This is a genomic window from Pseudomonas sp. PS01270, from assembly GCF_029959775.1.
Lineage (GTDB): Bacteria > Pseudomonadota > Gammaproteobacteria > Pseudomonadales > Pseudomonadaceae > Aquipseudomonas > Aquipseudomonas atacamensis.
Genome location: NZ_JASCPT010000026.1, coordinates 1 through 51,772, shown reverse-complemented (window position 1 = coordinate 51,772; position 51,772 = coordinate 1). Strand labels below are relative to the sequence as shown.

Sequence of the window (51,772 nt, the reverse complement as noted above, 5' to 3'; positions counted from 1 at the left end):
CCTGTGGGAGCGAGCCTGCTCGCAAAGCGGTTGTTCAGTCGATATCAATGCCGACCGTGGCGCCGTCTTCGCGAGCAGGCTCGCTCCCACATGGGTAGGTGTTGGTGTCAGAAACTCATATCCACTTTGGTCCAGAGCGTGCGCCCCGGTTCATTAATTGCCTGTGGGTCATTGGCCGGGTAACCGAACCCCGCGTTGCCAGCCAGGTTCAGGTGCTCGGCGTAGGCTTTGCCGAACAGGTTGTCGACGCCGCTGCTGACCTTCCAGTGCTGGTTGATGCGGTACGCGCCGTTGAGCGAGAACACGCCGAAGCCCGAGCTCTGGGCGTAATCCTTGCCGACCACGTTGCCCTTGTTCGCGTCGATGCGGTGCTGCGCGGCGACCACTCGCCAGAGTGCGCCGGCGCTCCACTTGGCCTCGCTGTAGGTCAGGCCGAAGCGCGCATCCAGCGGTGGCATCTGCGGCAGGGCCGAGCCGTCGCTGCTGTTCTTGCCCCAGGCATAGGCAAGGGTCGCATCGGCTTTCCAGTTGTCGGTGAGGTTGTAGGCAGCACCGAGTTCGCCGCCCATGATCCGCGCGTCGATGTTTTCGGCGCGCGAGGTGCTCATGCCCATCATTCCCGGCGTGTAGTCGAACAGGATGTAATCGCGTACCACACCGATGTAACCCGAGGCCCAGGCTTCGAGGTCGGCGCTCCTGTAGTTCACGCCAAAGTCGAACTGCGTGGTCTTTTCCGGTTTGATCGAGTCGAACGCATTGACCGATCCTGCCGGGCCGGACTTGGGCGAAAACAACTCCCAGTAATCCGGGAAGCGTTGCGCGTGACCGAGGCCTGCATAGAGCGTGGTCGGGCTGTCGGCGAGGTCATGCTCGTAACGGATGAAGCCGCTGGGCAGGGTGTCGGCGCGGGTGTCGTCGGCGGTCGGGTTGGGGCGGGACATCATCCCCGAGCCGGTGGTCTGCCGGTAATCCTTGGCCGAAGCACGGTCGACACGGGCGCCAGTGATCAGGCGATCACGCTCGGCGGCGTACCAGGTCATTTCGCTGAACACGCCGTAGTTATGGAAATCGGCGTCCTTGCTGTACGGCAGCTGCTTGTAGGTATCGACGCCCATTGCACTGCGCTGACGGTGCTCGTTGGTCTGTGCGTCGAGGCCGGTGATCAGCTGAACATCAGCCCAGCGCCAGGTCGCCTTGAGCCGCGCGCCGAGGGTGCGACGGTCGACGTTGGACGCCATGGGCCCTGCCATCATCCCGGTGCCGGACGGGGTGCGCAGGGTGTAGTTATCCATCACATGGTCGGCGTAGTTGTAGTAGACCTGTGCCTCAAGTTTTTCCAGCACCTCGCTGATGTTGGATTTCTCGAAACGCAGGCCGAGGCTTTCGCGCAGGAATTGCGAACCGTCCATGCCGCGCCCGGCATACCGCGCCTCGCCGTCGCCCTTGCCGGCGGTGAGTTCGATCAAGGTGTCGGCATCCGGCGTCCAGCCCAGTGCGACATCGCCGTTCCACTTGTCGTAACGCGAGGCGACGATGTCGTTGTTGCCATCGCGGTAATCGTCGGAATGCGCGGTGTTGCCGATGACGCGCACGTAGCCCAACGGACCGCCGGCAGCCGCGTCGATGACCTTGTCGAAACGGCCGTGGGAGCCAGCCAGGATGCTGGCGTTGACGCGAGTGCCGAGTTCGCCGAAGTTCTCCGGCTCACGGTCGAACAGCACCGTACCGGCCGATGCGCCCGGACCCCAGAGGACGGTTTGCGGGCCTTTGATCACCGTGAGTTTGTCGTAGGTTTCCGGTGAAATATACGAAGTCGGCGCGTCCATCCGGCCAGGGCAAGCGCCGAGCATCATGCTGCCGTTGGTGAGGATATTCAGCCGCGAACCAAACATGCCGCGCAGCACCGGATCGCCGTTGGTGCCGCCATTGCGCACCAGAGCGAAGCCGGGAATGGTCTTCAGATAATCGCCACCGTCACTGGCCGGCACCGGTTGGCGCGGATCCCTGGGGTTGGTGACGATCGTCAGTGGCGAGCTTGGGGCGATGGCAGTGATCACCGTCGGGCTCAGTTCATTTCCGTGGCCGGTGTGATCATCAGCCAGCGCCAGCGGAGTCAGCAGTACGCCGCAAAGGACGGCAATAGCGTGCCTGCAACGAATCCGCGATTCATTCAGGGCAAAGTGCGCGCGGGCAGATTCCGCGCAGGGGACAGCAGTAAACCTGGACATGACAATTTCCATCGAACAGTCGTAAACACCACGGCCGGCAGCCTGGAGCTGTCTTCTCAACCGTGTGCAATCAGAGGTGCGTGTTTACGTGGCGATGGGCGGGGCGCGGGTGCGGGCGCCGGGGAAGAAGGGTTGGCGGGCATGGCCCAGACGCGGGGAGGGTGGGGTGAAGGTGTTCGGTGGCGGGATGTTGAAAGCGACGAAATCGCCGCCGCCGGTCAGTGCCGGGCAGTTAAACAGCAGGCTGCAATAGCCGCATTTTTCCCACAGCACGTGGTGCGAAGATTGCGGCGGGCAATGCTCGGCCGCAGGCTGGGCTGCATGGCCGCTGTGATCCATGCCGGGCATGTCCATCGACATGTCCATGCTCATTGGCATCGACGTCGAGGCGTGCTGATCCATCGGCATCGACTGAGAAATCAGTGGACCGATGAAGATCATCAACATGGCGAACAGGGCGATCCAGCTGCCACGCGTCAGCGCTTGAGTCTGACGGTGATGCGGGACGGGCCTGGCGCGCAACGGACGCATGGGCGAAGTCAGCCGAAACGGTTACTGAGCGTGCACGTGGCCCTGGGCGGATTCCGGCGCTTTCTTCTGCACGGCAACTTCAACGCTGACGTCACCTGCCTTTTCGAAATGCAGGGTCATCGGGAAGCGCTTGCCGTCGCTGAGCAGACTGCGATCGCTCGGGTTGAGCAGCATCACGTGATAAGCCATCGGCGCGAAGGTCACGGTGCCGCCGGCGGGGATTTGCACGCTTGGCACTTGCTGCATCTTCATCAGATCGCCCTGCATCACGTGCTCGTGCAACTGCGCTTGTGCAGCGATGGGCGAGTCGACGCTGAGCAGGCGATCGGCGCTTTTGCCGGTGTTGTGGATGATGAAGTAGGCGGCGACGGTCGGCGCATTCGGCGGCAGTTCCTGCGACCACGGATGGGCGATTTCCAGCGCATCCGCCTTGTATTCATGGGCATGGGCGAAGCACGCCGGCAACAACAGCGCGGCGAGGACGAAGAGTTTCTTCAACATGGCAGTTCTCCAGAACGATTTGAAACGCGGATTTGTGGCGCGAACAAATCAGACCAGAGGGGAAGCACGGGGATTGAGACTCGGCCATTGCTGGCGCGGCGTCGGGGCTTGCAGGGAGACGGGCGCAACGCTGCGGTTGCTTTCAAATTGCGCGAAATACAGCTGCGGCGAATGCCCCGGCAGCGCCAGCAATGGCGCCCCACCTGAGCAACACCAGCAGTGCTGCATGTTCGAATGGCTGTCGTTTTGCGGGGCCTTCTCATCCGTGGCACCGATGTCGATCGCCACCATCTTCATGCCGCTGCCGGTGCAGAAACTGCTCCAGAGTATCTGCTCGGCCGGTGAACTGGCCGCCTGCGCCATCGCCCCGCTCAGCGGCATGGCGAGCATGTTGAACAGCACTGCAAGGCAGGCGATCCAGGCAAATGCTAACCGGCGTCGGTTCATGGGACAGGTCCGTTGGGTGGGCGATCAGGCGCGGCCCATTTAGCCTGATCAGGGCCGATAAGTAAAAAAGCGTCGTGCGGTTTGGTGTCGCATTGAGCTGTTAAAGGAGTGTAGCTACTTGAATTTGCAGTGCCAGACCTGACGCCTTCGCGGGCAAGCCCGCTCCCACAAATTTTGTGAGTGTGCACAGATATCAGCAACATCCACGGTTCCTGTGGGAGCGAGCCTGCTCGCGAAAGCGATTTGTCAGGCACTGATGGGCTGCCGGTGCGGACGTCTTCGCGAGCAGGCTCGCTCCCACATAGGGCGGTGCCGATTCAGTGGGAAAGGGCAGCGAGGACTTCAGCGAATGATCCAAACTCCCGATCAACCCCCGGCAACCCCGGCCGCTTCAACACCAGCACCGGCACGCCACGCTCACGCGCCACTTCGAGCTTCGGCTCAGTCGCGCTGCTGCCGCTGTTCTTGCTGATCAGCACATCGATCTGCCTGCGCTCGAACAGCGCGCGCTCGTCTTCCAGCAGAAACGGCCCACGGGCGCCGATCACTTCGCAGCGCGCGTTGCCGGGACAGACGTCGAGGGCGCGCAGGGTCCAGAACTGGTGTGCCGGGATTTCGTCGAGGTGTTGCAGCGGTTCGCGGCCGAGGGTGAACAGCGGGCGGTGGAACGGTTCCAGGGCGGCGATGAGTTCGGCCCAGTCACTGACCTCGCGCCAGTCATCGCCCGCTTGCGGTTGCCACGCCGGGCGACGCAAGGCCCAGCAGGGGATGCTGGCGAGCTGTGCTGCGCGGGCGGCGTTGGCGCTGATTTGTGCGGCGTACGGGTGTGTAGCGTCGAGCAGCAGATCGACGCCTTCATCGGCGATGAACTGCGCCAGTCCCTCCGCGCCGCCATAGCCGCCGACCCGAACCTGGCAGCGCAAATCGCTCGGCACCCGGCCAACGCCGGCGAGGCTGTAGATATGTTGCGGACCGAGCGTGCGAGCAATCGCCAGCGCTTCAGTGACACCGCCAAGCAATAGGATCCGTTTCATGCAAAACCTCCGGCATGCCCGACAATCCCGCCTTGACGATCAATGGCAAACACCTCGACCTGCACCTGTGCCGGCACCACGCTGCGGGCGAAATTCAACGCATGGCGGCAAACCTCATCCCCTAAAGCAATGCCCGCCGCGCTGGCCATGGCCAAGGCTTGTTGGCTGGTATTGGCTTCGCGAATGCCTTGTTGCAATGCCTCATCCGCGCCAATCGCCGCCGCCCACTCGGCCAGTTGCGGCAAGTCGATGCTCGAATGCCGTGAGTGCAGATCCATATGCCCGGCGGCGAGTTTGCTGATCTTGCCGAAGCCGCCGCACAGGCTGAGTTTATCCACAGGTACTTTGCGCAGATGCTTGAGCACCGCACCGACGAAATCACCCATCTCGATCAGGGCAATTTCCGGCAGATCGTAGACCCGGCGCATGGTGTCTTCGCTGGCGTTGCCGGTGCAGGCGGCGATGTGCAGATAGCCGTTGGTTTTCGCCACGTCGATGCCCTGATGGATCGAGGCGATGTAAGCGGCGCAGGAAAAGGGCCGGACGATGCCGCTGGTACCGAGGATCGACAGGCCGCCAAGAATGCCCAGCCGTGGATTCATGGTTTTCAGCGCCAGTTCTGCGCCGCCCTCGACATTGACCGTGACGTCGAAGCCGCCGCCGTAGCCGGTTTCGGCGGCGAGCAAGGCCAGGTGATCGCTGATCATCTTGCGCGGCACCGGATTGATCGCCGGTTCGCCGACGGCCAATACCAGACCGGGTCGGGTCACCGTGCCGACGCCGACACCGGCGTTGAAGCGAATTCCTGGTTCGGCGCACAGTCGCACCTGTGAATAGAGCAGGGCACCGTGGGTGACGTCAGGGTCATCGCCGGCATCCTTGATCGTCCCGGCCTCGGCGCCGCCCGCGCTCAGGCGACAGAACTCCAGGCGCATCTGCACCTGTTTGCCCTTGGGCAGCGTGATCTGCACCGCGTCGGCAGCGATGCCGGCGAGCAACAGGCGCGCGGCGGCGAGGCTGGTGGCGGTGGCGCAACTGCCGGTGGTGAGGCCGCTGCGCAGGGGCGCGGGTTGTTCGGCGGTTTCGTCACGCATCGAGGGCTTTGACCAGTTCCAGCAGGGTGATCGGCAATGCCTGACGCCAGGTATCGAACTCGCCGAGCGGTTGCGCCTGGGCGACATGGACGCGCGTCAGTTCGCCGCCGTATTGTTCGCGCCAGTGCATCAGGGTGACTTCGCTTTGCAGGGTCACGGCGTTGGCCACCAGACGGCCGCCGGGCTTGAGCTGGTCCCAGCAGGTTTGGAAAACACCCTCGCGGGTCACGCCGCCGCCGATAAAAACAGCGTCCGGCCGTTCGAGGTTATCCAGCGCTTGCGGCGCCTTGCCGCGAATCAATTGCAGGCCGGGTACGCCCAGCGCATCGCGGTTGTGTTCGATCAATTGCTGACGGCCCTCGTCGGCCTCGACCGCCATGGTGCGACAGCTCGGGTGCGCGCGCATCCACTCGATGCCGATCGAACCGCTGCCGGCGCCGACATCCCAGAGCAGTTCGCCGGGCTTCGGCGCCAGGCGGGCGAGGGTGATGGCGCGCACGTCGCGCTTGGTCAACTGGCCGTCGTGACGGAACGCCGAATCGGGTAAGCCGGCGAGGCGCGACAGGCCGGTAACACCGGGTTCGGCCAGGCACTCGACAGCGACGACGTTGAGGTCGGCGACCGCCGGGTCGTCCCATTCGCTGGCGCTGCGTTCGATACGTCGTTCGGCGGCACCGCCCAGGTGCTCTAGCACAGTCATGCGACTTGGGCCGAAACCACGTTCGCACAGCAATTGCGCAACGGCGGCAGGGCTGCTGCCGTCATTGCTCAGCAGCAACAGACGCACGCCGCTGAACAGATGCGCATTGAGCGCCGCCAGCGGACGCGCCACCAGCGACACAACCGTCACCTCTTGCAACGGCCAGCCCAGGCGCGCCGCCGCCAATGCGCAGGACGAAGGCGCGGGGATGATCGCCATCTCGGCGCTCGGCACCTGACGCGCCAGACTGGCACCGACGCCGTAAAACATCGGATCACCGCTGGCCAGCACGCAGACCGGCTCGCCACGCGACTCGAGCACCGGCGCGAGGGAAAACGGACTCGGCCACAATTGCCGCTCGCCGCCGATGCACGGCGGCAGCAGATCCAGCTGACGCTGGCCGCCGACGATCCGCGAAGCGCCCAGCAGAGCACGCCGGGCGTTCTTGCCCAGGCCCTTGAAGCCGTCTTCACCGATTCCCACGATCGTCAGCCAGGGTGACATCTATATTCCTCAAACGTGGCGTTCCGACGGGCAGACTTTTCATGCCGCCGGACAAAGCAGGCATAATACCGCGCCTTCGCCCGCGAAGCGCCTCTGCCACGCAACCGGTCAGCCCCTTGAACGAACGCCCGATGTCCACCGCTTTACGCCCCTCGGCCTGCCCGGGGTTGCTGCGTATCGTCCAGGCACTGGACGGCGGTATCTGTCGGATCAAGCTTGATGGCGGCTCGATCAGTGCCGATCAGGCCGATGCGGTGGCCGCTGCCGCCGAAGCGTTTGCGAGCGGTGCGATCGAAGCGACCAATCGCGGCAACCTGCAGATTCGTGGCATCGGTGCGCAATCGGCGGCGCTGATCGCGCGCTTGCTGGCCGCTGGCCTTGGGCCGAAGCACGCCGCCGGCGACGATGTGCGCAATCTGATGCTCAGCCCGACCGCCGGCATCGATCGGCAGATGCTGGTCGACACGCGCCCGCTCGCAGGGCAAATCCTCGACACCTTGCAAAGTCATCCGCGCTTCCATGAGTTGAGCGCCAAGTTCGCCGTGCAGCTCGATGGCGGCGAAGCGCTGGCGATGCTCGAGCATCCGCATGATCTGTGGTTGTCAGCATTCGAGCGTGACGGCGAAATCCTCTGGGCATTCGGTCTGGCCGGTTGCCCGACCGATCGCCCTCTCGGCGCTGTGACCCAGGACGACGCTCACGCGCTGGTGGTCGCCGTGCTGGAACTGTTCCTCGACCTGGCCCGGCCAGAGCAAACACGGATGCGCCATCTGCTCGACGAGTTGCCCAGGCTCGCTTTTCTTGAATCGTTGCGCGAGCGCGTATCGCTCAAGGCAATCAGCAATTGGCAGCGCCCGACGTCGGCAGACGCGCTGCACATCGGCGCTCATCAGCAAAACATCCAGGGTCTCTGCTACGTCGGCGCGGTGCCGCCACTGGGCCGACTTGATCCGGCGATGCTGCGTGGCGCGGCGCAACTGGCCCGACAGTCTGGCGATGGCAGTCTGCGCTTCACGCCGTGGCAGAGCCTGCTGTTGCCGAACGTGCAAGCGACGGATACCGACAACGTGCTTGAGCAGTTGCGGGCGTTTGGTCTGTTGACGAGCGAGGCCGAACCACTGGCTCGCCTGATCGCCTGCACCGGCGCCGACGGCTGCGGCAAAGGCTTGGCCGACACCAAGCAGGATGCCCGGCAACTGGCACCTTTGCTGCCCGCAGGCCTCAGCGTGCACCTGTCGGGCTGCTCGCGCTCCTGCGCCGCCGCCCATTGCGCGCCAGCCACGCTGCTGGCCGTCGCACCCGGTCATTACGACCTCTATTTTCGCGATGCAGCACAGCCCGGATTCGGCACGCTGCACGCCTGCAACCTTACTATTGAAGCGGCCGCGACCCTGCTCGACGCCCGCTCCCGGAGCCCCCTTGATGCTTGATTACATCCGCGACGGTCAGGAGATCTATCGCAACTCCTTCGCGATCATTCGCCGCGAGGCCAATCTGGCGCGCATTCCCGCCGATCTGGAAAAACTTGCGGTGCGGGTGATCCACGCCTGCGGCATGGTCGAGGCCGTCGACGGTCTGCAATTTTCCGAGGGTGCGGGCAAGGCCGGGCGCGATGCACTGGCGGCCGGTGCGCCGATTCTCTGCGACGCGCGGATGGTCTCCGAAGGCGTGACCCGCGCGCGCCTGCCGGCCAATAACCAAGTGATCTGCACTTTGCGCGACGAAAGCGTGCCGGAGCTTGCTCGTGAGCTGGGCAACACCCGCTCGGCTGCCGCGCTGGAGTTGTGGCGCCCGCACCTCGAAGGCAGTGTGGTGGTGATCGGCAACGCACCGACCGCGCTGTTCTACTTGCTGGAAATGCTCGATGCCGGCGCGCCAAAACCGGCACTGATCCTCGGCTTCCCGGTCGGCTTCGTCGGCGCCGCCGAATCGAAAGCCGCACTGGCCGCCGACAGTCGCGGCGTGCCGTTCGTGATCATGCAAGGCCGCTTGGGCGGCAGCGCCATGGCCGCCGCCGCCGTCAACGCCCTCGCCACGGAGATCGAATGATGCAGGCCAAAGGACGTCTGATCGGCCTCGGTGTCGGCCCCGGTGATCCGGAACTGATCACTGTCAAAGCCTTGCGCCTGCTGCGCGAATCGCCAGTGGTCGCGTATTTCGTGGCCAAGGGCAAGAAGGGCAATGCGTTTGGCATCATCGAGGCGCATCTGGTCGAGGCGCAGAATCTGCTGCCGCTGGTCTATCCGGTGACCACCGAAGCGTTGCCGGCGCCGCTGTCGTATGAACAGGTCATCAGCGATTTCTACGACGAAGCCGCTGTGGCGGTCGCCGAACATCTGGATGCCGGCCGCGACGTGGCGGTGATCTGCGAAGGCGACCCGTTCTTCTACGGCTCCTACATGTACCTGCATGACCGCCTCGCCAGCCGTTATGAGGCCGAAGTCGTGCCCGGCGTGTGCTCGATGCTCGGCGGCGCTTCGGTGCTCGGCGCGCCGCTGGTGTATCGCAATCAGAGCCTGTCGGTGCTTTCCGGCGTGCTGCCCCAGGAAGAATTGAAGCGGCGTCTGGCCGATGCCGATGCGGCGGTGATCATGAAACTGGGGCGCAACTTTCCCAAGGTGCGTCAGGTGCTGGAAGAACTCGGTCTCGCCGAGCGTGCGTTGTATGTCGAGCGCGCGACCATGGCCAATCAGAAGATCGTGCCGATGGATCAGGTCGAGCCGATGTCCTCGCCGTACTTCTCGCTGATCATCGTCCCGGGCGAACGGTGGCAAGGTTGATGAGCCAAGCGACTCCCGCCATCGTCATTCTCGGCCAGGGCAGCCTCGCGACGGCGCGGCGCATTCAGCAGGTCTATCCGGCGGCGCAGGTCCATGGCCTTGCCGGACGGGTTGAAGGCGCCGACAGCCGCTATGAGGAATTCGGCGCGACCCTGCGCGCGTTGTATCAACAGGACACGCCGATCATTGCCCTGTGCGCGGCCGGTATTGTCATTCGCACCTTGGCGCCGCTGTTGCTGGAGAAAGGCGCCGAACCCGCCGTGCTGGCGGTGGCCGAAGACGGCAGCGCGGTGGTGCCGTTGCTCGGTGGCCTCGGCGGGGTCAACGTCATGGCCCGGGAGATTGCGGCGGCGCTGCAAGTCGCGCCGGCGATCACCACCAGCGGCGAATTGCGCTTTGGCACCTGCCTGCTCAATCCGCCGAGCGGCTACGCACTGGCGGATCTGGAATCGGGCAAACGCTTCGTTTCCGATCTGCTCGCCGGGCACAGCGTGCGCATCGAAGGCGCGGCGCCGTGGCTGGATCAGGCGCAGTTGCCGCAGGATCCGCAGGCGCAGCGGTCGATTCATGTGAGCAGTGCGCAGCGGGTGGCCAGTGCCGATGAATTGCTGATTTACCCGCGTAGTGTGGCGGTGGCAGTGAGCGCTGACGTGGCGGATCTGCCGAACGCCATTCGCGCTGCGTTGCAACAGGCCAGCGTGGCCTTGCCGGCACTGGCCTGTCTGGTGGCAGCGGACGCTGAAATGGCCGCATCGAATCTGCGCGAGGCTGCGCTCGAGTTGGGCGTGCCGCTGCGCTTCGTCGCAGCGCAAAACGATCTTCAGGCGTTGGCCCGGGTTGCAGTGCCTGCGGCGAAGGTGATCAGCGCAGAACATCTGGCGATCGCGATTGCCGAGCAACCGCTGGACGTCGCGCAGATCGGCCGTCCGCGTGGTCGCCTCGCGGTCATTGGCCTTGGCCCCGGCGCCGCCGAACTGATGGTGCCCGCGGTGAAAGCCGAACTGGCCCGCGCCACCGATGTGCTTGGCTATGAAACCTACGTGCGCATGGCCGGCCCGTTCCGCGACGATCAGGTGCAGCACTGCACCGACAATCGTGAAGAAATGCAGCGTGCCCGCCATGCCTTCAGGCTCGCCGCCGAAGGCCGCTCGGTGATCGTGGTTTCCTCGGGCGACCCGGGCGTATTCGCCATGGCCGCTGCGGTGCTCGAAGCCCTGCACGAATCGGACGATCCGGCGTGGCACAGCGTTGATCTGGAAATCCTCCCGGGCGTTTCCGCCTCGCTGGCCACTGCGGCTCAGGCCGGTGCGCCGCTGGGCCACGACTTCTGCGTGATGTCGCTGTCGGACAACCTCAAGCCGTGGTCGATCATCGAAAAGCGTCTGGATCTGGCCGCCGAAGCGGATCTGGCCCTGGCGTTCTACAACCCGATTTCCCGGGCGCGCCCGTGGCAATTGGGCCGGGCGCTGGAGATCGTTGCGCAGCACCGCTTGCCTGAAACACCGGTGGTCCTTGGTCGGGACATCGGCCGGCCGGGGCAGACGCTGCGCACCACGACCCTGGGCGCATTGACACCGGAACAGGTGGACATGCGCACCATGGTGTTGATCGGCTCTTCGACCACCTGCACCTTCGCCCGTGCGGGGGGCGGTGAATGGGTGTACACGCCGCGTTGGTATGGTGAAAAACCGCTTTCCTGAAAAACCCTCCGCTCATGCAATTCTCAGCGACGGGAAAGTTTGAGCGGTTGTAAGTCCGATTGAAGTTTCAATTGTTTTCCACCAGCAATAAACAATGGTCATGTCCCACAGGGCAGGGCCATTTTTTATGCCTGACGGTCGCGCCGGTCCGCTAATTATTTCGCTGCCGTTACAGCGTACTGCTCCGGTGTTATCAGATATTGCCGTGGACAAGCTTTGTATTCCTTGTTGTTTGTGTGGCGCGTATCCGCCCACTAGGGTGCTGTGTTCACAGCACTTGTCGAGTGTCGTTCAAATCAATCTACCGCTCTGCAGCGGCGCGAAAGTGTGCGCGGTCAATGAGCCATTTGATAAACAAGGAGTGTGTAATGGCTTTGAAAAACGATTATTCGTTCGGGCGAGCGTTCATATCTGCGCAAGAGTATTCAGTGCTTTCCAGGACGTTGCGGGAGTTCTCTGCCTCGGCGCAGTACCAAGCGCTTAACGACTGTTACCGGCAAGCCAGTCAAACGACCGATCCGGTGTCGTTGTTGACCCTGGCGAGCTTGTTTCAAGAGCAACTTGCAGCGCTGCTCAAACGCAAGAAAACCCCTGTCCCGGTGGCTGTCGATGACATTGCGCGAGGGCTGCAACGTTATCTGTCACGGCTTTCGACGACCGTGGAAATGTTGTCGGGGCTGACCCGGCCGGTTCCGAAGGTAATCCATTTCGTTTGGGTTGGCGGCAGCGAAGTCGGTGTCAATCAGCGCGATTACATGAATATCTGGCGCCAGGTGATGGCGGCGGAGGGTTACCGCTTCAACCTTTGGTACGACAGCGATGCGTTGCTGGCTTTCGAGATGAACCGGGTCATTCTCGACAGTGCCAGGGCTGATGCGATGACGTCCGGTGGCGCTGCACTCAAGCATGCCGGGCGACTGGCGACGATGATTGAAGACCGCGCACGGGTGTTGAAACAGCAGATGTTCGACTACCTCAGCCAGCCGAAGTGGAAGGGGCGAACCGATGAAGCACGCATCGATCTGATGGTGCGTGCTTATGGCAAGGACCGCGCGACGCTGCAGGCTTTTCGTCAGCGCTGCCTCGACAGCCATCTGGCGATGGTTGGCGCGGATCTGCAATTACGCGATGTATCTCACGCCTTTGCCGATGACTTGCTGGCGGACGTTTACCGCCGCGAAGTGTCGATGCGCGGCAACTTCGCCGCAGCGAGCGATGTGGTGCGCTTGCAGGCGGAATTTCGTGAAGGCGGGCGTTATACCGACATGGATTATCTGCCGCCATTGCTCGACAAGTTGGGCGGTGTCGATATCAGCGATTACAGCCAGACGCAGAAAATCGGTGTTCTGCAACTTCTGTTGAACCACAATCCTCAGTTAATGCCTGGACGCGATCCACAGCATTACCCCGACAGAACCGACAGTCTTCCACAACAACATAAACAACTTATCGAGGATTTTGCTCGCAGCAAAGCGGACGTGCTTGAACTGTTCGTGCCGCCACAAACCGTGGAGGCCGGCGAGAACGGCTTTCGCATGGGGCTGCAGATCGACGAAGAAATGAATGCACATTTCATCGCCCAGCCGGGCAGCGGCATGACGATGTCGATCATGCAAGTCATTCGGCTTAATTACGACGTGCTCGCGGAAGTGGAAAGGCGCATGGCCAACTCGGGATCCGGGTGGGCCGACAGTGAAACCCTGACCACGGTCGCTGCGGCAGTCATTGAAGAGATGTTGGTCAGGTCGAACTTCACCAACTGGGATGAAGCTTATGCCTACCAATTGCTCAAAGCGGTTGTCACCTATTACCAGGACGGCATTCGTAATGACGCGGGGGGTACGGTAACGCTCACCGGCCCGGGCGCGGCCCTCGCCGGATTGCATGAGTACGTCGAAGCCAAGTGCGATCCGTTTTTCACTCGTCAGGTGTTGGCGCAACAGCGTTTGCGCGAGGGTTATAACGTCAATACCGAAGAAGAGACCATTTCCGGCTGGATCGTCAGGGGCACGGAAAAAGACTGGCTGGAGATGGAACACGCCCGCTGGGCCGAGGGCAAGCTCAAATCCCGTTATGCCGGACGCTTGTCCGACCTGCTCAGTGATCGAAGCCTGACCTTCGAACGCGGCTGGCCCGTTGTCGAAGGCAATCAGGTGCTGTTGACCGCGGTGCTGCAGCGCTTGATGGATGATCTGGGCGAGCCGTTCATTCGAGCGATGCGAGACAAGCTGAGCGGGGAGGTTACCTTCGATCAAGCCGTGGTCATCGACTTCGACACCCGCCAACAGGTGCTGGCGCAAGGGCCTGTCGTGGTGCCGAGTTCCCGTGGCGCGGATTCCGTCAGCCATCTCAACGAACTGTTCAGCCGCATCGCCCACGGTACGCTGCCGCTGGAACAACTGAGCCCCGCGATGCGAGTCGTGCTCGGCGGCATTTTCGGCGCGACGAGCGTGGACGATGGCGGCTTTGCCGATACCTGGCAACAGGTGCGCGACCTGGCCATCGCCACCGACCGCGACGGCACTTTCGCGCGCTACGATGCGATTGAAAAAGCCGTGCGCCAGCGCCGCTCGGCGGCGTTCGAGAACGGGCTGGAACGCGACCTGCCGACGGCCACATCGACGACTCGCGAGCTCAAGGTGCAAGCCATGTCCGAGCCGCTGACGCTGCGCCAGTGGGGCGAGCGTATCGGCCAGATCAAGCGCAGCGCCCGGCAGGAGTTTCGCACGCAGATCTTGCAGCGCAGCGGCCAGGTGCGTGACGTCTTTTTCAAGGCCGGCGCGGTGTCGGTCAAGCAGTTGCCGCAGGATCTGTTGCAGCACAACGCAGGCGACCCGGGGCGCCGCTGTTATCCGCTGGTGCTGCTGATGGGCGCCGCCGTTGCCGCTGGCGAGCCGGCGGAACGGGCGTTGGTCGGGCATGTCGCCAACGCCGGCGCGAGTCCCGACGAACTTGGCTCGCGGGCGTTGCGCAGTGCGCTGGACGAACTGCGCGCCTTGCCCACCGGCGAGGTCGGCAGCGCTCGCGGCGTGCAGCGCATGGACAGCATCATGGCTGCGCTTGACGCCAGTGCGACGCCTGCGGTGCTGCTGCTCGACACTGGCGACCACGCCCTGCTGCTGGCCAAAGTGCGAACCGGTGAGGAAGCGGCCTATCGCTTCTACGACCCCAACTTTGCTCTCTACGGATTTGCCGATGGCGCGCAGTTGCAGCGTGGCGTAGAGCGTTATCTGAGCGCGGACGACAACGCACTGGCGAAGCTTTATGGCCTGGGTGACATGGCCACGGCGCAGTTCACCGTAACTGAGCTGGACACTGCGGCGATCGCCGAACGCAGGCTGTCATCGGATCTGCGCGTGGACAGTTTTCTGCACAACGTTGCACTGGCCGATCCGCAGGGAGCGTCGATCTGGCACAAGCAAGCGCTGGCCCGTACCCGGTCTCTTGGGGAAAACGCTCGACTGGGCGCCAGTCTCGCGCAACTGGACGCACGCTACTGGGCCAGCGAGTTCGAGCAGGCGACCGAGCGCTTGCGCCATGAGCACAAGGTGGCGCGTGATTACGTGCCGTTGCTCGATACCCTCGGCAACAACGCCGACGGCGGCCACAGCATTACCCTGATCGATCCGCGCAATGCGCAAAACACCCTGACGGTGATCACCCGCGATTCGCGCTTTCAGAAACTCAGGCAATACGTCGAACGACTCGTGCAGGGTGGTGCGGCCAGGCCCGGGCAGACGGCTGACCACGACGGTGGCAGCCGGCTGAGTTTTGCCTTTGCGATCCAGACGCTGATCAGTGAAATGCGCCAGCGCGATTACCGCGCTGGCGATACCGTGCCGGCGTTGACCGTTGCTCTGCAGATCCAGGTGTACGTCAGTTATGCACAGCTGGGCTTTGGTGTCGCCAGCGATGCTGTGCAGATCGTCCAGCTGGTGCGTCAGGTAGCAGCGGCCGAGCGGGCGTTGCAGCAGGGCTCATTCGCCGCACGCCTGGCAGGACAGGCCGCCACGGGGGTTGGTGTGGCATTTTCCGTGGCCAATATCGGCTTCGACATCTACAACCTGACGCAGGCAGAGAATCATGAGCAGCGAGCGCGGTTCTCCACGTCCCTGGCGTTCAACACGGCGGCGCTGGGTCTGGATCTTGTCGCCCTGGCGGCGGGCGGAACGGTGGCCGCGTTCGCCGCAGCGCTGGCCGTGCCGCTACTGGGCGTGGGGATCGGGGTGACCGCCATTGCCAGCAATCTCGGGCAGATCATGGACAAGGCTGCGGCCATCGGCGAGCACCTCTCGCAGATTCACGACGCTTATCAGCAGTCTTACGAAAGCGTTGGTGCGGTCTTGCAGTTCCCGTCACTGGCAGTGATCACCGAGGTGGATCTGCACAGCAGGAGGGTGGCGTTCGAGGGGCAGAAGTTTTACCCCTGCAAGGGCAGTGCGCTGGAGCTGCCGCAGTACGACGATGATCCAGCCAGGCGACATGCCGCGATCAACATCCCCAGAGCCTTTCAACGGCCTGCTGTCGGCAGCGTCTGGGGGACGTTGCCCGAGGCGCTGGTGCTGCCCTGTTCACCCGTCTGTTACTACGGCTACGAATATCAGCTCGGCAGCGCCGGGGCCGTGCCTTTTTCCACGACCCGCTATCCGCGGTTGCATGACCGCCTGGCACATCAGCTGGAATATGACGCGCTCGGTAACTGGGTGTTCTACCTGTTCAGTACGCCGTTTGCGCCGCACATACTCTACAAGCTGCATCCGGTCTTCATGGCCACGACGATCAAGGTGCAGTTGAGCGCTGAGGTCAGCCAACTGGTGGTTCCGGACCTGCCACCAGAGTGGCGCGAGAAGATTGCCTACCGGATCACCGCGCCGCAGGGGCAGTACCGGATTCGGTTGGTGCCAGGCCTGCTGGCGGTGGATTTCGAACAAGCGCAGGGCTGGGAACGGGTGACATGGACGGTGCAAGCGTCCTGGGCCCGGGTGGAACAGGTCAGCTTTCGGGAAAAGCCACGGGACAGCATCGACAGCGCACCTGACATGCTGGTCGATGGCCTGGTGTTGAATCGTTTTGACGGCGTCATCGAGCTGGCCGAGGGACTGTTCCGGATCGACTGGACGGGCCGCAGCCTGCATCTGATCGGTATTGTTCTCGACTACGAAAACGAAGCTGCGGATCAGCAGCGCAGCGCCAACATGGCAGCCAGCGGCATTCCGGCGCCGGTTCTGCGCTATCTGCGCGCTCAGGTCACAAGCGGGCAACTGACCGCAGCGTATTTGCCGTTACGTAACTTCAGAGTGCCGTTCAATTCGCCCGGCCAGCCAGTGGTGACCACCGGCTATTACGACACTGCGCGGGATCGGGTGCTGTTCGCACGTAATCTGCCGCAGGAAGTCAACGAGGGCGTGGTTCTGGCAGGCGTCAGCGCGGGCCATGCGTGGTTTTATCATCCCGATCATCCATTGCTGTGGCGGGTCGATGTGCTGACCGGAACTGTCCAGCATCGCTACCGACTGAAAAATCCGCGTATGGGATCGACGATCATTGGCTGCCAACAACAAGCCGATGGTGCGCTGCGGATTGTGCAGAAGCTGACGGCAGAAGCGTCGCATGGCACCACCACCATCGAGTATCGGATCACCGGTCGGGATGTGGAGCTGACGGCTTGCAAGATCACTTTCGCGGCAGAGGATTATCGGTTCGAACCGCGCGAAGCGCTTCGACAAATCGATGCCCCGTTCAGGCGCGAATCGCCAGACACGGCCGCCAGCAGCAGCGGCTGGTCTTATGCTTCGTTCATTGTCGTGGAAGGCTATGCCGGGTTGCAGCTGCGCGACCGGGCCTGGCTGAACAAGGCGACGGGCAAGTGCATTCAGGCCGGGCAGGACCGGTCCTGGCCCGAGGACTTGTTGATGCTGACGCCGTCCAATCCTGAAAACAACGCAGTGCTGTTCTATAGCCCGCAGGAGCGGACGATCAGTCGCGGCATCGAACCCCGGGTCGGGCATTGGCAGAATGTGGTGATCGAACACGATGTGGTGGAGGTCACTCAGACCAATCAGCGTTTCATCGCGACCAAGGCGGACGGCCGACTGTTCGAAATCGATATCGTCGACGTGCCGGCAGCGGCAGCGATCGACGACGCGATTGTGTTTCAGTACGGGGTACCTTCCCTTGCCCACAGAAGCGATGAGGCGTGGCTCGATCAGGCCGTTAAGCCGTCGGTTCTCCGCTTCGCCGGTGTCGGGCCGCGTTGGCTGCAGCGACATCCCGATTGGTTGAGCGCATTGCCCGCGCTGGCCACGAAAGCGCCGTTGCTGCCGTTGCCGATCTTCGGTTTACGTGATGTGGCAGGTCAGGCGTTCCTGGCGGCATGGTGTGTCGATGGCAGAATCGCTGTGGCCGGTATCGGTCAGGGCAAGGAGCTGGCGCTGCTCGGTCTGACCCCGGATAACAGCGCGGTCTGGTTGCTTGAAATCAGCACCGGACAACTTTATCGCCAGCCGCTGGTGGCGATCGAAGCACTGCGGGGAGTGTTTGCCGCTGACCATCGTTTGCTGAAACCGCAGGCGCTCGGCAGGCCTGAAAAGGTCTGGACGTCATGGACTTTTGCTCAGGTGCGGCGCCAGGGTGAAGGGCTGGTCGCGCAGACCCTCGACGGGGTGCATCTGCAATTGCTGGATAACCAGCCGGCAGTGATCGTTGGCCTGGAAAATCGCTGGTCTCATGTGCCGGGTCAGAGTGATGAACAGTTACGTGCGCGCCTGCGAGCATTGTTGCACGGGCATGCCCACGCGCCTGTCGTACAAGTGGCAAGTGCAACCGGACGCTATCTGTATTACCTGCCGCAACTTGACCGGCTGTTTGATCTGTCCGGGCGCAGTGACGGACAGTGGTCGGCATTCCTCGGTACGCGCGGGTCGAAGCAGCCGATGCTGTTCGACCCGGTCGACCAGTTGATTTTCAGCGCCGGCCCGAACGACGGCGTCTGGCTGCCCGGCAGTTATGCCCATCGCGACGCCGAAGTCCTGGCGCTTGAGGTGGGTGATGACATGACAGAGATCGAGCCATTGCTGCCCGAAGGCGTCGCCAGGCTGCTGCTGGCTTACGGTGCGCAGACCTCGGGTTATCGGCTGTCGCAAGCGTCCTTCCAGCGCCTGGACTGCATCGTGCTCGATGGACGACAGGCTACAGATGCTGAAACGGCAGAACCTTGCCTGCTGGATCTGGATCTGGACGAATGCGGGCATTGGTGGATGTCACGGGTCGATGACGATGTGGTACTGACCGATCCGGACTCTGGGCACAGTCTGATCTTGCGTAATTTCGACGGACAACGCCCACTGCTACTGATGCTGCCCATTGCCGGGCGGCCACACACGTTCACGCTGGCTCAAGGGCTGCAAGCGTTTGCCACTTTGCGCGGCGCAGAAGCAACGGTCAGCCTGACAGCGGTGATCGCAGCGCAGCGCTGAGGTCGCTCCGCACAGCAAAACGCCGCGAACGGTGACCGTACGCGGCGTTTTGTTGTGGCGGCCACTGCGGCAATGCTCAAGGCACCAGGTAACCCTTCACACCGGTAAAGATGATTTGCGCTGCCAGCGCGCAAACAAACAATCCCATCAAGCGGCTGACAATCTGCAAGCCCTGATCGCCGAGAATCCGCTCGATGCGATTGGACAGGTACAGCACCACACCGACAGTGAAACTGGCGAGCGCAATACTCATGATTGCGGTGAGCTTGTCGTCCCAGTGCGGCTGACTGACGCCCATCACCAGCAAGGCGCCGATGGTGCCGGGGCCGACCGTCAGCGGAATGGTCAGCGGCACGATGGTTACATCCTGCTGCACGTTATCGGCCTGCACCGCCGGTTTGCCCTGAGCCATGCCCAGCGCGGATATGAACAACACGCTGCCGGCACCGATGCGGAAGGCGTCCACGGTGATGCCGAAGACATCGAAAATCACCCGCCCGAACAAATACAGCAGAACACTGGAAATCAGTGTGGCGAGGGCGACCTTCCACGCCAGACGCCGCTGTTCCTTGCGCGAATAGCCACGGGTCAGGCTGATAAAGCAGGACAACACGAAGAACGGGCTGTAGAGCACCAGCATCTTCAGATAAACGCTGAACAACACATGGAGCATGATGCAAGCTCACTGGCGATGGAGTCGGGGGGAGTCTATCAGGCACCGGACAATCTGTCGGTTTACGACGGCTGGGTCGTGGCCCGGTTCTGCTGATCGCGTTCGGCGACCCAATGCTCGATCAGTTCACGCAGTTGCGACAGCTCGACCGGTTTGGACATGTGCCCGTCCATGCCGGCCTGGCGGGCGCGTTCTTTATGTTCGGCGAGAATGTGCGCGGTGAGGGCGACGATCGGTGTGCGGATGCGCTGATTGCTGACTTCCCAGGCGCGCAGTTGCTGAGTGGCTGAGAAGCCATCGAGGATCGGCATTTCGCAGTCCATCAGCACCAGGTCGTAACGCTGGGCCTTCATCGCTTGCAGCGCTTCTTCGCCATTGCTCGCGGTGTCCGGTTGCAGATTGAGCTTGCCGAGCATGCCACGGATCACTTTGGTGGAAATGGTGTTGTCTTCGGCGACGAGGATGCGGAAGTCGCTCGGCACTTTCGCAGCAGTGGCCGCCGTAACGACTAGCGGCTGGAACACCACCTGGCCCTTGTTGCGCTGATTGAGTTCGTCCGCCAGCGTGGTCTTGAGCGTATAACCGGCCACCGGTTTGGCCAGAATCCGTTTGATCCCCGAATTGCGCGCAATGATCTTGCTCGGCGCGTTGCTGATGCCGGTGAGCATGATCAGCAGAATGTCGTGGTTCAGGCTCGGGTCTTCCTTGATCTTCGCTGCCAGTTGCATGCCGGTCATGCCGGGCATGTTCTGGTCGAGCAGGACCACGTCGAAGTAATCGCGCAGGTGCGCCTTGGTGCGCAGCAGCGCCAGCGCTTCCTTGCCCGACGGCACGGCGCTGACATTCAGGCCCCAGGCGCTGCATTGCTGTACCAGCACTTTGCGGCAGGTGTCGTTATCGTCGACTACCAGCACCCGTGCGCCCTGCAGCGGGCTGTCCAGATCGGACGTCGGATGTTCGAGGCGATCCGGGTCCAGCGGCAAGGTCAGCCACAAAGTGCTGCCCTGAGTGGCGCCGCTCTTGATGCCGAACTCGCCTTGCATCAGACGGATCAGTTGGCGCGCAATCACCAGGCCGAGATTGCCGCCCAGGCGATTGGCCGAGAGGAAGTGCTTGCTGTGCAGTTCGGCGTGCAGCAGCGCTTCGCGTTCTTCCGGCTCCATCGGCACGCCGCTGTCCTGCACGGCAATGCGCAGGCGCGGTTTGCTGCTGCGCTCGTCCAGTGCAACGACGATCAGCACCTCGCCTTCTTCGGTTTTCTTCAGGGCGTTTTCCAGCAGGCTCAGCAAGGTCTGGCGCAGGCGCGTCGGATCGCCGCTGATCACCCGTGGCACTTGCGGCTGGATGAAGCTGATCAGCTCGACGTTCTGTTGCTCGGCCTTGGCCCGGTAGATGCTCAGGCAATCATCGATCAGGGCGTTGAGGTCGAACTGCACGTCATCGAGTTCGATCTGCCCGGATTCGAGCTTGGAGATGTCGAGGATCTCATTGATCAGCGTCAGCAGTTCGTTGCCGGCGCTGTGGATGGTCTGCACGTAATCGCGTTGCTTGACCGACAGCGGCGTGCCCAGCAGCAGCTCGGTCATGCCCAGTACGCCGTTCATCGGTGTGCGGATTTCGTGGCTGATCTTGGCGAGGAATTCGGCTTTGGCGTTGATTTCGGCGTTGCTTGCCGCCAGGTCGCGGCTGATGCTGAAACGGCTTTCGGTGATGCTGCGCTGTCGCTCGCCCAGAGCGATGCTCATCAGCAGGCCGCTGATGCAGATGAACACCATCAGCGTCATGATCAAGCCTTGCGGCGTGACCAGTGTCAGGCCCAGCAGCGCCGGCAGGATAACCAGCGTGCCGATGTTGAACACGACCATGGCGGCGACGAACAGACGCGCCGGGCGATAGCCTTTTTGCCAGTGATAGAAGCCCACCAGCAACATGCTCAGGCCGGCCAGTGCGACCAGTGCGTAGGTGATGATGTTCAGCGGCAAGGTGTTGACGAACAGCAGCAACAGGCTGCACGTGACGATCAACAGAATGTCGCCCCACAGCAGTTTGTTCAGCGCGTGCTGGCCCAGTGGCGCAAAGAAGCGCAGGGCGAACATCAACCCGGCTGGGGCGGTCAGCAGCAGTGCCAGATAAGCGCCCGGCGTCTGAATGGCTTGCCAGTTCGGCAACCACGGACCGGCGAGGTTGAGCAACAGGAACAGACTCAGCCCCAGCAGGCCTTCACAGATCGCCAGCCACAGACTGCTGCGCGAGCGCGAGTAGGCGTAGCGCACCAGGTTGTGCAGCAGGAGCATGGCGAGGCAGCCGAACAGCAGGCCGAAAATCAGCGTCTGCTTCTGATCGGCGGCGCCTTCGATTGCCGCTTGCAGGGTGATGTGCGGGCGCAGCTGATGGCCGGAAACCATGCGTACGTAGACGTCCAGCGGCTTGTCAGCCTGGGGCAGCGGCAGCATGAAATCGCTGCTCGGCAACGGATGTTCGGCCTGGGGCCGTTCGTTGCCGGTATTGCGTTGCTCGATCAGCCGGTCGCCGTCGAGCACGTAGAGATTGAGTTGGGACAGGTCGGGGGCAAAGATGCGCAGCACTTGTTCGTGCTTGCCCGGCGCCAGTTTGAAGCGCAGCCACAGGGCGCCGTCGGGTTCGGCCGCGGTCAGGCGGTCAAGCTCGATGGGGCTGAATTGATTGGTGTAGCGAGCGGAGCGGATGTCGCTCAGTTGCAGGATGCCCTGGTCGTCAAGCAATACCGACCAGCCACTGCCTTGCGCGGCCTGGGCCGGGAGCATGCAGAGCAAGGTCATCAGCGTGACGGTGAAGCTTATGGCAATCCTGAGCCAGCGCACGGCGAAATCCCTTCGTAGGTTGATGCCAGAATATAACGATGCGCGACGACCGAACAGCCCGGCGAGGAATGGCATCCCGCGCCGGGCCTGATGGATCGCTTACTCCTGGGTTTCGCCGCGTTCACGGGCAATGGCGCGGTAGCCGATGTCCTTGCGGTAGAAGCAGCCTTCCCAGTCGATGGCAGCGGCAAGTTTGTAGGCCTGCTGCTGAGCTTCACCGACGGTGGCGCCCATGGCAGTGGCACACAGTACACGACCACCGGCAGTAACGACCTGACCGTCCTTCAACGCGGTGCCGGCGTGGAAGACTTTGCCTTCCAGACCTGCCGCCGCGTCCAGACCGTTGATCGCTGCGCCTTTGGCGTAGTCGCCCGGGTAGCCGCCAGCGGCCAGCACGATGCCAACGCTCGGACGCGGATCCCATTGCGCTTCGATCTTGTCCAGCGCTTGCGCCAATGCGGCTTCGACCAGCAGCACCAGGCTCGATTGCAGACGCAGCATCACCGGTTGGGTTTCCGGATCGCCGAAGCGGCAGTTGAACTCGATAACCTTCGGATTGCCGGCCTTGTCGATCATCAGACCGGCATAGAGGAAACCAGTGTAGACGTTACCTTCGTCGGCCATGCCGCGCACGGTCGGCCAGATCACCTGGTCCATCACGCGCTGATGTACGTCGGCGGTGACCACCGGGGCAGGGGAGTAGGCACCCATGCCACCGGTGTTCGGGCCGCTGTCGCCGTCGCCGACGCGTTTGTGGTCCTGGCTGGTGGCCATCGGCAGCACGTTCTTGCCGTCGACCATGACGATAAACGAAGCTTCTTCGCCGTCGAGGAACTCTTCGATCACCACACGCGAACCGGCGTCGCCAAACGAGTTGCCGGCGAGCATGTCACGCACGGCGTCTTCGGCTTCGGCCAGGGTCATGGCGACGATCACGCCTTTGCCGGCAGCCAGGCCATCGGCCTTGATCACGATCGGCGCGCCTTTCTCACGCAGATAAGCCAGGGCCGGCTCGATCTCGGTGAAGTTCTGGTAATCGGCGGTCGGGATCTTGTGGCGGGCGAGGAAGTCCTTGGTGAAGGCCTTCGAACCTTCCAGTTGCGCAGCACCGGCGGTCGGACCGAAGCAGTCCAGGCCACGGGAGCGGAACAGATCGACCACGCCAGCCACCAGCGGCACTTCCGGGCCGACGATGGTCAGGGAAACGTTTTTCTCGGCGAAGTCAGCCAGTTGCTCCAGCGCCAGCACGTCGATGGCGACGTTCTCGCACTTGGCTTCAATAGCGGTGCCAGCGTTGCCCGGTGCAACGAAAACCTTCTGCACACGCGGATCCTGAGCCACTTTCCAGGCCAGAGCATGTTCACGGCCACCGCTGCCAATGATCAAAACATTCATTTCAAAAACCTCGGATGACGCTAATTCTGTGGGGGCTGATCGTTCCCACGCTCCGCGTGGGAATGCCTCTACGGACGCTCCGCGTCCGAGGGACGCGGAGCGTCCCGGGCTGCGTGCCCACGCAGAGCGTGGGTACGATCAAGCAAAATAATCAGTGACGGAAGTGGCGCATGCCGGTGAATACCATTGCGATGCCGGCTTCATCAGCAGCAGCAATCACTTCGTTGTCACGCATCGAACCACCCGGCTGGATCACCGCAGTGATGCCGACCTTGGCCGCATTGTCCAGGCCGTCGCGGAACGGGAAGAATGCATCGGACGCCATGACCGAACCGGCCACCTGCAAACCGGCGTGCTCAGCCTTGATCGCGGCGATGCGGGCCGAGTTGACGCGGCTCATCTGGCCAGCGCCGACACCGATGGTCTGGCGATTCTTGGCGTAGACAATGGCATTGGATTTGACGTATTTGGCGACTTTCCAGGCGAAGATCAGGTCGTGGATTTCCTGTTCGGTCGGCGCGCGTTTGGTCACCACTTTCAGGTCATCGGCGCTGATCATGCCGATATCGCGGCTCTGCACCAGCAGGCCACCGTTGACGCGCTTGTAATCCCAGGCAGCGGCGCGCTCAGCCGACCACTCGCCGCAGGCCAGCAGGCGTACGTTGGCTTTCGCGGCAACAATGGCACGGGCTTCTTCGCTGACCGATGGGGCGATGATCACTTCAACGAACTGGCGCTCGACGATCGCTTTGGCGGTCTCGGCATCCAGTTCACGGTTGAAGGCGATGATGCCGCCGAACGCCGACTCGGTGTCGGTGGCGTAGGCCAGTTCGTAAGCCTGACGGATGCCGCCTTCAGCGTCCGGGCTGACCGCCACGCCGCACGGGTTGGCGTGCTTGACGATCACGCAGGCTGGCTTGACGAAACTCTTCACGCATTCCAGCGCAGCGTCGGTGTCGGCGACGTTGTTGTACGACAGTTCTTTGCCTTGCAGTTGGGTCGCGGTGGCGATGCCGACTTCGGCAGGCTTGGCTTCCACGTAGAACGCCGCGCTCTGGTGCGGGTTTTCGCCGTAGCGCATTTCCTGAGCCTTGATGAACTGGCTGTTGAAGGTGCGCGGGAATTCGCTGCGACCTTCAGTGCTCAAGGTTTCAGCGGCCTGGTTCACGGTGCCCATGTAGTTGGCGATCATGCCGTCATAGGCGGCGGTGTGTTCGAAGGCCTTGAGCATCAGGTCGAAACGCTGAGCGTAGGTCAGGCCGCCGGCCTTGAGGTTTTCCAGGACGCTGGCGTAATCGCTGGCATTCACCACGATGGCCACGTCTTTGTGGTTTTTCGCTGCCGAACGGACCATGGTTGGCCCGCCGATGTCGATGTTCTCGATGGCGGTCGGCAGGTCGCAGCCTGGCTTGTTGATGGTCGCTTCGAACGGGTACAGGTTGACCGCTACCAGATCGATCGGCTTGATGCCGTGCTCGTTCATGATCGCGTCGTCAGTACCGCGACGACCGAGGATGCCGCCGTGGATTTTCGGGTGCAGGGTTTTCACCCGACCGTCCATCATCTCGGCGAAACCGGTGTAATCCGCGACTTCCACTGCGGCAACGCCGTTGTCACGCAGCAGCTTGAACGTTCCGCCGGTGGAGAGGATCTCGACGCCCAGAGCTTCGAGCTCCTTGGCGAATTCGAGGATCCCGGTCTTGTCGGAAACGCTGATCAAGGCGCGGCGGATCGGCAGGCGGGTAGTCTGGTCGGTCATCTCAATTTCCATCAAAAGCAAAGGAAGTCAGCAAAAAAGGCGACCGTTTTTTACGCGGGCGCCTTTCTGGTTTGATTGAATGCTTACAGCAGATCGTACTGCTTGAGTTTCTTGCGCAGCGTGCCGCGGTTCAGTCCCAGCAGCTCACTGGCCTTGGTCTGGTTGCCCTTGACGTAGTTCATCACGCTTTCGAGCAGGGGCGCCTCGACTTCGGACAGCACCAGGTTGTACACATCCGTGACGGACGCGCCCTCAAGGTGGGCGAAATAATTGTGCAGCGCCTTCTCGACACTCCCGCGAAGGGTCTGACCTTCTTCGCTCGGCGTGTTGAGGTGCTGTTTCAAATTCACGTTGTCGCTCACGGGTGTTGTTCCACTCACTAAAGTCTCGGTCATCATCGTCATGCGGCCACCCCTTCTTCGTCCCCTGTCAGGCTCTTGTAACGCTCGGCGAAGAACTCCCGAACGTCGGCGCATTGTGTTTCCGTACCATCCAAACGATTGAAACGGGCGCGAAACTCCCTGGCGCCCGGCAAGGTTGCGAGATACCAGCCCACATGCTTGCGGGCAATGCGCACGCCCATCACGTCGCCATAGAAGGCGTGAAGGGCAGCCAGATGCTCCAGCAGGATGCGTTCCACTTCGCTCAGTTCCGGCGCGGGCAATTTCTCGCCGGTGCGCAGGAAGTGATCGATCTCGCGAAAAATCCATGGCCGCCCTTGAGCGGCACGGCCTATCAGCAGGCCATCGGCACCGGTCGCATCAAGCACGTATCGGGCCTTTTCCGGCGAATCGATATCGCCATTGGCAAACACCGGGATCGACACCGCCTGCTTGATCGCGGCAATCGTGTCGTACTCGGCTTCCCCCGTGTACAGATCGGCGCGCGTACGGCCATGTACGGCCAGCGCTGTGATCCCGGCCTGTTCGGCGATCTTCGCCACGTTCAGACCGTTCTTGTTCTCGCGATCCCAGCCCGTGCGGATCTTCAGGGTGACCGGCACATCAACCGCGGCCACTACGGCCTGCAGGATCTCGGTCACCAGTGCTTCGTCTTTCAGCAACGCGGAGCCGGCGGCCTTGTTGCAGACCTTCTTGGCCGGGCAACCCATGTTGATATCGATAATCTGTGCGCCCAGCTCGACGTTGGCCCGTGCCGCATCGGCCAGCATCTGCGCGTCGCCACCGGCAATCTGCACCGAGCGCGGCTCGGGATCGCCTTCGTGGATCATGCGCATGCGCGACTTGCGGGTATTCCACAGGCTCATGTCGCTGGTGACCATTTCCGAGACTACAAGCCCTGCGCCCAGACGCTTGCACAGCTGACGAAAGGGCTGGTCGGTGACGCCCGCCATCGGGGCGAGAATCAAACCGTTCTGCAATGTATATGGGCCGATGCGTACCGCCGACATAGGACTTCCCTGAAGTGGGGCCGGATCATGAGAGTTCGAAAAAGGGTGGGCATGATACCCGCTCTCGATGACTGGTTAAAGGCTGAATTGAACAAAATCTGAACAGTTATTCTGTTATCGCCAACGGTTTGGTCGGCTGCGATCAGTCAGAAAAATGCCGTCAATCGGGAAACGCTGAAGCGGTTCATTCCGGTGAGTGGAAGTTCAGGCTGTAATTCACCGCTTTCGGCCCCGGATCGAGAATATCCAGGGCGATGTGGATCGGCGTCTGCGGCGGCATTTCCGCGAGGCCTTCGAGATCGCCGCTCAGATACTCGCCGGGCTTGAAGCGACGACTGGCGATCAGATGACCGTTGAGGTCGGCAAAACGCAGTTCGAGCAAGGGGAACGGTTGGGAAAACGTCGCCCGGTTGTAAATGATCGCATCGACCACCAGTGCCCCGCTGAACTCGGGATGGCTGCGCACCACCAGGTTGCTGCTCTTGATTTTGCCGATATCGACTTTCGACGGCACGGTGCAGCCGATCTGCGGGCAGATCTGCTGGAACCACGGTCGATATTGATCCTGCCGCGCCAGCTCCTCAAAGTGATAGGCGATGTACTGGGCGGCAAGGCCGCCGGCGGCCAGGAGCACCAGCACCAGCCACAGCAGGCGCCGGCCCCAAGGCGAACGGCGTTGCTGCCAGTCCAGTTGCAGCGGGTCGTCGGTCAGATCCTGCAGGACCTCGGCGCGCACGCCGGGCTCGGCCCGTTCGCGTTTTTTGCGCGGCGAAGTGATCAACGGCAGATCGTCGTCATCGCTGTCGTCGCCCGCCGAGAAGCGTTCGCGGCGGGCGGTCGGGTCAATCGGATCGTGCAGGCGCAGTTGCGGGATCGGCGGCTCGTCATCCAGATCCACCGGCTCCAGCGACAGCGAAGGTTCGGTGCGCTCGGGTTCGAGGGTTTCGATGCCATCGATATCTGGCTCGACATCCGGCGCTACGCTGCGCTCATCCGCAGGCTCGCTGAACAGGCTGTCGGGCCATGTGCCTTCGTCCGGTTCCGGGCTGTCGCGCCGGGCGCTCAAGGATTCTTCGCGGGTACGGCCGAATTCGGCGGCTGGTTGGATTTCACGCTGTTCGAGGCGGGCGAGTTCTTCGTCCAGATCGAGGCTGTCCAGATCCAGTTCCGACGCGCTCCATTGCTTCTGGCTGATGGCGCGCGGCGCGGGGATCTGTTCGACGACCGCAGAATCGCTGACAGGCGCGGGCGTTTCAGGCAGCGCTGGTGCGAGCGGCGTCACCGTGTCCTTGCCAGAATGTTGCTCGAGCAGCTGCTTGGCGGCATTGAACACTTGCAGGCAGGAGCCGCAACGAACCACGCCGCGCGCCACGCTCAACTGAGCATGGTTGACGCGGAAACTGGTCTGGCAATGCGGGCATTGGGTGACGAAACTGTCGGTCATGCGGCGATCCGGTTCAGGCAAGCGGTCATTTTAGCGCCGACGCCCGGTGATGCGCACCCAGCCGTCGCGATTGGCGATCGGGTCGAGCTCGAAGTCCTGCGCATAAGCTGCCGCTACTTCTTCGCCCTGCTCGGCGAGAATGCCCGACAGCGCCAGGCGCCCGCCGCTCTTGACCAGGCTGGACAGCTGCGGCGCCAGCGACACCAGCGGGCCGGCGAGAATATTGGCCACCAGCACGTCGGCCGGAACCGGCGGCAGATCCTCGGGCAGGTACAGCGGGAACAGCTCATCGGCAATGTTGTTGCGCCCGGCGTTGTCGCGCGAGGCTTCCAGCGCTTGCACGTCGATGTCGGTGCCCACGGCTTCCTTGGCACCGAGCAGCAGGGCGGCAATCGCCAGAATCCCCGAGCCACAGCCGAAGTCGAGCACGTGGCAGTCTTTCAGATCCTGGCCGTCGAGCCATTCCAGGCACAGCGCGGTGGTCGGGTGGGTGCCGGTGCCGAACGCCAGGCCCGGGTCCAGCAGCAGATTGACTGCGTCAGGCTCGGGTGCGGCGTGCCAGCTCGGCACGATCCACAGACGCTGGCCGAAACGCATCGGCTCGAAACCGTCCATCCAGCTGCGTTCCCAGTCCTGATCTTCGATCACTTCGCTGTGATGTTCGGGCAACGGGCTGCCGGTCAGCAACTCCAGGTGGGCCAGCACCGGTTCCGGTTCGGTACCGCCTTCGAACAGCGCCAGCAAGTGGGTGTGCGACCACAGCGGCGTGGTGTTGAGTTCCGGTTCGAAGATCGGCTGGTCTTCGGCGTCCATGAAAGTCACCGACACGGCGCCGACTTCGAGGAATGCGTCCTCGTAGGTTTCGGCTTGTTCCGGGGTGATGGCGAGACGGACTTGCAGCCAAGGCATGGCGGGCACCTTTGAAAATCTGTGGGGCAGCCCGAAGCTGCAAAAGCGCGCAGTTTACGCCAGGTCGCCGGCAAAGTGGACACACCGCTTGGCTGTTACACATTCGCGGCCGCGATATACATATGTATGGCCTGAGCACTTTTGTCGGCAAATAGAGTGAGCGCTCATCTCTACGCAACAAAAGGCTGGACGACATGGCGGATCAACAAGGGACTGTAGAAGAAAAACCACCGATAGCCGCTGCGTCTACGGGGTCGGTGCAGGAGATCCTCCTGCGCATCACGCGCTGGCAGGTGATGATCGACAAGCGCTTGAACAGCCAGATGACGTTGCTCGAGGCGCTGGAGCACTTCGCATTGACTGAACTGCGCAGGCATTACCCGGACGGTCATTTCGCCCCGGGCTTTGTGGTTGCCCTGCTTGACGCCATTCTGCAAAAGCTTATCGACGGCCGGCCAGTCATGTTCCTGGCGCTCCAGGACGCGCCATTTCGCTGGCCTGGGGGCGCCGATCCCGGTTTGCCGTCCAGCCGTCATGAGCATGTGATCCGGACGGTGGATAGCGTTTCGTTGCACTTTCTCGACCAGTACAAAAAATACCTGCGAGAACATTGGGCGACAAAAGGGCGAGAGGCGTTGTTCGATCGCCTGATCAAACGCAAGCTGCGGCGCTATATCAAGGACATCGAGTTGCTGTTGCGCCGTGACCAACTGGCTGGCCTGACACTGGATCAATTACGCAGCAAAATCGACCGAGTTCAGGCCCGCAGCACGCGTCGGTACCGATTGACCGCCCTGGCAACCGGTGCAGAAAAAAAGATTCTCGAGGCCCATTCATTCGCGCAACTGCCGTCATGGATGAAGGCGCTGAAGGAGCCGGATCGCGCCTTGTTGCGTGATTATCAGGAGCAGACCTCACTGGCCCAGGCAGCACTTGATGACCTGCTGCTGGGCTACGGCTCGTTGCGCGACTTTGCCCGCCAGCAGGCCATCGAATACATTCAGCTCAAGCTCGACATGACGGTTGAACCGGACCGGATCGACGTGCGGCTCAGATGGCGCTCGGCGGTGGGTGAGCCGACCCACAATCGCAGCCTCAGTGACCTGCTGGCATGCGGGCCGATCGGACAGGACTTCGCAGCGGTACTGGAGATCAGCGGTCCTGCGCCATTGCGCAACCAGTCACTGAAGCCAACATTCATTGCCGAGATGCTGGCGGAACAGGATTATCCGGCGGATTACCTGCGCGTTCTCGCCGAACAGTACGAGCGTATAGAGGTGCAAAAGGCACTTGTCGACTGGTTTGCCGCACGGCTTCGGCAGAGCGCATTCGTCGCGCGCTGCGCAGCTCATCTGTCGGACTCCGACCATGAGCGTCTCGAGCAGGTGTGGTCTGGGCAAGCGGTAATGAAACCGTTGCAAGTGGCCGCTTTGACGCTGCCCAACGGCATGCAATGCGCCGATCTTCTGGTGTTCTACCAGGCAGAGACTGAGCAAGCGGTGAATAACCTGGTGCTGTACGCGCCCAACAAGCCGGACGGTCAGGAGTGGGTCCGGTTACCTTCGATCGCGGCGTTGACCGGCGAAGTGTGGAGCTGGACACAGAGCGAATCCGGTCGTGAGTATCTGTTGCAACAGCTTTCACCGGCTGCACATCACCCTGCACGGGATTATCTGTTGGCCGCTGCGGCCAGCCCCGCTCTCTGGGGCATGCAGAGTGACCTTCGCCGAGCGCCCCTGCCGTTCACCGAATGCGTCGAAGCCGCTGCAAAAATGGCCCTGGCAAACAACCTGCAGCGGGTCGAGCAGGACAACTCGCTGCGCTGGTACACGACGCTCGGGCTTGAGGCTCGCCGGCGCATCAGCAGCCTCAATCAGGAACTGATCGTTCATCAGCAGGTGTTCAACGAGCTGCTGGGCGGTTTCGAGGTTTTCGTCGATTTCGCCAGGCGCACGGTTGCCGCAGCGATCACCCCCTATATGCGCAGCAAGAACGTGCTGGAACCGGTCGATCCGGCCACTGTGTTGATCGATTACAACCCTGGCGTCGCTGACCGCAGGAAGCAGCAGGTAGCCACGCTGCTCGACCTGGCCATTCACGGCTACGATGACAACTCCGGCATCGAACATCCGAAAAGAGGCGTGCGATCGTCGGTTGGCCAGGATCTGAGCCAGGTGCGCAGCGCCGATCTGGCGCTGTATCTGCGCCGGGCGTGGCTGGGTGAAAAATACGCCAGCGAGATCCGTGGCAAATATCTCGACCCGCGTGATGCTGCCTACGAACCGCGTCGCTTTGCCTACCGCAACGTATTGCTGTCAAAGATGGACCGTGATTTGCGCGTGGCCAGAAGTCAGGCGCGATTGAGCGACGCGGTGTATTCAGCGCTGGTCCGTCAGGTCTCTCTGTTGAGCCAGGTGCCAGCGCCGGATACGCATTTTCCGGGCGCCAGCATGGTTGAAAGTGACGGCGTGTTCAGGTTCACCGTGCGCCATCACGTCGTGCTCGGGGTTTATGTCCTGACCTCGTTCAACCCCGAGCCGTCCTGGTGGCTGTACACGCCTGATGCGCCCGACGGCATTGTGGTGCGTGCGTATCAGTCACTGTTCGGCGACATCGCCGGCGCTTTGCATGACTACTTGATGGCGCGTACGCCGGTTGCCGCGCGCAGCATCGTGTCGCGCACCCTGTATGCGATTGCGGCAAAAAAACAACGCGTCGATACGCTGTACGAAGCGCAGCGCCTGATTGACGCGCGCAGCGAGTTCAACGCGTACATCGAGCGCGCGGTCACGGATGTGCAGGACATCACCACCAGCCGCGCGCAAATGATCGAACGCCAAGTGGTCAAGGGGCTGATGTTTGCAGCTGCACCGTTTTGCATGGTGTTCCCTCCGTTTGCCTTGCTGCTCGATGTCGTGTTCATCGCCGTCAGCGCCGGTCAGGCGGTCGCTGCGCATCTGGAGGGTGACGTCGATGGCGCGCTCGGCCACTGGCTGGAGGCGTCGTGGGGCGCGTTGTTCGCTATGGTCGGCGCCGGCAGTGCGATCAAGTGGCTGGGCGGTGCGGCCAGAAGTCTGAAGCACACCATGCGGCCGGTCTCGTTGTTGTCAGAGCGTCTGAACACCGTGGCTCCGCTGCGCAGGGAAGCGCTGCCGGCGATCCGGGAAGTACGCTTCCATGCCAGGCAGGCCGTCAGCAAGGCGCCCGAGCGTTTGCAAAAGGTGACCGAAGAAGGCGTCTTTTTCGGCACCTGGCGCAGCCCGCCCAGCGCTGCACAGCCGCAACCGGCCTATTACATTCGCAACAGAGGCAAGTATTTCCTGGTCAGGGAAAATCCGCATTTTGGTGGGCTGAGCCTGGTGGATGCCCGTCGCCCGACCGCCATCTATCAGCAACCGATTCGGCTTGCTCCGGGGGGCAAGTGGACACACGCCAGGGTCGGGCTCACGGGTGGCAACGTGCGCAACCTTGGGCGCGTGAGCGATTTGAATGATGCTTTTCCTGGAGGTGTCGAGCCAGTGCTGAACCGCGGCGCGCTGCAGGGCGAAGCGGTGGTGGCGCATTTTCGTCCCGGATCGCCAGATAACTATCTGTTTTCTTTGAATGCGCAGAGTTGCGTCATCGCCTCGCTGTATAACCCGACGACAAGGGTGGGGGCGGTCATTCATTTTGATCACAATATTCGCCCGTTGATCGAGCGAAGTGTCACGCAGGTGCTGGAGCGTCTGGGGGGCGCACCGCAGAACATTCGCGCCACGCTGGTGGGTGGCGACTGGCTGTCGGCGGGCGCTGACATCGGCAGTCCGGTCAGGCGCGTGTTGCGCGAACAGGGCCTGCAGCCGACCTGGGATTACTGGTCGTACTCGTCGTGCCTGGGCAACAGCTATGGCGTGGTGCTGAATCTGAACAATGGAGTCTCGAGAGTGTTCAAGCATTCCCCTGGTCAGATTGGCAGGCTGTACGACCCGCTTATCGCCAGATCGAGCTATGCCAAGGACGGGCTCTCGGTACGTGCCCGACACTTTACGAGACGGTTCACCCGCAGGCCGTTACATGAAAACGCCGCAGGAGCGGTGGTCGATGATGCCGGCCTGCGGGCATCTGCCGCAATGGTCGAGCAGCAGGCGTTCTCCACGGTAATGCTCTGATGGGTTTGTTGCAGGCATAAAAAAACCCGATCCGCAGGGATCGGGTTTTTCATGCCGCTTCAGCCTTACGACTGTTTGGCCAGCTTGTGCTCGAGGTAGTGAATGTTCACACCGCCCTTGCAGAAGCCTTCGTCACGAACCAGGTCACGGTGCAGCGGGATGTTGGTCTTGATCCCGTCAACCACGATTTCGTCCAGGGCATTGCGCATGCGTGCCATGGCTTCGTCGCGGGTTGCGCCGTAAGTGATCAGCTTGCCGATCAGCGAGTCGTAGTTCGGTGGCACGGCATAACCGCTGTACAGGTGCGAATCGACGCGAACGCCGTTGCCGCCTGGAGCGTGGAAATGCTTGACCGTGCCCGGGCTCGGCATGAAGGTCTTCGGATCTTCAGCGTTGATCCGGCACTCCAGCGAGTGACCGCGGATGACCACGTCATCCTGAGTGAACGACAGCTTGTTGCCAGCGGCGATGCTGAGCATCTCCTTGACGATGTCGATACCGGTGACCATCTCCGAAACCGGGTGCTCCACCTGAACACGGGTGTTCATTTCGATGAAGTAGAAACGGCCGTTCTCGTAGAGGAACTCGAAAGTACCGGCGCCACGGTAGCCGATATCGATGCATGCCTTGACGCAGCGAGCCAATACTTCCTGGCGCGCCTTCTCGTCGATGCCCGGTGCCGGTGCTTCTTCGAGAACCTTCTGGTGACGACGCTGCAGCGAGCAGTCGCGGTCGCCCAGGTGGATGGCGTGGCCCTGGCCGTCGGACAGAACCTGCACTTCGACGTGGCGCGGGTTGGTGAGGAATTTTTCCAGATAGACCATCGGGTTGCCGAACGCCGCACCTGCTTCGGAGCGGGTCAGTTTCGCCGAGGCGATCAGGTCTTCTTCCTTGTGCACCACGCGCATGCCGCGACCACCACCGCCACCGGCGGCCTTGATGATCACCGGGTAGCCGACTTCACGACCGATGCGCAGCGCCGTTTCTTCGTCTTCCGGCAGCGGGCCGTCAGAACCAGGAACGGTCGGTACGCCTGCTTCGATCATCGCGTGCTTGGCCGATACCTTGTCGCCCATCAGGCGAATGGTGTCGGCTTTCGGGCCGATGAAGGCGAAGCCGGAGTTCTCGACCTGCTCGGCAAAATCGGCGTTTTCCGCTAGGAAACCGTAGCCTGGGTGAATGGCGGTAGCGCCGGTCACTTCAGCGGCAGCGATGATGGCCGGAATGTGCAGGTAAGACTGAGCGGCGGACGCCGGACCGATGCAGACGGATTCGTCTGCCAGACCCAGGTGCATCAGCTCTTTGTCGGCCTTGGAGTAAACGGCGACGGTCTTGATGCCCATCTCTTTGCAGGCACGCAGAATCCGCAGGGCGATCTCACCGCGGTTAGCGATCAGAACTTTTTCCAACTTCGCAGTCATCAAAGGCTCTCCGCGGTTCAAACGATGGTGAACAGCGGTTGGTCGTACTCAACCGGCTGGCCGTCTTCGACGAGGATGGATTCGATCACACCGCTGGTTTCAGCTTCGATGTGGTTCATCATCTTCATGGCTTCGACGATGCACAGGGTGTCGCCTTTCTTCACGGTCTGGCCGACTTCAACGAAGGCTGGCGAGGTTGGCGAAGATTTACGGTAGAAGGTGCCGACCATCGGCGAACGGGCAACGGTGCCGTTCAGCGCGGGTGCAGCAGCGGCAGCCGGAGCAGCGGCAGCGACTGGCGCGGCAGCAGGGGCAGCAGCCGGAGCCTGCATCGGGGCTGGCGCGTAGTACTGCTGCGCCGGGGTCTTGCTGTGGCGGCTGATGCGTACGGACTCTTCGCCTTCCTTGATCTCGAGCTCGTCGATGCCGGACTCTTCCAGCAATTCGATCAGTTTCTTAACTTTACGGATATCCATGAATCATCAACTCCCAAGGGTCGGTCAGGGGCGTATAGCTTGGTGTTCAAGCTGCTCTAGTGCGGCCTCCAGGGCCAGTCGGTAACCGCTGGCGCCAAGGCCGCAGATCACTCCTACCGCTACATCGGAGAAGTAGGAGTGATGGCGGAAAGGTTCGCGCTTGTGCACGTTGGACAAATGCACTTCGATGAATGGGATGCTCACTCCCAGCAGCGCGTCACGTAATGCGACACTTGTGTGCGTAAAAGCCGCCGGATTGATCAGAATGAAGTCCACGCCTTCACCGCGCGCAGCGTGGATGCGATCGATCAATTCGTACTCGGCGTTGCTTTGCAGATGCAGCAGATGATGGCCGGCTTCGCGGGCGCGCCGCTCCAGATCCTGATTGATCTGCGCCAGGGTCGTCGACCCGTAGGTCCCCGGTTCCCGGGTGCCGAGCAGGTTCAGGTTGGGGCCATGCAGCACCAGTAGCGTTGCCATCTGCGTTGTCCTTGTTATCAATGAGCAGTCGTCAGAACCCGGCGACTATGCCGCAAAGCCTTTGTGACTGTCCAGTTCCATGCAATAGGCGACACGATGGGCGATGTTTGCGCGAAATTTGTGACCCAGGATCAGGATCCGGTCATTTGTAGTGACAGGGCTGCCGCCTTCGCGAGCAAGCTCGCTCCCACATTGCAATGTGTACCTCTGTGGGAGTGAGCCTGCTGGCGAAGGTGGTATGTCAGACGCGGAAGGCCTGAACGGCTGTATGCAATTGGCCGCCGAGAACCAGCAGATTCTCGCCCTGTTCGCGGCCCTGGCCGATGCGCAGCAGGTTATCCCCACCCAATTGATGAATGCGCTCGCTGTGATCGCGGATCTCGCTGACCGCGCCACTTTGCTGCGCGGTGACATCGGCGATGCGCACGGCGGTGTCGGCGATGGTCTGGATCGCGCCGACGATTTTGTCCAGTGCACCGTCGGCCGCTTGCGCCTGACTGGCCGTGGCTTCGGCGTGTTCGACCTGCGCGCGCATGCCTTCGACCGATTGCCGCGCGGCGGTCTGCAGGCCGGCGATCAGTGTCTGGATTTCCGCCGTGGCCCCGGCGGTGCGTTGTGCCAGCGAGCGCACTTCCTCGGCGACCACGGCAAAACCACGGCCCATCTCCCCGGCGCGGGCCGCCTCGATCGCGGCGTTCAGGGCGAGCAGATTGGTCTGGTCAGCAATCGAACGAATCACTGTCAGCACGCCGCCGATGGTTGCTGATTCTTCTGCCAGATGTTCGATCATCTGCGCATTGCCTTGAACCTCACCGACCAGCGCATGCAGTCCGGTCAGGCTCTGGCCGATTACAGCCTGCCCATGCTCGACGGCGAGACCGGCATGACGACTGGCGTCGGCAGCCTGACGGGCATCGCCGGCCACTTGCTGAATCGTTGCCTCGAGTTCCCCCAGCGAGTCGCGAATCAGCGCGGTGTCGCCGGCCTGATGTTCGGCGCCGCTGTGCAGGTCATTGCTCAGTTCCGCAAGGGTGCGGCTGCTGCCCGCGACTTGTTCGGCGTTGCCGCGAATGGTGCCGACCAGGTCCACCAGATAGGCACGCAAGCGGTTGAGCGAGGCTTCGATGTCGTGCAGTTCGCGGTTGGTCTTGCCCAGTTGGATGTCGCGACTGAAATCGCCTTCGGCCCAGGTCGACAGCGCTGGGGCGAGGTTGGTCAGGGTGCGGGCCAGGCGCCGCTGCAAGGTATCGATGAGCAGGGCGATCAGCAGAATCAGGCCGATCATCACGCCTTGCATCAGGCGCACTTCGCCCTGGATCTGCCCATGTTGCGCGCGTACCACCGGTTCGAGGCCGGCGATGGCGTGTTGCACGCTGGCGATTTTTTCGTGGGTCGCGGCGCTGAGCTCGGCGCGTTTCTGGATCTGCTCGCGGGTGCGCGCCAGTTCCGCCGGATAGCGGCCAAGCAAGCTGTTGAGTTCGCGTTTGAGGCCGACACCGGCATCTTCGGCGGCGGCTTTGTCGGTGTTTTCGATGCCCATCAGCGCGGCGAAATCGTCACTGCTCGATTCGTTGCTGGCGACCACACCGAGCAAGGGCAGGGCATCGATGGCCTCGGCCTGGGCGCGCATGTTGCTCACTTCACGCTCGACATCGGCAGCCAGTTCACTGCGCCCGCTGCTGACTAGTTTGTCCCGCGCCAGCGACAGTTTGCCCAGATGCTGCGATGCGGCGAGCAGTGGCGCGAGGTAGGCGGCGTTGCCATTGGCGTAGGTGTTGAGCTGGTCGAGGCTGGCGCTGAGTTCGCGTTCGGCCTGCAACAGCAGCGCCTGCGGATCGCCAGCCAGTTTGCCGGCGGCGAGCAGGTCGGTTTTGCTGAATTCATCAAGGCTCGACAGACTTGGCTGCACGCTGTCGGCCAGCGTCGGGGGCAGCTCACCCAGTTGCTTGTGCACGCTGTCTATGGCCTGGGCGGCGCTGCTCAGGCGCAGCGCGTCACCGCTGGCCAGATAATCCTCGACGTTGCGCGCCACCTCGTTCTGAAATTGTTGCGACAGCCCGAGGTAACGCTCCATCAACAGATACGGACGTTCGAGGGCTTTTTGCGACCACCACAGCGTGGCGCCAAGGGCCACGCAGACGGCGACCAGCAGCAAGGTATTGAGATTGGTGAGCAACTTCAGGCGCATGAGGGCTACCAACGGCAGGAATGGTAAGCGCCTGAATTTATTGCGGTTCCATTACAAGGTTATGACCGAATCAGTGGATTCCGATGAAAAAGTGGCACTTTGCTTTGACTGCCGCGCGGTCTGCACCCGATTGCGTCCTGCACCCTTGGCGCGGTACAGCGCCTCGTCGGCCTGGCTGGCCATCATCAGGCTGTCGGAGTCATCGCACATTTCCACCACGCCGGCGCTGAACGTGCACCACAGGTCCTGCGGCTGCGCCGGGTAATGAATCTCGGCGAAGCGCTGACGAATTTCGTCGAGGACTTTATGCGCCGCGTCGATATCGGTGTCGGGCATGACGATGGCGAACTCTTCGCCGCCGTAACGGCCGATGAAGTCGGTCTTGCGCAAACGCTGTTTGAGAAACAGCGCCAGGCTCTTGATCACACGGTCGCCCATCGGGTGGCCGTGGCTGTCGTTGACCCGTTTGAAGTGATCGATGTCGAGCATGGCAAAGCTCAGCGGCTTGTTCTCGCGGCGGGCGCGGAACGAGCAGTCCTCGAGCAATTGCAGGATGTGCGTGTGGTTGTACAGGCCGGTGAGGCTGTCGCGAACCATCCGCGCCTTGAGATTGCGCGCCCGCGCGGCGCGGTTGCGCACGGTGGTGATCAGGTGTCGCGGTTTGATCGGCTTGGTCAGGAAGTCATCGCCGCCCTCGCTCATGGCGTCGAGCTGCTTGTCCAGATCATCCTCGGCCGACAGGTAAATGATCGGCACGCTGACGTAGCGGTCGTTGTGACGGATGACTTTGGCCAGCTCGGTGCCGGTGCAGGCCGGCATGTACATGTCGAGGATGATCAGGTCCGGCTGGAAATCCGCCAGTTCGGCCATTGCCTGAATCGGTTCGATCAGGGTGCGTGTGACAATCCCGGCGCTGTTGAGCAGGCGCTCGGTGTGCAGGGCCTGGGCGCGCGAGTCGTCGATGATCAGCACTTTATAAGGTTCGTACTGGGCGACGCAGGTCAGCACTTCGATTTTTTCCAGCAGGCTCGAGGCTTCAAGGGTGCCGGTGAGGAATTCCTGGCCACCGGCGCGCACGGCGGCGAGGCGGGTCGGGGTGTCGGTTTCGTGCAGGCTGAAGAACAGCAGCGGCAGCGGTTCTTCGAGGCCGACCTGAGCTTCGGCGGCGAGTTTCAGGCCGATGCCGGGGCCACTGAAATCCACGTCCATGACAATCGCCGCGGGCAAGCGCTCGACCATTGACGAGCGAAACGCGGCGACACTGTCCAGCGCCTGTGCGCTCAGGCCAAAGAATTCGAGCTGCTTGGCCAGGCGTTCGGCGCGGTCGTGATCCTGCAACACTACGTAGATCGGCTTGCGCAGCGGCGGCAGGAACGTCTGGTCGAGCTGATCACCATGGCGCAGGCCGGTACGCGAAAGGCGCTGCATCAACCGATTCAGATCAGTGATCAGGCCGCTGCTGAGGCGCCCACGGTTGGCATCCACCGCTTGCAGCGACTGGCTGATATGGTGCGCCAACTGCGTGTGTTCCGGCTGTTCGAAACGCTCGGCAAAACGCAGCAGACGCAGATTCGCCTCGCTCAGTTCGGCGAGATCGACGGTGGACCACTCACTGCGTTGCAGGCGCTGCCATATCTCAAGAATCTGACGTGCCTGATGAATTACCCGCTGGGCAAAGTGGTGCTTGAGACGCTCACGGCTGGGGTCTTCTGGCTCGGTCATATCCTGACTACTAGTTAGGGTGCATGCTGAGATCGACTGGTGGCTCTATGCTAGCACCTCTTTTCCCTTAGACGAGTGTCGTACGTCAATAATCTGCTGGACGACACGATTCAGTTTCTGACCGCTTGGTTCTTTCATGCACTTGCAGGTCAGTCAGATGCCCGAAATCCGGACGCTTGACTTGAAGGGCAGGGCAGAACAGTCGGGAATTTGTACATCGCTGCTCGGGCCGAATCCAGATCAGAGTTCACTGCGTTGCTGGCGTTGCCCTATCAGGGAATCCCTTAGTGTGTCGCGAAGCGTCATCGGGCCGCACCATTTGCGGCTTATCGATAGCGACGGGTGCCCGGCCTTGGCACGTTGTTGTATGGTTGTGGTCGAACCGTTGAACCCAAGTGATTGAAAGGATATCGCCATGCTGGACTGGAAAAACCGCGCGGGCAGCGCGCCTGAACGTGCCGCCGAGCCCAAGTCGGCCACCCGCAGCTATGTCGGCGGGCTGCTGTTCAGCCGGGCGCTGGCCACAGTGGTCGGTCTGTACTTGCTGGTCACCATCGCGCTGGGCTGGTACTGGAGCCAGGAACCGGAGCTGTTTCCGGTGGCGCAGAACGCCCAGGTCGCTGCCGAGAAAGAAGGCAAGCAAATGGTGGTCGGCTACACCACGGTCGAAACCCTGAAGACCGTTGCCGGCACCTTGCTCAACAAGCCGGGCGGTTACATTTCCAATGACCGTTTCCCGCCGGGCCTGTGGATGGACAACACGCCGAGCTGGGAATATGGCGTGCTGGTGCAGGTGCGTGACCTGACCCGCGCCCTGCGCAAGGATTTTGCCCGTTCGCAATCACAGTCCGCCGAAGACGCCGATCTGGCCAAGGCCGAACCGCGTTTCAACTTCGACAACAAGAGCTGGGTGCTGCCGTCCAGCGAGTCGGAATACCAGGAAGGCATCAACTCCCTGAGCCGTTATCAGTCGCGCTTGTCGGATCCGAATCAGAAAAACGCGCTGTTCTACGCGCGCGCCGACAACCTCAACAACTGGCTGGGCGATGTCGGCACCCGTCTCGGTTCGTTGTCGCAACGCCTGTCGGCCAGTGTCGGTCGGGTCAAGCTCAATACTGCGCTGAAGACCGAAGTTCCGGCGGTCGGCGAAGTGCCGCAGGTTGACGAAGAAGTCGTGGAAACCCCGTGGATGCAGATCGACAACGTGTTCTACGAAGCACGCGGTCAGGCCTGGGCACTGTCCCATCTGCTGCGTGCCATCGAGGTCGACTTCGCCGATGTGCTGGCGAAGAAGAACGCCACCGTCAGCGTGCGCCAGATCATCCGTGAGCTGGAGGCTTCGCAAGAGCCGGTGTGGAGCCCGATGATCCTCAATGGCAGCGGTTTCGGCGTATTGGCCAACCACTCGCTGGTCATGGCCAACTACATTTCCCGGGCCAACGCTGCGGTGATCGACTTGCGTCAACTGCTCAATCAGGGCTGATACGTGAGCCAGAGCACAAGAGAGGCGGCCCATCGCGCCGCCTCGGACGCCGAACAGATCGCCTGGGTTGACGAGCAGGACAACCTGCTCGGCGCTCTGGTGCGCTCCGATTTGCGTGAGCGCGGGCTGATTGGCCGTGGCACCTACATCATGCTGTTCAACTCCGCCGGTGAGCTGTGCGTGCACCGGCGCACGTTGAGCAAGGCGATTTATCCCGGTTACTGGGATGTTGCCGCAGGCGGCATGGTCCAGGCCGACGAAAGTTATGCCGAGTCGGCGGCGCGCGAGCTTGCGGAAGAGCTGGGCGTCAGCGGCGTCGAACTCACCGCTCACGATCACTTCTACTTCGAAGACACCGGCAACCGTCTGTGGTGTTCGGCGTTTTCCGCCGTGTGGGACGGGCCGCTGAAACTGCAGCCGGAAGAAGTCCTCGAAGCGCGATTCATCCCCATCGAACAGGTCATGCGCGAAATCAGCGAAAAGCCTTATTGCCCGGACTCTCTGGCCGCGCTGAAGCGCTATCTCAAGGCGCAGCAAAGCAACGTCGCAAAGAACACATGAATTGGCGCCGATTGGCACTTAGCAATCGCGATTTTTGCCGTTACACTGCGCGACCTTTTCAAGCTGCACCGAGCGCTTCCCAAAAAGCATCGATGCAGTAGCGCTGCCCCTGCCTGAGTGGGGCTTCGCGGTCGCTGACCTTGCCCAAGGTTGCGATCAGTCTTTGTCCTCCCGAGAGGATTGCCGGTGGCCAAGAAAGCCGCATCCTTCGCCGCCCTGGGCGGCCTGGTATTTTCCACCGACGCAGGTCGTCATTGCCCGGAATGCAGTAAGCCGGTGGACGCCTGTATCTGCAAACAAACCGTGATTCCGGCCGGTGACGGCATTGCCCGCGTGCGTCGCGAAAGCAAGGGCCGTGGCGGCAAGACGGTGACCACCATCACCGGCGTGCCTCTTGCCGAAGACGCGCTCAAGGAGCTGGCGACGACGTTGAAGAAACGTTGTGGCACCGGCGGGGCGTTGAAGGACGGCATCATCGAAATCCAGGGCGATCACGTCGAGCTACTCTTGGCAGAGCTGATCAAACACGGTTTCAAAGCGAAGAAATCCGGCGGCTAGCAGCCTCTGTGAAACCCTCCGGCGGCTTGATCCGGCTTCGAGTGTTCTCGGATCCGGCGTCGTCGCCATGGTTTTCACAGAGCCTGTTCATGACCGGTTTCTAAACTCCACGCAGTCAGTGCGGTCTACCGCCGCACTGACGAACCGTCATTTTCATTCTTTAGACTGCGCCGGCCTGCACTTCAGGCGACGCACTCTGACTTCTTTATAGGGGACTTCGATGTCCGTACGACGCACACGTAAAGACGATGGCAGCCAATGGACAGTTGCGGACAGCCGCAGCGTTTACGGGATTCGCCATTGGGGGGCCGGGTATTTCGCGATCAATGAAGCCGGTCGCGTCGAAGTACGTCCGAACGGCCCGAGCAGCTCGCCTATCGACCTGTTCGAGCAAGTCGACCAACTGCGCAAGAGCGGTTTGTCCTTGCCGCTGCTGGTGCGGTTCCCCGACATCCTGCAAGACCGTGTCCGTCAGTTGACCGGCGCTTTCGATTCCAACATCGAGCGCCTGGAATACCAGAGCAAATACACCGCGCTGTACCCGATCAAGGTCAACCAGCAGGAAGCGGTGATCGAGAACATCATCGCCACCCAGAACGTTTCCATCGGTCTGGAAGCCGGCTCCAAGCCTGAGCTGCTGGCGGTGCTGGCGCTGGCGCCGAAGGGCGGCACCATCGTCTGCAACGGTTACAAGGACCGCGAGTTTATCCGTCTGGCGCTGATGGGCCAGAAGCTCGGCCATAACGTGTTCATCGTCATCGAGAAAGAATCCGAAGTCGGCCTGGTGATCGAAGAAGCCGCCTCGCTGAAGGTCAAGCCGCAGGTGGGTCTGCGCGTGCGCCTGTCGTCGCTGGCCTCGTCGAAATGGGCGGACACCGGTGGCGAAAAATCCAAATTCGGTCTGTCGGCGGCGCAACTGCTGTCGGTGGTCGAGCGCTTCCGTGGCGCCGGTCTGGATCAGGGCATCCGCCTGCTGCACTTCCACATGGGTTCGCAGATTGCCAACCTCGCTGACTATCAGCACGGCTTCAAGGAAGCGATCCGTTATTACGGCGAATTGCGCAACCTCGGTCTGCCGGTCGATCACATCGACGTCGGCGGCGGCCTCGGTGTCGACTACGACGGTACCCACTCGCGCAACGCCAGTTCGATCAACTACGACATGGACGATTACGCCGGTGTCGTGGTCGGCATGCTCAAGGAATTCTGCGACGCGCAGAGCCTGCCGCATCCGCACATCTTCTCCGAGAGTGGTCGTTCGCTGACCGCGCACCACGCGATGCTGGTGGTGCAGGTCACCGACGTCGAGAAACACAACGACGAAATCCCGCTGATCGAGAACAAGGAAAGCCTGCCGGAAACCGTGCAGTGGCTGGTCGATCTGCTCGGCCCGACCGACATCGAAATGGTCACCGAAACCTACTGGCGCGCCACCCACTACATGAGCGACGTCGCCGCGCAGTATGCCGACGGCAAGCTGACCCTGGCGGAAAAAGCCCTCGCCGAGCAGTGCTACTTCGCCGTGTGCCGTCGCTTGCACAACTCGCTGAAAGCGCGTCAGCGTTCGCACCGCCAGGTGCTCGACGAACTCAACGACAAGCTGGCCGACAAGTACATCTGCAACTTCTCGGTGTTCCAGAGCCTGCCGGACACCTGGGCGATCGATCAGGTGCTGCCGATCATCCCGCTGCATCGCCTCGACGAAGAGCCGCTGCGCCGTGCGGTGCTGCAGGATCTGACCTGCGACTCCGATGGCAAGATCAACCAGTACGTCGACGAGCAGAGCATCGAAACCAGCCTGCCGGTGCACGCATTGAATGAAGGCGAAGATTACCTGCTGGGCGTGTTCCTGGTCGGTGCCTATCAGGAAATCCTCGGCGACATGCACAACCTGTTCGGTGACACCGATTCGGTGAACATCTACCAGAACGCCGATGGCAGCGTGTACCACGCCGGTATCGAGACCCACGACACCATCGAAGACATGCTGCGTTACGTGCACTTGTCGCCGGAAGAACTGATGACTCACTACCGCGACAAGTGCGCCAGTGCCCGCATCAGTGCCAGCGAGCGCACGCAGTTCCTCGATGCCTTGCGTCTGGGCCTGACCCGCTCTTCCTATCTGTCTTCCTGAGACCCGATAGCGTTCCACCCGGGTTGTCTGATTTTTTTCCGCAAGCTGTGGAAAAATCGGACAACCCGGTGGGATATCTCCTGATTTTTTCTCGAAAACCTGTGCTATCACGGTCAGCAAACTCATCTGGTCTGCTTTTCGCGTAGGTCATTTCCTAAGTTGTACTTCGCCTCTCTACTCGGCCATGCCTCTCGGCGAGAATCCCCGGCCGCCCCTCCTGTAGAGATCCGCCCATGTTCGATCCAGTCAACGAGCCGTCGTTTCGTCTCGATGTAGCGGGCCTGTCCGACCCCTTCGAAGTTCTCGCCTTTACCGGAAGGGAAGCGCTCAGCGAACCCTTCGCCTTCGAGATCGATGTGGTGATCGACGATCCGCATCTGGATCTCGCCGGCCTGCTGCATCGTTCCGCGTTCCTGTGTTTCGGCGCGCCCGGCCAGGGTGTGCACGGGCAATTGCACAGCCTTGTCCAGCACGAGCCCGGCCATGGCTTGCGTTTGTGCCGAGTACGTCTCGGGCCGAGGCTCGACTGCCTCGACCTGCGTTTGAGCCAGCGCATCTTCAGCGGCCGCTGCGTGCCGCAGATCATCGAACAGGTGCTGCGCGAACATGGCATCGTCGGCCTGCAACGACGTTACGAGTTGCACAGCGACTACCCGGCCCGCACCTTCTGCACGCAATACCGCGAATCCGATCTGCAACTGCTTCAGCGTCTGTGCGCAGAGGCGCGCATTCACTACTACTTCGAACATCACCGCGACAGGCACTGCCTGGTGTTCGGCGACGATCCGACGCGGATGCCCCATGCAGACGTCGCGCACTATCAGGGCGAGCATGACCAGCATGGCGTCGCTCCAGCCGTCCGCCAATGGCGACTGCGCGAAGACTCGCAGGCCAGCCAGCGAGGACCCGATTCCGAAGGCCACAGCGATCTGCCGGCCTTGCGCAGTGGTCAGTGGTTGCCGCTGGACGGCCATCCTTTCCTCGAATGCAACCGCCCATGGCTGCTGACCCGCATCGAGCATCGGGCCGATCAGTCTCTCGAATCGCCCTATTGCAATCGCCTGTTCGCGGCCGCGCGGGTACCCGTCTGTGTGCCCGCTGCTGCGAAGTCCAAGCAGCGCATGCACAGCTTGCAGCGTGCCTGGGTGGTCAGCGTCGATGAGCCGCAGCCGGATCGCGCGCGGCCGGTCGCGGTGCAATTCGACTGGCTGTATCAGGGCGAAGGCGCAGCGCCGAGCCATTGCTGGCTGCCCCTCGCGCCTGACCTGAACGAGCTGCCCTCGGCGGCACTCGCCGATGGCGTGGAAGTGGTGGTGAGTTTTCTAGAGGGCGATCCCGATCAGCCGGTGGTCAGTGGCGTGCTCCAGCCCTCGGTGTTGCCAGAGGCTGCGGTCGAGGACGATGAACCGGTATCGCTCCCCGAACTGCTGGTGAGCGATGGGTTGCAGCAATCGTTGCAGTCTGGCGAGCCGTTGCTGTTGCTGTGCCTGATGCCGGGCGGTGGCAGCTTCAACCACTGCGCCGAGTCCGTATGCAGTTGCCGGCTGCTCACCGCGCTCGATCAGAGCAGCGCACGATGAGCGGCGCGGCGCTTGAGCCCATGGCGCAATGGCTGTTGCTCGACACCCCGGACGCGGCACGCGCCTTGCTGACCTTGCGCCAGGGCTTTGCCGATGTGCAGCGGCACCGCTTGTTCGACGGCACCGAATTTCAGCCGGTCAGTGAGCACGGTCCGGTTCTCGTCGATTTGCGCGAGAGCCCGGCATTGACCGCCCTGTGCCTGCGCGACCCGGACACCTGGCGCGGCCTGTTACTGAGCTGCGAGATACCGGCGCAGCAGCTGCTCAGCCACTTGCAGCGCATGCTTACCGTCTCGTTCGGTTTGAATCATCGGGCCTTGCTCAGCTATTACAACCGCCAGACCGCCAGTTATTTCTTCGACGCCTGTGACGCCACGCAGTTGAGTCGCTGGCTCGGGCCGATCCGCCAGTTGCGCTGGTTTGGCGGCACCTGGGCGGACCGCGCCATCGGCAGTCAGGGCTGGCAACAGCTGCGCAATCCCGGCCTGCTCGTCGAACCTTTGGGCATCGAAGAAAGCCTGACCCGGCGCCAGCGCGAACGCCTGCAAACCTGTCTGCTGGAGCAGCACATCTGGCGCTGGTGCCAGTCTCTGAGCGCTGACTACCAGACGATTGCTGTGCATGTGCAACAAGGCCTGGCGCTGGGTTTTACTGACCGTGCCGTGCTCGACGGCTGGCTATGGCTGCGCCTGCTCAATCCGCGCGCCGTGCTGGTCGTGCCGCCGGCCGGACTGACCCAGCCGGAACGGCTCGACTTTCTGCGTCGGCAGTGGGGCGCGGCGGACTGACTTTTCTGGTCAGTGAGCCTTGCCGCTGAACCAGCCATCGCTGCGCTTGAGCCACAAGGCTTGCGCGCCAAGGGTCACGCTGCGCAAGACCATGAACAGTAGAAAAGATATCCACAGGCCGTGATTGCCCAGCGCTTGCAAGAACCAGGCGAATGGCAGGAGCAACAACACCGTCAGCAGCATGCCATTACGCATTTCCCGCGCACGGGTGGCGCCGATGAACAGGCCGTCGAGCAGGTAACTCCACACCGCAATCAGCGGCAGCACGGCGAGGTAGGGCAGATAGATGAACGCCGTGTCGCGCACGCTCTGAATGTCGGTCTGCATCTCGATGAACAGGTGCCCGGCGAGCAGAAACAGCACAGCGAACCCGAGGCTGGCGATCAGCGACCAGCCGCCGGCCACCACCAGCGATCGACGCAAGGCCAGGCGATCCCGGGCGCCAATGGCATGGCCGCACAAGGCTTCGACTGCGTGGGCCAGTCCGTCCAGTGCATGGGCTGTCAGCAGCAAGCCGTTGAGCAGCAGCGCGTTGGCCGCTACGGTCGCATCGCCGAGCCGCGCGCCTTGCACGGTGATCAGGAAAAACACCGATTGCAGGGCGAGGCTGCGGATGAAAATGTCACGGTTGACCGCCAGCAGCGGGCGCCAGCTCTGCCAGACTTTCAGCGCCGACCAGATGATCTGCCCCGGATAGGCGCGCAACGCCGTGCGCGTCAGCCACAGGCCGAGCAGGGCGCCGCACCATTCGGCGATTACCGAAGCCCGCGCCGAGCCGACCACGCCCCAGTCCAGGCCAATGACAAACCACAGATTGAGGGCGATGTTGATCAGGTTGGTGCTCAGCAGAATCGCCAGCGGCGCTCGGGCGTTCTGCGTGCCGAGGAACCAGCCGACCAGCGCATACGTCGCCAGCGCTGCGGGCAGGCCGAACAGGCGCGTGTGGAAAAACTCCCGGGTCAGCTGATCCAGTTCAGCCGACGGTTGCATGAAGTGCAGGGCAACGCCGCTGAGCGGCACGCCAAGAGTGCCGAGCACGACGGCCAGCCCCATCGCCAGCAGCAGGCCCTGCAAGAGAATCTGCCGCAACGCCGCGCCATCGCTGCGCCCGGCAGCCTGCGCGGCAAAACCGGTGGTGCCCATGCGCAGAAAACCCATCGCCCAGGCGAGAAACGTGTACAGACTGGCGCCGACCGCCACCGCGCCGAGTTGATGGGCATGTGGCAGATGGCCGATGACAGTGCTGTCGACCAGCGCCACCAGCGGCACGGAGATATTGGAAAGAATCATCGGCGCGGCGAGCGACCAGACCTTGCGGTGAGTCGGGCGGTCGCGCCAGTCGGTAATCAGAGAGGACATGCAGGCTCCTTGGGGGAGCGAGGATTGTAGCGGCAGAAACACCCTCACCCCAGCCCTCTCCCAGAGGGAGAGGGGGCCGATCTTCGTCGCTCTCAAGCGTGAGTTCGACTCGATATTGCAGGTCGGTGGAGAATTTCAAAGCAACGCGGTCAGCTCCCCCTCTCTCCGGGAATGGGAGAGGGAGCCGATCTTCGTCGCTCTCAAGCGTGAGTTCGACTCGATATTCCAGGTCGGTGGAGAATTTCAAAGCAACGCGGTCAGCTCCCTCTCTCTCCGGGAATGGGAGAGGGGGCCGATCTTCGTCGCTCTCAAGCGTGAGTTCGACTCGATATTCCAGGTCGGTGGAGAATTTCAAAGCAACGCGGTCAGCTCCCTCTCTCTCCGGGAATGGGAGAGGGGGCCGATCTTCGTCGCTCTCAAGCGTGAGTTCGACTCGATATTCCAGGTCGGTGGAGAATTTCAAAGCAACGCGGTCAGCTCCCTCTCCCTCTGGGAGAGGGCTGGGGTGAGGGGCTTTTGAAGCACTAGTGAATAATCCAGCTCAACAACCACAACCCCAGCAGCAACCAGATGATCCCGGCAATGATCGACGCATTCATGAACGCCCGGATCGCCGACCACAGCAGCATCAGGCCAACGATCAGGGCGATGATGCTGATGATCGAGGTGTCCATCCCCAGCGTTTGCGCCAGGCCGTCGACAAAGTTGCTGCCGGCATTGCTGAGAATATTGAACAGGCCGCTGAGGCCGTCGACGATAAAACGGATGATCGAACCGAGTGCCTGGCCGAGCCATTCGAAAAAGCTTTCTACACGCATGTGTGCATCCCTGATGAAAGAGCTGAGCCTTGGGCCACGCCGAGGGCGGCCGAGTTCCCTGCATGATAGAAGGTTTGCCCGGATCATGTGTGGGAGCGAGCCTGCTCGCGAAGGGGGCGTGTGAGGCAAATCCGGTCTGGATGATCCATCGCCTTCGCGAGCAGGCTCGCCCCCACAATTGATCATCTGCGCTGCTTGCCTTCAGCCCGCATCCCCCCGAAGCTATGCGTCTTCAGGAGAGCCCGATGAACCTTGTAGAACTGACCGAACGCCTGCACGCCATTCGTGACCGCAATGACTGGCGGCAATTTCACAGCCCGAAAAACCTCGCCATGGCCGCCAGCGTCGAAATGGCCGAGCTGGTGGAAATCTTCCAGTGGCTGACAGAAGACCAGTCGCGCCAGTTGCCGGCGGACAAGCTCGCGCATGCCGGGCAGGAAGTCGGCGATATCGTCCTGTATCTGTTGCTGCTGTGCAGCGAACTGGGTCTGGACATGAATGAAGTGGTGCGCGCCAAGCTCGCCGACAGCGAACGGCGGTTCAACTGATGAGCGACCGTCATTTCGATCAGTTGGCCACGCGCTTCGCCGAAAAAATCTACGGCGGCGCCAAAGGCGCGATTCGCCTCGCCGTGTTGCAGGCCGATCTGACCGAGGCCTTGCCGGATCGGCCGCTGCGGGTGCTCGATATCGGCGGAGGCCTGGGGCATATGTCGCTGTGGCTGGCCGAGCGCGGCCATGACGTCACCTTCACCGAGCCGGCGGAACCGATGCTCGAAGGTGCGCGCCAGCGTTTTGCCGAAGCCGGACACACCGCGACATTCATTCAGGCGCCGTGGCAGAAACTGCCCGGTCAGCTCACCGAACCCTACGATCTGGTGATCTGCCACGCCGTGCTGGAATGGCTCGCCGAGCCCCACGCGATCCTGCCGGTGCTGCACCAGTTGACCAAGCCTGGCGGCTGGCTGTCGCTGGCGTTCTACAACCGTGATGCGCTGATTTATCGCAATCTGCTCAAGGGCCATTTCAAGAAAATGCGCAAGAACGTCATGGCCGGCGAGAAACAGAGCCTGACCCCGCAGCAGCCTCTCGACCCACGGGAATTGGCAACGCAACTCGCCGGTATGTGGCAGGTCGAAAGTCAGAGCGGCGTACGGGTATTTCACGATTACATGCCGGTGGAATTCCAGGCCCGCGCCGAACTGGCGGACTTGCTGGAAATGGAACTCGCGCACCGTCGTCACCCAGGCTTCGCCGGGCTTGGGCGTTACTTGCACTGGATCTGCCGGCCGATCTGAGCGGAGCGCGACATGAAAGCTCGATGCGGGTTATTGCTGATAAGTCTGGGGTTGGCCGCTTGCCAGGGCAGCAACCCCTACGTGGCCCAGTCACGGCCGTTGCCGCCGGCACCGCCGCAAGCCGCCGCCACCTTCGACCGCAGCGCCTACCCGGCGCCGCCGCGTGATTACGGGCGCTACCGCAACTGGGCCTGGCGCAACGGGCAGTTGCCGCCGGGCACGGCGTGGGCTGACTCGGCGCAGGTGGCCGAGGCGGTCAGCAACGCCCTCGACCAGCGCGGCTTGCGGCCGATGCGCGACAACCGCCCGGCCGACCTGCTGGTCAGCGCCGATCTGCGTCTGGAAACCCGTTTGCGCCAGGTTCGCGACGACTACGGCTACTACGGCGGATACGGCGGCTATGATCGTTATGGTCGCGGTTACGGCATGTACAACAGCGTGCCGATCGTGCGCACCTATCAGGAGCAGGTCGTGGTGGTGCGGGTCGATCTGTTCGATGCCGGCAATGGTCAGCCAGTGTGGAGCGCCAGCGCCGAGACCGGCACCCAGGGCAATCAGATCGAACGCGCCGATGCGATCCGCGAGGCTGTGGAAAAAGCCATGGCGGCGTATCCTCCCAGCTGACGTCGTGTCAGCAGGTTCATGTCTTCACCCGGAGAAAAATCATGTTCCGCCGTCTCGCTCTACTCGCTGTTGCCGCGCTGCTCAGTGCCTGCGCCGCGAATCAGGTCAATCACGATTTCGACGCCAGCCGCGACTTTGCCGCTTATCGCAGCTGGAGCTGGAAAGACCCGGCCCTGCAATATCGCCCCGATGATCCGCGCATCAAAAGCGACCTCACCGAACAGCGCATCCGCCAGGCGGTGGCCGATCAACTCGATCAGCGCGGTTTGCGCCCGGCTGCCGGCGGCGGCAAAGGTGATCTGAGCGTGCAGACCTACCTGATCGTCGAGGACCGGCAGCAGCAGGTGACGACCAATTACGGCGGCGGTTGGGGCGGCCCGTGGAATGGCTACTGGGGCGCACCGATGTACAACGAAACGCGCAACATCACCTACAAGGTCGCGACCATTCAGATCGACCTGCTCGACGGCAAGGACGGCAAACTGGTCTGGCGTGGCAGCGATGAGCAAATGCTCAGCAACCGCCCGAATCCGGCTGACCGCAGCAATGCCATTCGCGAGACCGTCACACGGATCCTGGCCAACTATCCACCGCGTTGAACCGCTCTGAACCGTCCCTGTGGGAGCGAGCCTGCTCGCGAAGGCGGTGTGTCATTCAGCATTGAATCCTCTGGCACGACGCATTAGCGAGCAGGCTCGCTCCCACAGTGG

39 protein-coding genes are annotated in these 51,772 nt (G+C 62.2%); 17 read left to right on the top strand and 22 right to left on the bottom strand.

All coding sequences use genetic code 11. The features are described 5' to 3' along the window. Positions 1-107: 107 nt before the first annotated feature. The 7 genes from QMX86_RS10715 to cbiE form a co-directional block, all read right to left on the bottom strand. Positions 108-2,228 carry a TonB-dependent copper receptor gene (locus tag QMX86_RS10715; protein ID WP_282387660.1) on the bottom strand — a complete coding sequence of 707 codons (2,121 nt, stop codon included), beginning with the start codon at positions 2,226-2,228 and terminating at the stop codon, positions 108-110. 84 nt (positions 2,229-2,312) lie between these two features. Continuing rightward, positions 2,313-2,759: a DUF2946 domain-containing protein gene (locus QMX86_RS10710; RefSeq protein WP_071174270.1), complete on the bottom strand. Its 447-nt coding sequence runs from the start codon at positions 2,757-2,759 to the stop codon at positions 2,313-2,315. Between the two features lie 21 nt (positions 2,760-2,780). Then, complete coding sequence (locus QMX86_RS10705; protein ID WP_282387663.1) at positions 2,781-3,260, bottom strand: copper chaperone PCu(A)C; 480 nt, start codon at positions 3,258-3,260, stop codon at positions 2,781-2,783. Positions 3,261-3,308: 48 nt separating this feature from the next. Beyond that, the gene (locus QMX86_RS10700) at positions 3,309-3,707 is read right to left on the bottom strand and encodes a DUF2946 domain-containing protein (protein ID WP_273526473.1); all 399 of its coding nucleotides are present in this window, start codon (positions 3,705-3,707) and stop codon (positions 3,309-3,311) included. 317 nt (positions 3,708-4,024) lie between these two features. Next, on the bottom strand, positions 4,025-4,741 hold the full coding sequence (locus tag QMX86_RS10695) for a cobalt-precorrin-6A reductase (RefSeq protein ID WP_122707790.1): 717 nt from the start codon (positions 4,739-4,741) through the stop codon (positions 4,025-4,027). Further along, positions 4,738-5,835, bottom strand: a complete 1,098-nt coding sequence (locus QMX86_RS10690; protein WP_282383718.1) for a cobalt-precorrin-5B (C(1))-methyltransferase — start codon at positions 5,833-5,835, stop codon at positions 4,738-4,740. The genes QMX86_RS10695 and QMX86_RS10690 overlap by 4 nt, the downstream gene beginning before the upstream one ends. Further along, complete coding sequence (cbiE, locus tag QMX86_RS10685) at positions 5,828-7,039, bottom strand: precorrin-6y C5,15-methyltransferase (decarboxylating) subunit CbiE (protein WP_282383717.1); 1,212 nt, start codon at positions 7,037-7,039, stop codon at positions 5,828-5,830. Before cbiE ends, QMX86_RS10690 begins: the two co-directional genes overlap by 8 nt. A gap of 131 nt (positions 7,040-7,170) precedes the next feature. On the opposite strand from cbiE, the gene cobG reads away from it, so the two are divergent. The 5 genes from cobG (at position 7,171) to QMX86_RS10660 (ending at position 18,994) form a co-directional block, all read left to right on the top strand. Beyond that, positions 7,171-8,469: a precorrin-3B synthase gene (gene cobG / locus QMX86_RS10680; protein WP_282383716.1), complete on the top strand. Its 1,299-nt coding sequence runs from the start codon at positions 7,171-7,173 to the stop codon at positions 8,467-8,469. Beyond that, positions 8,462-9,088 carry a precorrin-8X methylmutase gene (locus QMX86_RS10675; protein WP_122508626.1) on the top strand — a complete coding sequence of 209 codons (627 nt, stop codon included), beginning with the start codon at positions 8,462-8,464 and terminating at the stop codon, positions 9,086-9,088. Before cobG ends, QMX86_RS10675 begins: the two co-directional genes overlap by 8 nt. Next, the gene (locus QMX86_RS10670) at positions 9,088-9,819 is read left to right on the top strand and encodes a precorrin-2 C(20)-methyltransferase (RefSeq protein ID WP_122693333.1); all 732 of its coding nucleotides are present in this window, start codon (positions 9,088-9,090) and stop codon (positions 9,817-9,819) included. The genes QMX86_RS10675 and QMX86_RS10670 overlap by 1 nt, the downstream gene beginning before the upstream one ends. Further along, on the top strand, positions 9,819-11,519 hold the full coding sequence (cobJ, locus tag QMX86_RS10665) for a precorrin-3B C(17)-methyltransferase (protein ID WP_263215871.1): 1,701 nt from the start codon (positions 9,819-9,821) through the stop codon (positions 11,517-11,519). The genes QMX86_RS10670 and cobJ overlap by 1 nt, the downstream gene beginning before the upstream one ends. Before the next feature lie 368 nt (positions 11,520-11,887). Further along, the gene (locus QMX86_RS10660) at positions 11,888-18,994 is read left to right on the top strand and encodes a TcdA/TcdB pore-forming domain-containing protein (protein ID WP_282383712.1); all 7,107 of its coding nucleotides are present in this window, start codon (positions 11,888-11,890) and stop codon (positions 18,992-18,994) included. 76 nt (positions 18,995-19,070) lie between these two features. Here QMX86_RS10660 and QMX86_RS10655 read toward each other — a convergent pair whose 3' ends face one another. The 8 genes from QMX86_RS10655 to prmA form a co-directional block, all read right to left on the bottom strand. Further along, the gene (locus QMX86_RS10655) at positions 19,071-19,667 is read right to left on the bottom strand and encodes a MarC family protein (RefSeq protein ID WP_016771870.1); all 597 of its coding nucleotides are present in this window, start codon (positions 19,665-19,667) and stop codon (positions 19,071-19,073) included. A gap of 62 nt (positions 19,668-19,729) precedes the next feature. Next, positions 19,730-22,507 (bottom strand): hybrid sensor histidine kinase/response regulator, encoded by a 2,778-nt coding sequence (locus QMX86_RS10650; protein ID WP_282383709.1) that lies wholly within the window; start codon positions 22,505-22,507, stop codon positions 19,730-19,732. Between the two features lie 99 nt (positions 22,508-22,606). Further along, entirely contained in the window at positions 22,607-23,902 is a 1,296-nt protein-coding gene (gene purD, locus QMX86_RS10645; protein WP_024011419.1) for a phosphoribosylamine--glycine ligase, read from the bottom strand. Positions 23,903-24,053: 151 nt separating this feature from the next. Beyond that, on the bottom strand, positions 24,054-25,661 hold the full coding sequence (gene purH, locus QMX86_RS10640; protein WP_122699750.1) for a bifunctional phosphoribosylaminoimidazolecarboxamide formyltransferase/IMP cyclohydrolase: 1,608 nt from the start codon (positions 25,659-25,661) through the stop codon (positions 24,054-24,056). 83 nt (positions 25,662-25,744) lie between these two features. Continuing rightward, a complete protein-coding gene (fis, locus tag QMX86_RS10635) occupies positions 25,745-26,065 on the bottom strand; it encodes a DNA-binding transcriptional regulator Fis (protein ID WP_002555375.1) in 321 nt (106 codons plus the stop codon). Beyond that, positions 26,062-27,072, bottom strand: a complete 1,011-nt coding sequence (gene dusB, locus QMX86_RS10630; RefSeq protein ID WP_016771866.1) for a tRNA dihydrouridine synthase DusB — start codon at positions 27,070-27,072, stop codon at positions 26,062-26,064. Before dusB ends, fis begins: the two co-directional genes overlap by 4 nt. Positions 27,073-27,256: 184 nt before the next feature. After that, positions 27,257-28,516, bottom strand: coding sequence for a DUF3426 domain-containing protein (locus tag QMX86_RS10625; protein ID WP_282383704.1), 1,260 nt, complete (start codon positions 28,514-28,516; stop codon positions 27,257-27,259). Positions 28,517-28,546: 30 nt separating this feature from the next. Beyond that, entirely contained in the window at positions 28,547-29,425 is an 879-nt protein-coding gene (prmA, locus tag QMX86_RS10620; protein ID WP_122751734.1) for a 50S ribosomal protein L11 methyltransferase, read from the bottom strand. 194 nt (positions 29,426-29,619) lie between these two features. Between prmA and QMX86_RS10615 the strand changes: the two genes are divergently transcribed. Continuing rightward, the gene (locus QMX86_RS10615; RefSeq protein ID WP_282383702.1) at positions 29,620-33,573 is read left to right on the top strand and encodes a DUF6543 domain-containing protein; all 3,954 of its coding nucleotides are present in this window, start codon (positions 29,620-29,622) and stop codon (positions 33,571-33,573) included. A gap of 65 nt (positions 33,574-33,638) precedes the next feature. Here the strand turns inward: QMX86_RS10615 and accC are convergent, their stop codons facing one another. The 5 genes from accC to gcbA all read right to left on the bottom strand — a co-directional run bounded on the left by accC (position 33,639) and on the right by gcbA (position 39,860). After that, on the bottom strand, positions 33,639-34,994 hold the full coding sequence (accC, locus tag QMX86_RS10610) for an acetyl-CoA carboxylase biotin carboxylase subunit (RefSeq protein WP_024011424.1): 1,356 nt from the start codon (positions 34,992-34,994) through the stop codon (positions 33,639-33,641). A gap of 17 nt (positions 34,995-35,011) precedes the next feature. Then, on the bottom strand, positions 35,012-35,470 hold the full coding sequence (gene accB / locus QMX86_RS10605; protein WP_016771862.1) for an acetyl-CoA carboxylase biotin carboxyl carrier protein: 459 nt from the start codon (positions 35,468-35,470) through the stop codon (positions 35,012-35,014). A gap of 24 nt (positions 35,471-35,494) precedes the next feature. After that, positions 35,495-35,950: a type II 3-dehydroquinate dehydratase gene (gene aroQ / locus QMX86_RS10600; RefSeq protein WP_016771861.1), complete on the bottom strand. Its 456-nt coding sequence runs from the start codon at positions 35,948-35,950 to the stop codon at positions 35,495-35,497. Positions 35,951-36,191: 241 nt separating this feature from the next. Continuing rightward, positions 36,192-38,138, bottom strand: a complete 1,947-nt coding sequence (locus QMX86_RS10595) for a methyl-accepting chemotaxis protein (RefSeq protein WP_282383699.1) — start codon at positions 38,136-38,138, stop codon at positions 36,192-36,194. 51 nt (positions 38,139-38,189) lie between these two features. Continuing rightward, on the bottom strand, positions 38,190-39,860 hold the full coding sequence (gcbA, locus tag QMX86_RS10590; protein ID WP_282383697.1) for a diguanylate cyclase GcbA: 1,671 nt from the start codon (positions 39,858-39,860) through the stop codon (positions 38,190-38,192). Between the two features lie 415 nt (positions 39,861-40,275). On the opposite strand from gcbA, the gene QMX86_RS10585 reads away from it, so the two are divergent. From QMX86_RS10585 to QMX86_RS10560, 6 genes are all read left to right on the top strand, one after another. Next, positions 40,276-41,343 (top strand): DUF2333 family protein, encoded by a 1,068-nt coding sequence (locus QMX86_RS10585; RefSeq protein ID WP_016771859.1) that lies wholly within the window; start codon positions 40,276-40,278, stop codon positions 41,341-41,343. 3 nt (positions 41,344-41,346) lie between these two features. Beyond that, positions 41,347-41,904, top strand: a complete 558-nt coding sequence (locus QMX86_RS10580) for an NUDIX hydrolase (RefSeq protein WP_024011427.1) — start codon at positions 41,347-41,349, stop codon at positions 41,902-41,904. A gap of 186 nt (positions 41,905-42,090) precedes the next feature. Further along, positions 42,091-42,462: a translation initiation factor Sui1 gene (locus tag QMX86_RS10575; RefSeq protein ID WP_007914613.1), complete on the top strand. Its 372-nt coding sequence runs from the start codon at positions 42,091-42,093 to the stop codon at positions 42,460-42,462. 220 nt (positions 42,463-42,682) lie between these two features. Next, the gene (gene speA / locus QMX86_RS10570; RefSeq protein ID WP_016771856.1) at positions 42,683-44,596 is read left to right on the top strand and encodes an arginine decarboxylase; all 1,914 of its coding nucleotides are present in this window, start codon (positions 42,683-42,685) and stop codon (positions 44,594-44,596) included. Between the two features lie 233 nt (positions 44,597-44,829). Further along, entirely contained in the window at positions 44,830-46,176 is a 1,347-nt protein-coding gene (locus QMX86_RS10565; RefSeq protein ID WP_282383693.1) for a contractile injection system protein, VgrG/Pvc8 family, read from the top strand. Beyond that, positions 46,173-46,964 (top strand): DUF4123 domain-containing protein, encoded by a 792-nt coding sequence (locus QMX86_RS10560; RefSeq protein ID WP_110644944.1) that lies wholly within the window; start codon positions 46,173-46,175, stop codon positions 46,962-46,964. Before QMX86_RS10565 ends, QMX86_RS10560 begins: the two co-directional genes overlap by 4 nt. A 9-nt stretch (positions 46,965-46,973) precedes the next feature. Here QMX86_RS10560 and QMX86_RS10555 read toward each other — a convergent pair whose 3' ends face one another. Then, entirely contained in the window at positions 46,974-48,323 is a 1,350-nt protein-coding gene (locus QMX86_RS10555) for an MATE family efflux transporter (protein ID WP_282383691.1), read from the bottom strand. On the opposite strand from QMX86_RS10555, the gene QMX86_RS10550 reads away from it, so the two are divergent. Continuing rightward, entirely contained in the window at positions 48,322-48,843 is a 522-nt protein-coding gene (locus QMX86_RS10550) for a hypothetical protein (RefSeq protein WP_282383689.1), read from the top strand. The two genes, QMX86_RS10555 and QMX86_RS10550, sit on opposite strands and share 2 nt — an antisense overlap. 4 nt (positions 48,844-48,847) lie before the next feature. On the opposite strand, the gene QMX86_RS10545 is transcribed toward QMX86_RS10550, so the two are convergent. Then, entirely contained in the window at positions 48,848-49,141 is a 294-nt protein-coding gene (locus tag QMX86_RS10545; RefSeq protein WP_282383687.1) for a hypothetical protein, read from the bottom strand. A gap of 245 nt (positions 49,142-49,386) precedes the next feature. Here QMX86_RS10545 and QMX86_RS10540 point away from each other — a divergent pair, with 245 nt between their 5' ends. From QMX86_RS10540 to QMX86_RS10525, 4 genes are read left to right on the top strand one after another with little or no spacing between them, the layout of a single operon-like run. Next, complete coding sequence (locus QMX86_RS10540; protein ID WP_064362974.1) at positions 49,387-49,689, top strand: MazG-like family protein; 303 nt, start codon at positions 49,387-49,389, stop codon at positions 49,687-49,689. Next, positions 49,689-50,438, top strand: coding sequence for a methyltransferase domain-containing protein (locus QMX86_RS10535; RefSeq protein WP_282387864.1), 750 nt, complete (start codon positions 49,689-49,691; stop codon positions 50,436-50,438). Before QMX86_RS10540 ends, QMX86_RS10535 begins: the two co-directional genes overlap by 1 nt. 12 nt (positions 50,439-50,450) lie before the next feature. Continuing rightward, positions 50,451-51,062, top strand: coding sequence for a DUF4136 domain-containing protein (locus QMX86_RS10530; protein WP_123443891.1), 612 nt, complete (start codon positions 50,451-50,453; stop codon positions 51,060-51,062). A 41-nt stretch (positions 51,063-51,103) separates the two neighbouring features. Beyond that, entirely contained in the window at positions 51,104-51,661 is a 558-nt protein-coding gene (locus tag QMX86_RS10525) for a DUF4136 domain-containing protein (RefSeq protein WP_024011432.1), read from the top strand. Positions 51,662-51,772: the final 111 nt, after the last annotated feature.

Coding starts and splice junctions, on each gene's coding strand:
- QMX86_RS10715 (WP_282387660.1), bottom strand. CDS start 2,228: ATGTCCAGGTTTACTGCTGTCCCCTGCGCGGAATCTGCCCGCGCGCAC.
- QMX86_RS10710 (WP_071174270.1), bottom strand. CDS start 2,759: ATGCGTCCGTTGCGCGCCAGGCCCGTCCCGCATCACCGTCAGACTCAA.
- QMX86_RS10705 (WP_282387663.1), bottom strand. CDS start 3,260: ATGTTGAAGAAACTCTTCGTCCTCGCCGCGCTGTTGTTGCCGGCGTGC.
- QMX86_RS10700 (WP_273526473.1), bottom strand. CDS start 3,707: ATGAACCGACGCCGGTTAGCATTTGCCTGGATCGCCTGCCTTGCAGTG.
- QMX86_RS10695 (WP_122707790.1), bottom strand. CDS start 4,741: ATGAAACGGATCCTATTGCTTGGCGGTGTCACTGAAGCGCTGGCGATT.
- QMX86_RS10690 (WP_282383718.1), bottom strand. CDS start 5,835: ATGCGTGACGAAACCGCCGAACAACCCGCGCCCCTGCGCAGCGGCCTC.
- cbiE (WP_282383717.1), bottom strand. CDS start 7,039: ATGTCACCCTGGCTGACGATCGTGGGAATCGGTGAAGACGGCTTCAAG.
- cobG (WP_282383716.1), top strand. CDS start 7,171: ATGTCCACCGCTTTACGCCCCTCGGCCTGCCCGGGGTTGCTGCGTATC.
- QMX86_RS10675 (WP_122508626.1), top strand. CDS start 8,462: ATGCTTGATTACATCCGCGACGGTCAGGAGATCTATCGCAACTCCTTC.
- QMX86_RS10670 (WP_122693333.1), top strand. CDS start 9,088: ATGCAGGCCAAAGGACGTCTGATCGGCCTCGGTGTCGGCCCCGGTGAT.
- cobJ (WP_263215871.1), top strand. CDS start 9,819: ATGAGCCAAGCGACTCCCGCCATCGTCATTCTCGGCCAGGGCAGCCTC.
- QMX86_RS10660 (WP_282383712.1), top strand. CDS start 11,888: ATGGCTTTGAAAAACGATTATTCGTTCGGGCGAGCGTTCATATCTGCG.
- QMX86_RS10655 (WP_016771870.1), bottom strand. CDS start 19,667: ATGCTCCATGTGTTGTTCAGCGTTTATCTGAAGATGCTGGTGCTCTAC.
- purD (WP_024011419.1), bottom strand. CDS start 23,902: ATGAATGTTTTGATCATTGGCAGCGGTGGCCGTGAACATGCTCTGGCC.
- purH (WP_122699750.1), bottom strand. CDS start 25,661: ATGACCGACCAGACTACCCGCCTGCCGATCCGCCGCGCCTTGATCAGC.
- fis (WP_002555375.1), bottom strand. CDS start 26,065: ATGACGATGATGACCGAGACTTTAGTGAGTGGAACAACACCCGTGAGC.
- dusB (WP_016771866.1), bottom strand. CDS start 27,072: ATGTCGGCGGTACGCATCGGCCCATATACATTGCAGAACGGTTTGATT.
- QMX86_RS10625 (WP_282383704.1), bottom strand. CDS start 28,516: ATGACCGACAGTTTCGTCACCCAATGCCCGCATTGCCAGACCAGTTTC.
- prmA (WP_122751734.1), bottom strand. CDS start 29,425: ATGCCTTGGCTGCAAGTCCGTCTCGCCATCACCCCGGAACAAGCCGAA.
- QMX86_RS10615 (WP_282383702.1), top strand. CDS start 29,620: ATGGCGGATCAACAAGGGACTGTAGAAGAAAAACCACCGATAGCCGCT.
- accC (WP_024011424.1), bottom strand. CDS start 34,994: ATGACTGCGAAGTTGGAAAAAGTTCTGATCGCTAACCGCGGTGAGATC.
- accB (WP_016771862.1), bottom strand. CDS start 35,470: ATGGATATCCGTAAAGTTAAGAAACTGATCGAATTGCTGGAAGAGTCC.
- aroQ (WP_016771861.1), bottom strand. CDS start 35,950: ATGGCAACGCTACTGGTGCTGCATGGCCCCAACCTGAACCTGCTCGGC.
- QMX86_RS10595 (WP_282383699.1), bottom strand. CDS start 38,138: ATGCGCCTGAAGTTGCTCACCAATCTCAATACCTTGCTGCTGGTCGCC.
- gcbA (WP_282383697.1), bottom strand. CDS start 39,860: ATGACCGAGCCAGAAGACCCCAGCCGTGAGCGTCTCAAGCACCACTTT.
- QMX86_RS10585 (WP_016771859.1), top strand. CDS start 40,276: ATGCTGGACTGGAAAAACCGCGCGGGCAGCGCGCCTGAACGTGCCGCC.
- speA (WP_016771856.1), top strand. CDS start 42,683: ATGTCCGTACGACGCACACGTAAAGACGATGGCAGCCAATGGACAGTT.
- QMX86_RS10565 (WP_282383693.1), top strand. CDS start 44,830: ATGTTCGATCCAGTCAACGAGCCGTCGTTTCGTCTCGATGTAGCGGGC.
- QMX86_RS10560 (WP_110644944.1), top strand. CDS start 46,173: ATGAGCGGCGCGGCGCTTGAGCCCATGGCGCAATGGCTGTTGCTCGAC.
- QMX86_RS10550 (WP_282383689.1), top strand. CDS start 48,322: ATGCAGGCTCCTTGGGGGAGCGAGGATTGTAGCGGCAGAAACACCCTC.
- QMX86_RS10555 (WP_282383691.1), bottom strand. CDS start 48,323: ATGTCCTCTCTGATTACCGACTGGCGCGACCGCCCGACTCACCGCAAG.
- QMX86_RS10545 (WP_282383687.1), bottom strand. CDS start 49,141: ATGCGTGTAGAAAGCTTTTTCGAATGGCTCGGCCAGGCACTCGGTTCG.
- QMX86_RS10540 (WP_064362974.1), top strand. CDS start 49,387: ATGAACCTTGTAGAACTGACCGAACGCCTGCACGCCATTCGTGACCGC.
- QMX86_RS10535 (WP_282387864.1), top strand. CDS start 49,689: ATGAGCGACCGTCATTTCGATCAGTTGGCCACGCGCTTCGCCGAAAAA.
- QMX86_RS10530 (WP_123443891.1), top strand. CDS start 50,451: ATGAAAGCTCGATGCGGGTTATTGCTGATAAGTCTGGGGTTGGCCGCT.
- QMX86_RS10525 (WP_024011432.1), top strand. CDS start 51,104: ATGTTCCGCCGTCTCGCTCTACTCGCTGTTGCCGCGCTGCTCAGTGCC.